The organism is Nocardia sp. NPDC088792 (assembly GCF_044750615.1).
Lineage (GTDB): Bacteria > Actinomycetota > Actinomycetes > Mycobacteriales > Mycobacteriaceae > Nocardia.
Genome location: NZ_JBIVKC010000002.1, coordinates 112,871 through 170,541 on the forward strand (window position 1 = coordinate 112,871; position 57,671 = coordinate 170,541).

52 protein-coding genes and 1 tRNA gene (1 of these 53 cut by a window edge) are annotated in these 57,671 nt (G+C 66.7%); 22 read left to right on the top strand and 31 right to left on the bottom strand.

The window, feature by feature from the left end; all coding sequences use genetic code 11:
• Positions 1 to 28: 28 nt before the first annotated feature.
• The 7 genes from ACIP5Y_RS09890 to ACIP5Y_RS09920 form a co-directional block, all read right to left on the bottom strand.
• The gene (locus ACIP5Y_RS09890; protein WP_400349367.1) at positions 29 to 1,012 is read right to left on the bottom strand and encodes a GlxA family transcriptional regulator; all 984 of its coding nucleotides are present in this window, start codon (positions 1,010 to 1,012) and stop codon (positions 29 to 31) included.
• A 7-nt stretch (positions 1,013 to 1,019) separates the two neighbouring features.
• Positions 1,020 to 1,877 (bottom strand): alpha/beta fold hydrolase, encoded by an 858-nt coding sequence (locus ACIP5Y_RS09895; protein ID WP_400349369.1) that lies wholly within the window; start codon positions 1,875 to 1,877, stop codon positions 1,020 to 1,022.
• A gap of 154 nt (positions 1,878 to 2,031) precedes the next feature.
• Positions 2,032 to 2,760: a hypothetical protein gene (locus ACIP5Y_RS09900; protein ID WP_400349370.1), complete on the bottom strand. Its 729-nt coding sequence runs from the start codon at positions 2,758 to 2,760 to the stop codon at positions 2,032 to 2,034.
• Positions 2,761 to 2,930: 170 nt separating this feature from the next.
• Complete coding sequence (locus ACIP5Y_RS09905; RefSeq protein WP_400349371.1) at positions 2,931 to 4,784, bottom strand: hypothetical protein; 1,854 nt, start codon at positions 4,782 to 4,784, stop codon at positions 2,931 to 2,933.
• A 5-nt stretch (positions 4,785 to 4,789) separates the two neighbouring features.
• On the bottom strand, positions 4,790 to 5,107 hold the full coding sequence (locus tag ACIP5Y_RS09910) for a type VII secretion target (RefSeq protein ID WP_400349373.1): 318 nt from the start codon (positions 5,105 to 5,107) through the stop codon (positions 4,790 to 4,792).
• A 191-nt stretch (positions 5,108 to 5,298) separates the two neighbouring features.
• Positions 5,299 to 6,501 carry a lipid-transfer protein gene (locus ACIP5Y_RS09915; protein ID WP_400349374.1) on the bottom strand — a complete coding sequence of 401 codons (1,203 nt, stop codon included), beginning with the start codon at positions 6,499 to 6,501 and terminating at the stop codon, positions 5,299 to 5,301.
• Entirely contained in the window at positions 6,494 to 6,916 is a 423-nt protein-coding gene (locus ACIP5Y_RS09920) for a Zn-ribbon domain-containing OB-fold protein (RefSeq protein ID WP_400351219.1), read from the bottom strand. The genes ACIP5Y_RS09915 and ACIP5Y_RS09920 overlap by 8 nt, the downstream gene beginning before the upstream one ends.
• 154 nt (positions 6,917 to 7,070) lie before the next feature.
• Between ACIP5Y_RS09920 and ACIP5Y_RS09925 the strand changes: the two genes are divergently transcribed.
• Complete coding sequence (locus tag ACIP5Y_RS09925) at positions 7,071 to 7,817, top strand: hypothetical protein (RefSeq protein WP_400349376.1); 747 nt, start codon at positions 7,071 to 7,073, stop codon at positions 7,815 to 7,817.
• Here ACIP5Y_RS09925 and ACIP5Y_RS09930 read toward each other — a convergent pair.
• The gene (locus tag ACIP5Y_RS09930) at positions 7,811 to 8,728 is read right to left on the bottom strand and encodes an MBL fold metallo-hydrolase (protein WP_400349377.1); all 918 of its coding nucleotides are present in this window, start codon (positions 8,726 to 8,728) and stop codon (positions 7,811 to 7,813) included. The genes ACIP5Y_RS09925 and ACIP5Y_RS09930 overlap by 7 nt on opposite strands.
• 202 nt (positions 8,729 to 8,930) lie before the next feature.
• Here ACIP5Y_RS09930 and ACIP5Y_RS09935 point away from each other — a divergent pair, with 202 nt between their 5' ends.
• From ACIP5Y_RS09935 to ACIP5Y_RS09945, 3 genes are read left to right on the top strand one after another with little or no spacing between them, the layout of a single operon-like run.
• Entirely contained in the window at positions 8,931 to 9,140 is a 210-nt protein-coding gene (locus ACIP5Y_RS09935; protein WP_400349378.1) for a hypothetical protein, read from the top strand.
• Positions 9,127 to 10,515: an amidase gene (locus tag ACIP5Y_RS09940; RefSeq protein ID WP_400349379.1), complete on the top strand. Its 1,389-nt coding sequence runs from the start codon at positions 9,127 to 9,129 to the stop codon at positions 10,513 to 10,515. The genes ACIP5Y_RS09935 and ACIP5Y_RS09940 overlap by 14 nt, the downstream gene beginning before the upstream one ends.
• A gap of 59 nt (positions 10,516 to 10,574) precedes the next feature.
• Entirely contained in the window at positions 10,575 to 11,138 is a 564-nt protein-coding gene (locus ACIP5Y_RS09945) for a TetR/AcrR family transcriptional regulator (protein WP_400349380.1), read from the top strand.
• Positions 11,139 to 11,227: 89 nt separating this feature from the next.
• Here ACIP5Y_RS09945 and ACIP5Y_RS09950 read toward each other — a convergent pair whose 3' ends face one another.
• The 7 genes from ACIP5Y_RS09950 to ACIP5Y_RS09980 all read right to left on the bottom strand — a co-directional run bounded on the left by ACIP5Y_RS09950 (position 11,228) and on the right by ACIP5Y_RS09980 (position 14,416).
• Entirely contained in the window at positions 11,228 to 12,001 is a 774-nt protein-coding gene (locus ACIP5Y_RS09950) for a class I SAM-dependent methyltransferase (RefSeq protein ID WP_400349381.1), read from the bottom strand.
• 165 nt (positions 12,002 to 12,166) lie between these two features.
• The gene (locus ACIP5Y_RS09955; RefSeq protein ID WP_400349382.1) at positions 12,167 to 12,310 is read right to left on the bottom strand and encodes an SDR family oxidoreductase; all 144 of its coding nucleotides are present in this window, start codon (positions 12,308 to 12,310) and stop codon (positions 12,167 to 12,169) included.
• Positions 12,255 to 12,563 carry an SDR family NAD(P)-dependent oxidoreductase gene (locus ACIP5Y_RS09960; protein WP_400349384.1) on the bottom strand — a complete coding sequence of 103 codons (309 nt, stop codon included), beginning with the start codon at positions 12,561 to 12,563 and terminating at the stop codon, positions 12,255 to 12,257. Before ACIP5Y_RS09960 ends, ACIP5Y_RS09955 begins: the two co-directional genes overlap by 56 nt.
• A gap of 68 nt (positions 12,564 to 12,631) precedes the next feature.
• Positions 12,632 to 12,703 (bottom strand) — tRNA-Val (locus ACIP5Y_RS09965).
• 28 nt (positions 12,704 to 12,731) lie between these two features.
• Entirely contained in the window at positions 12,732 to 13,196 is a 465-nt protein-coding gene (locus tag ACIP5Y_RS09970) for a peroxiredoxin (protein WP_397015350.1), read from the bottom strand.
• Between the two features lie 124 nt (positions 13,197 to 13,320).
• The gene (locus ACIP5Y_RS09975; protein ID WP_400349385.1) at positions 13,321 to 13,743 is read right to left on the bottom strand and encodes a DUF3052 domain-containing protein; all 423 of its coding nucleotides are present in this window, start codon (positions 13,741 to 13,743) and stop codon (positions 13,321 to 13,323) included.
• A 115-nt stretch (positions 13,744 to 13,858) separates the two neighbouring features.
• Positions 13,859 to 14,416 carry a hypothetical protein gene (locus ACIP5Y_RS09980; protein WP_400349387.1) on the bottom strand — a complete coding sequence of 186 codons (558 nt, stop codon included), beginning with the start codon at positions 14,414 to 14,416 and terminating at the stop codon, positions 13,859 to 13,861.
• A gap of 213 nt (positions 14,417 to 14,629) precedes the next feature.
• On the opposite strand from ACIP5Y_RS09980, the gene aceE reads away from it, so the two are divergent.
• From aceE to dctA, 8 genes are all read left to right on the top strand, one after another.
• Positions 14,630 to 17,500, top strand: coding sequence for a pyruvate dehydrogenase (acetyl-transferring), homodimeric type (gene aceE / locus ACIP5Y_RS09985; protein ID WP_400351220.1), 2,871 nt, complete (start codon positions 14,630 to 14,632; stop codon positions 17,498 to 17,500).
• Between the two features lie 45 nt (positions 17,501 to 17,545).
• Entirely contained in the window at positions 17,546 to 18,844 is a 1,299-nt protein-coding gene (locus ACIP5Y_RS09990) for a PucR family transcriptional regulator (RefSeq protein ID WP_397015587.1), read from the top strand.
• Between the two features lie 128 nt (positions 18,845 to 18,972).
• Entirely contained in the window at positions 18,973 to 19,887 is a 915-nt protein-coding gene (locus ACIP5Y_RS09995; protein WP_400351221.1) for an ACP S-malonyltransferase, read from the top strand.
• A gap of 113 nt (positions 19,888 to 20,000) precedes the next feature.
• Positions 20,001 to 20,306: a meromycolate extension acyl carrier protein AcpM gene (acpM, locus tag ACIP5Y_RS10000; protein ID WP_400349388.1), complete on the top strand. Its 306-nt coding sequence runs from the start codon at positions 20,001 to 20,003 to the stop codon at positions 20,304 to 20,306.
• Positions 20,307 to 20,317: 11 nt separating this feature from the next.
• On the top strand, positions 20,318 to 21,568 hold the full coding sequence (locus ACIP5Y_RS10005) for a KasA/KasB family beta-ketoacyl-ACP synthase (RefSeq protein WP_400349390.1): 1,251 nt from the start codon (positions 20,318 to 20,320) through the stop codon (positions 21,566 to 21,568).
• A gap of 166 nt (positions 21,569 to 21,734) precedes the next feature.
• A complete protein-coding gene (locus ACIP5Y_RS10010; RefSeq protein ID WP_400349391.1) occupies positions 21,735 to 23,165 on the top strand; it encodes an acyl-CoA carboxylase subunit beta in 1,431 nt (476 codons plus the stop codon).
• A gap of 148 nt (positions 23,166 to 23,313) precedes the next feature.
• Positions 23,314 to 25,101: a penicillin-binding transpeptidase domain-containing protein gene (locus ACIP5Y_RS10015; protein WP_400349392.1), complete on the top strand. Its 1,788-nt coding sequence runs from the start codon at positions 23,314 to 23,316 to the stop codon at positions 25,099 to 25,101.
• 116 nt (positions 25,102 to 25,217) lie between these two features.
• A complete protein-coding gene (gene dctA / locus ACIP5Y_RS10020; protein ID WP_400349394.1) occupies positions 25,218 to 26,573 on the top strand; it encodes a C4-dicarboxylate transporter DctA in 1,356 nt (451 codons plus the stop codon).
• Positions 26,574 to 26,594: 21 nt separating this feature from the next.
• On the opposite strand, the gene ACIP5Y_RS10025 is transcribed toward dctA, so the two are convergent.
• From ACIP5Y_RS10025 to ACIP5Y_RS10045, 5 genes are all read right to left on the bottom strand, one after another.
• Positions 26,595 to 27,437: an SMP-30/gluconolactonase/LRE family protein gene (locus ACIP5Y_RS10025; protein WP_400349395.1), complete on the bottom strand. Its 843-nt coding sequence runs from the start codon at positions 27,435 to 27,437 to the stop codon at positions 26,595 to 26,597.
• 200 nt (positions 27,438 to 27,637) lie between these two features.
• On the bottom strand, positions 27,638 to 28,060 hold the full coding sequence (locus ACIP5Y_RS10030) for a hypothetical protein (RefSeq protein ID WP_400349397.1): 423 nt from the start codon (positions 28,058 to 28,060) through the stop codon (positions 27,638 to 27,640).
• A gap of 118 nt (positions 28,061 to 28,178) precedes the next feature.
• Positions 28,179 to 28,700, bottom strand: coding sequence for a DUF3145 domain-containing protein (locus ACIP5Y_RS10035; RefSeq protein WP_400349399.1), 522 nt, complete (start codon positions 28,698 to 28,700; stop codon positions 28,179 to 28,181).
• A 118-nt stretch (positions 28,701 to 28,818) separates the two neighbouring features.
• Positions 28,819 to 29,631: a serine hydrolase domain-containing protein gene (locus ACIP5Y_RS10040; protein WP_400349401.1), complete on the bottom strand. Its 813-nt coding sequence runs from the start codon at positions 29,629 to 29,631 to the stop codon at positions 28,819 to 28,821.
• 9 nt (positions 29,632 to 29,640) lie between these two features.
• On the bottom strand, positions 29,641 to 31,071 hold the full coding sequence (locus tag ACIP5Y_RS10045; protein WP_400349402.1) for an amino acid permease: 1,431 nt from the start codon (positions 31,069 to 31,071) through the stop codon (positions 29,641 to 29,643).
• Between the two features lie 310 nt (positions 31,072 to 31,381).
• Here ACIP5Y_RS10045 and ACIP5Y_RS10050 point away from each other — a divergent pair, with 310 nt between their 5' ends.
• The gene (locus tag ACIP5Y_RS10050; RefSeq protein ID WP_400349404.1) at positions 31,382 to 32,572 is read left to right on the top strand and encodes a serine hydrolase domain-containing protein; all 1,191 of its coding nucleotides are present in this window, start codon (positions 31,382 to 31,384) and stop codon (positions 32,570 to 32,572) included.
• On the opposite strand, the gene ACIP5Y_RS10055 is transcribed toward ACIP5Y_RS10050, so the two are convergent.
• On the bottom strand, positions 32,569 to 33,147 hold the full coding sequence (locus ACIP5Y_RS10055; RefSeq protein WP_400349405.1) for a DinB family protein: 579 nt from the start codon (positions 33,145 to 33,147) through the stop codon (positions 32,569 to 32,571). The genes ACIP5Y_RS10050 and ACIP5Y_RS10055 overlap by 4 nt on opposite strands.
• A 74-nt stretch (positions 33,148 to 33,221) precedes the next feature.
• Entirely contained in the window at positions 33,222 to 34,286 is a 1,065-nt protein-coding gene (locus tag ACIP5Y_RS10060) for a phosphotransferase family protein (RefSeq protein ID WP_400351222.1), read from the bottom strand.
• A 116-nt stretch (positions 34,287 to 34,402) separates the two neighbouring features.
• Here ACIP5Y_RS10060 and pabB point away from each other — a divergent pair, with 116 nt between their 5' ends.
• Positions 34,403 to 36,559 carry an aminodeoxychorismate synthase gene (gene pabB / locus ACIP5Y_RS10065; RefSeq protein ID WP_400349406.1) on the top strand — a complete coding sequence of 719 codons (2,157 nt, stop codon included), beginning with the start codon at positions 34,403 to 34,405 and terminating at the stop codon, positions 36,557 to 36,559.
• A 253-nt stretch (positions 36,560 to 36,812) separates the two neighbouring features.
• Here pabB and ACIP5Y_RS10070 read toward each other — a convergent pair whose 3' ends face one another.
• Positions 36,813 to 37,310 carry a hypothetical protein gene (locus tag ACIP5Y_RS10070; RefSeq protein ID WP_400349407.1) on the bottom strand — a complete coding sequence of 166 codons (498 nt, stop codon included), beginning with the start codon at positions 37,308 to 37,310 and terminating at the stop codon, positions 36,813 to 36,815.
• A 143-nt stretch (positions 37,311 to 37,453) separates the two neighbouring features.
• On the opposite strand from ACIP5Y_RS10070, the gene ACIP5Y_RS10075 reads away from it, so the two are divergent.
• Positions 37,454 to 39,118 carry an HNH endonuclease gene (locus ACIP5Y_RS10075; protein WP_400349408.1) on the top strand — a complete coding sequence of 555 codons (1,665 nt, stop codon included), beginning with the start codon at positions 37,454 to 37,456 and terminating at the stop codon, positions 39,116 to 39,118.
• Between the two features lie 158 nt (positions 39,119 to 39,276).
• On the opposite strand, the gene ACIP5Y_RS10080 is transcribed toward ACIP5Y_RS10075, so the two are convergent.
• Positions 39,277 to 40,020, bottom strand: coding sequence for a hypothetical protein (locus tag ACIP5Y_RS10080; RefSeq protein WP_400349409.1), 744 nt, complete (start codon positions 40,018 to 40,020; stop codon positions 39,277 to 39,279).
• A 119-nt stretch (positions 40,021 to 40,139) separates the two neighbouring features.
• On the opposite strand from ACIP5Y_RS10080, the gene ACIP5Y_RS10085 reads away from it, so the two are divergent.
• From ACIP5Y_RS10085 to ACIP5Y_RS10095, 3 genes are all read left to right on the top strand, one after another.
• The gene (locus ACIP5Y_RS10085; RefSeq protein WP_400349410.1) at positions 40,140 to 41,369 is read left to right on the top strand and encodes an MFS transporter; all 1,230 of its coding nucleotides are present in this window, start codon (positions 40,140 to 40,142) and stop codon (positions 41,367 to 41,369) included.
• Between the two features lie 119 nt (positions 41,370 to 41,488).
• Positions 41,489 to 41,845 (top strand): ArsR/SmtB family transcription factor, encoded by a 357-nt coding sequence (locus ACIP5Y_RS10090; RefSeq protein ID WP_400351223.1) that lies wholly within the window; start codon positions 41,489 to 41,491, stop codon positions 41,843 to 41,845.
• Between the two features lie 121 nt (positions 41,846 to 41,966).
• Positions 41,967 to 43,571, top strand: coding sequence for a flavin-containing monooxygenase (locus ACIP5Y_RS10095; RefSeq protein WP_400349411.1), 1,605 nt, complete (start codon positions 41,967 to 41,969; stop codon positions 43,569 to 43,571).
• On the opposite strand, the gene ACIP5Y_RS10100 is transcribed toward ACIP5Y_RS10095, so the two are convergent.
• Positions 43,568 to 44,599 carry an alpha/beta hydrolase gene (locus ACIP5Y_RS10100; RefSeq protein ID WP_400349412.1) on the bottom strand — a complete coding sequence of 344 codons (1,032 nt, stop codon included), beginning with the start codon at positions 44,597 to 44,599 and terminating at the stop codon, positions 43,568 to 43,570. The genes ACIP5Y_RS10095 and ACIP5Y_RS10100 overlap by 4 nt on opposite strands.
• Before the next feature lie 295 nt (positions 44,600 to 44,894).
• Here ACIP5Y_RS10100 and ACIP5Y_RS10105 point away from each other — a divergent pair, with 295 nt between their 5' ends.
• A complete protein-coding gene (locus ACIP5Y_RS10105; RefSeq protein ID WP_400349413.1) occupies positions 44,895 to 46,265 on the top strand; it encodes a serine hydrolase domain-containing protein in 1,371 nt (456 codons plus the stop codon).
• 68 nt (positions 46,266 to 46,333) lie between these two features.
• Here the strand turns inward: ACIP5Y_RS10105 and ACIP5Y_RS10110 are convergent, their stop codons facing one another.
• Positions 46,334 to 47,725, bottom strand: a complete 1,392-nt coding sequence (locus ACIP5Y_RS10110; RefSeq protein WP_400349414.1) for a pyridoxal phosphate-dependent decarboxylase family protein — start codon at positions 47,723 to 47,725, stop codon at positions 46,334 to 46,336.
• Positions 47,726 to 47,780: 55 nt separating this feature from the next.
• On the opposite strand from ACIP5Y_RS10110, the gene ACIP5Y_RS10115 reads away from it, so the two are divergent.
• Complete coding sequence (locus tag ACIP5Y_RS10115) at positions 47,781 to 48,350, top strand: hypothetical protein (RefSeq protein ID WP_400349415.1); 570 nt, start codon at positions 47,781 to 47,783, stop codon at positions 48,348 to 48,350.
• Between the two features lie 286 nt (positions 48,351 to 48,636).
• Here ACIP5Y_RS10115 and ACIP5Y_RS10120 read toward each other — a convergent pair whose 3' ends face one another.
• The 4 genes from ACIP5Y_RS10120 to ACIP5Y_RS10135 all read right to left on the bottom strand — a co-directional run bounded on the left by ACIP5Y_RS10120 (position 48,637) and on the right by ACIP5Y_RS10135 (position 52,488).
• On the bottom strand, positions 48,637 to 49,095 hold the full coding sequence (locus ACIP5Y_RS10120) for a hemophore-related protein (protein WP_400349416.1): 459 nt from the start codon (positions 49,093 to 49,095) through the stop codon (positions 48,637 to 48,639).
• Between the two features lie 111 nt (positions 49,096 to 49,206).
• Entirely contained in the window at positions 49,207 to 50,136 is a 930-nt protein-coding gene (locus ACIP5Y_RS10125) for an alpha/beta hydrolase (protein WP_400349417.1), read from the bottom strand.
• Positions 50,137 to 50,431: 295 nt separating this feature from the next.
• Complete coding sequence (locus ACIP5Y_RS10130) at positions 50,432 to 51,640, bottom strand: ABC transporter permease (RefSeq protein ID WP_400349418.1); 1,209 nt, start codon at positions 51,638 to 51,640, stop codon at positions 50,432 to 50,434.
• Entirely contained in the window at positions 51,637 to 52,488 is an 852-nt protein-coding gene (locus ACIP5Y_RS10135) for an ABC transporter ATP-binding protein (RefSeq protein ID WP_400351224.1), read from the bottom strand. Before ACIP5Y_RS10135 ends, ACIP5Y_RS10130 begins: the two co-directional genes overlap by 4 nt.
• Before the next feature lie 248 nt (positions 52,489 to 52,736).
• Here ACIP5Y_RS10135 and ACIP5Y_RS10140 point away from each other — a divergent pair, with 248 nt between their 5' ends.
• A complete protein-coding gene (locus ACIP5Y_RS10140) occupies positions 52,737 to 54,140 on the top strand; it encodes a S1 family peptidase (RefSeq protein ID WP_400349419.1) in 1,404 nt (467 codons plus the stop codon).
• A gap of 37 nt (positions 54,141 to 54,177) precedes the next feature.
• Here ACIP5Y_RS10140 and ACIP5Y_RS10145 read toward each other — a convergent pair whose 3' ends face one another.
• Positions 54,178 to 57,318, bottom strand: coding sequence for a BTAD domain-containing putative transcriptional regulator (locus tag ACIP5Y_RS10145; protein ID WP_400349420.1), 3,141 nt, complete (start codon positions 57,316 to 57,318; stop codon positions 54,178 to 54,180).
• A 99-nt stretch (positions 57,319 to 57,417) separates the two neighbouring features.
• On the opposite strand from ACIP5Y_RS10145, the gene ACIP5Y_RS10150 reads away from it, so the two are divergent.
• Positions 57,418 to 57,671, top strand: the 5' portion of a protein-coding gene (locus ACIP5Y_RS10150) for a PaaI family thioesterase (RefSeq protein WP_400349421.1). Its footprint extends 163 nt past the window's final position; the window shows 254 of its 417 coding nt (coding positions 1–254); the start codon lies at positions 57,418 to 57,420; its stop codon lies off the right edge, out of view.

The window sequence follows — 57,671 nt, forward strand, 5'->3', positions numbered from 1 at the left end:
GCCGGACAGCGGTCGATGCCCGGACCCGTCACAAGGCCAGGCTTGCGCCGGGCGCGAAGTTCTGGCGGTAGCGCTCCGGCGTGGTGGAGAGGCGGCGGGTGAAGACTCGATGGAGGGTCTCGCCATGGCGGTAGCCGACCGCACGGGCAATGGCGGTGATGGTGAGCTCGGTGGATTCCAGCAGGCGGCGGGCGGCCTCGACGCGGAGATCCTCGACGAAAGCGGCAGGAGTGGAGCCGGTTTCGAGACGGAAGGCGCGGGCGAAATGGCGTTCGCTCATGCCCGCGCGCGCCGCCAGGGCCGAGACCGCCAGATCATCGTTGAGATGGTCGGGCAGCCACTGCTGGACCGCGCGGATCGCGGGGGTGCGGGCCGGTTGAGCGCGCATCTGGGCGCTGAACTGGGCTTGACCGCCCGCGCGGCGCGTGAATACGACGAAGGCTCGCGCGATCTCCTGCGCCAGCTCCCGGCCGTGATCATCCTCGACCAGGGCCAGTCCGAGATCGATACCGGCGGACACGCCCGCGGAGGTCCAGCGATTGCGGTCGTGGACGTAGATGCGGTCGGGCTCCACGGTCACGCGAGGATAGCTGCGGGCCAGCAGATCCGTTGTACCCCAATGGGTGGTGGCCCGATACCCGTCGAGCAGACCCGCCGCCGCCAGCAACAGCGCACCCGAACACACCGAGGTCACCCGGCGGGATTTGCGGGCCAGCGCGGGCAATTCGCGCACCACTTCCGCGGACACCGGCCCGGTGATCCAGCCGCCCACCACCAGCAGCGTATCGATCTCGTCGGGCGAGGCGGCCAACTCCTGCAACGAATGCTCGACCGAGAGGGTCAAACCACCGTCCGCCTTGATCGCCCGGCCCTGCGGTGATGCCGTCACCAACCGATACAGCGGCTTCGCGGTCATCGCGTTGACGAATCCGAAAACATCCATGGGCCCGGCCAATTCGACCAGCTGCATGCCCTCGTAGAGAACGAAGACGATGGTGCGCGGCGCGGGCATGCCACCATCATCGCACCGCATACTCATCCAGAAACGGAACAACCACTGCCGCAATACGATCCGCGAACTGCGCATGCGGATAATGCCCACCGTTCTCGACCATCACCACCCGCCCCGAACCCGCCGGCATAGCGGCCACGATCGCCTTCGCCTCAGCCTCCGGATCCGCCCAGTCCGGATCCGCCGACCCCATGATCACCAGCGCAGGACAACGAACATCCGCCAACCGAGCCTCCGCATCCGCCGGCGTCGTCACCCCCGTCTTCATGAACTCCGCCCATCGCTCCGGCTGCCGCAGCACGCGCTCGAGATCCGCGATGTACTGGTCATAATCCGCAGGCTTGGTCGGATACGCGACGTCCAGATACCGCCGCCACCAGGTCAACGACTTCAACCCCGAAGTGAGAGCGAGCCGAATGCCGCCCCGCCGGTACCGCCGATTGGTGAACAGCGCCCCCATATGCACGGTCTGAGTAAGGGTGAACGGCCCGATCTCCACAATCGCCGACACCAACTCCGGCGCCTGCGCCGCCGCAATGGTCGCCGCCCCACCCGACAACGAATGCCCCACGATCACCGCCGGCCCACCGAAATGCCGCACCACCCCCAAAAGATCCTCCGCCACATCACTCCGGCTGATAGCCGCCTTCCCCGTAACCGAAGGCCAATCCACACTCGACTCCCCATGCCCCCGCATATCCACATTCACCACCCGATACCCCGCCCCCACCAGCGGCCCCACCAAATGCCGAAAGTCCTGCCGCACAGTCCCCATCCCATGCGACAAAACCACCAACGGCCCCTCCCCCACCACATCACAAGCCAGCCGCCCATACTCCAGCGTCACAAACTCGGTCATCATCATTCCTTCCGGCGAATCCCTCCAGCCGCCCCTGCGACCTGCTGAAATTGAACGCCGGAAACTCGAAACGACCGATACCGAAGGCCGAAAGGATCAGCCACACGACCGTTTTCGTCAGTCCCTGACCCAACCGGCAGTCACGCTCCGCCGCAGCCCCTCACCCGATCAGATCCCCGCGACGAACCCGATCAGCGACCGCATCCGACACCAGTTCGTACCGAACCTCAGAATGCCGACGGTAGAAGTCGATCAGATACAGCAACAACGCAGGATCGATACCGAAGACCGCCGCGGGCAGATCCAGCTGCGACCGCACCTGCCGTCGCTGCCACCGCCCCGTCCTCCCGTCACCCGCATCGACCCGCACCGCCGCTTCGGATACCGGCACGATCCGGACCGTCGCCACCTCATTGACCACAAGGGGTGAGACCTCGGATATGTCCTCCCAGGCAACCGATTTCGTGATCCGCCCCGCTCCTCTCACAACCCCGTGCGGGCCGAGTTCTACATAGTTGGCCCGCCGCCCGCCGAAGATGAGCACGACCAGCAAGACGAACAACCCGATCGCGACCAGAGCCACTACGAGCTGTGCGACGTCGAACGCAATCCGTGCCACCTGACCGTCGTAATCGAAGGTGAACAGACGCCCAGCAACCACGACCACCCAGACGACCAAGAACACAATCCCCGCCACGAACCAAACCGCCGAAATCAGCCATCGGTACCGCCCGAGCGACAGACGCAGCCCAGAACCACCCCCGCCGAAGCCCGCAGGCAACCGCGAACGACGAACTCGCAACTGCGGCAACGCCACCGCGACAAAGGTGGCCGCCGCCAATGCCGCGACCACCCCGAAGAGAACCCGCGCCGCATTGCCCGACCGCACAGCCTCGATCGTGAAAGGAACAAAAACGAGAAACACCACACCGAAGAACACAACCGCAGCAACCATCACGGGCCGCGGCCTCGCACTCCCCCACGCATCGGGCCAGGACAACAACGGAGCCACGACAATCCCTCCGGCGTCGGACAATCCAGATCCCTTCTCTCCCAAAGTCATTTGAAAGGCTGCTCGCCTGCATAGCCCCCAGCCGAACCACCGAGAAACCCACCGACAGCAGCACCACCGACAGCACACAAGACCGGCACGATCGGCACCTCCGCAAACGGCGAACACGCCACCGCTCCGACCTTCGCGCCCATCCACGCGCCCGCCATCCCACCTACCGAGCTACCTACCGCGTTGCCGATCGCTTCCCCCATCGGCTTGTCGTGATGCGCCCAATCATCCCAGTTGACGTAGGAATTGATGCCGATTGTCGCCGGCCAGCCCAGCCATTTGCCGCCGGCTTTCAAAGCATCAGCGGCGGCGTACCCATTCGCTGCATCAGCGGAGGCATCGAGCGCTTGAACGGCAGCACGTCCCGCGCCGGGGGCGCCGTTGTCGAGCATCGTGTTCGCGAGAATCTGTTTTGCCGCCGATTCACCAGCTGCTGCCGCGGCTCGACCCGCCATCGTCTGACCAGCTCGGTTGGCAGCCTCACTACCCGCACTCGCGGCCCCGCCCAGCCCGGTCTCGACCGGATGCTGATCGACCGTGCCCTGAGTCGAGGAAACGAGACCGTCCCAATGACCACCGGTGAATGCTTTGACGTTGTCCCACATGGACTGATGCGGCACGCCCGGAGCCGCACGACCCGGATCGTACGAGAGCATCGAACCGTCCTCGAACTTGGTGACCACCCGACCGTCCGGCAGTTGAGCCGTCTGCGCAGTACGACCGTCCGGGTATGTGGTCTTGATCGTCCCGTCGGCCTGCAATACCGAATGCATGCGAGCCGAATTCGAGGTACCCACCAACTGCCGTTGACCATCCGGCCCGACAAGGTAGCGCTCGTTGGCGACAAAACCATCCGGACGCTGCCAGGACCGGTCGAGGACACCGTTCTTCCCGACCACATCGGTGATCACCCCACCGTCGGCCGCACGATAGGACTCCGACATCTTGGCCCCGAGCGTCCCGTCACCGTTCACCGCGAAGGTGGCGTTATGCCCATCTGCCTGCGGCACGGTTCGCAAGCGTTGTGTCTTACCGTCCGGTCCCGTTACCGCGACGTCGACTATCCCTGAACCGTCTCCGCGAGGAGTCATCACCGTGGTGGTCGCCGGTCCGCTATTCGTGCTGGATGTAGTCGTCGTCGATCCGTCCGGTCCGTGCGTCGCCTGCGCGACGGTGACCGTACCGTCCGGATTCGGGGTGATCGTCTTCTTCGAACCATCCGGATCGTCGACCGTGACCGGGATCCCGTTGTTCAGCTTCAACATCATGGACAGCGGGTCCAACGAGTCGGGTACCGGGTTGGCCCTGCCCATACCACCCATCAACAACCCGATCAGCGGATTGTTCAGCTTCGTGACCGGAGCCAGCTTCTCGATCTCACCGACGGCCGTGGCGATCTTCGCTGACCAGGCGTCATCACTCTGGCCCAGCGACTGGGCGATGCTCTGCAGCCTGGCGGTGTCGTTCTTCGCATCCTCTTGGCGTTCTTTGTCGCCCAGGTTGTCATGAACGGTGAAATCCTGATCGACGGTGAATCGATCGTTTTCCAGCGCACGGATACTCGACTGCAGATCGCTGATTCCCGGCTGCATGGCGGCATATGCGCCGGAACAAGCATCAGCCAGATTGGAATAGGCGGTGGCCACGGTCCGGATCTGTTGCTTCTCGTTGTCAGCACGCCCGAGAGCCGCCTTGGCAGCCGCACCGGACCAGTCCAGATCATGGATGGTGCGGTTCATCGTGTCCGCCAACGTGTCGAACGAGGTCATGATGCTGTCGGCGGCAGTGGCGACATCGGCCAGCGACTGCGGATTCCAGGCCACTACCTGGTCGCGGGTCGGCGTTCCCACGGTGTCTAGATCTGTCCCGAGTTCAGATCACCGATCGCCCATAGTCGGTCGGCAGCCTGGACGTCGGAATCGTGGAAGGTCTTCGCCGCAGTGGACAGGGCCTTCGAAAACTGTTGAAACCGGCCGCCCAATACCTGTTTGGCCATGCTGCTCGCCGGATCGGCGCCACCGAGGGCAGCCGCGATGGCCGACCCTTTCATGCCGTCCACACCCCTGCTCGCATTCAGATGCGGCGTCGATTTCACATCGTTGACGGTGTCGCCCAGCTTCCCGATGGAATTCGCAGCATCGGTCAACGACGCCGGAGTGACCTTGAATCCCATAGCTTCCTCCCAGCAATCGACCTGACCATATCAGGACCGCCGGGGCACCCACACACCCTCGCCGTTTACCCAAGATCTACACCTTGAGCTGCACAATCAGAAATACCGCAAATTTGCGGTTATCACTGATTGAACAACGAAACCCGGGCACTGCCCGGGTTTCGGAAACGGAGCTGGATAGCGCCAGGGGATCAGCGGGTGGCGATGATTGCCGAGCCGTGGCCGAAGAGGCCTTGGTTCACCGCGATGCCTGCGCGGGCGTTGTCGACTTGGCGGCCGTCGGCTCGGCCGCGGAGTTGCCAGGTGAGTTCGCAGATCTGGGCGATGGCTTGGGCGGGGATGGCTTCGCCGAAGCAGGCCAGGCCGCCGCTGGGGTTCACCGGGACGCGGCCACCCAATGTTGTTGCGCCGCTGCGCAACAGTTCCTCGGCGGTGCCTGGTTCGCAGAGGCCGATGTCCTCGTACCAGTCCAGTTCCAGGGCGGTGGAGAGGTCATAGACTTCGGCGAAGGAGAGGTCTTCGGGGCCGAGGCCGGCCTCCTCGTAAGCCGCGTAGGCGATGGCGGAACGGAAGGCTCGGGACGGGGGTTCGACGGCTACGGCGGAATCCGTTGCGAAATCCGGGAGGTCGAGGACCGTTTTCGGGAAGGTCGGGGTGACCGTGGACAGGCCACGGATGCGGACCGGGTCGGTGACGCCGTGGCGGCGAGCGTAGTCCATGGACGTCAGGACCAAGGCGGCGCCGCCGTCGCTGGTGGCACAGATGTCGAGCAGGCGCAGCGGGTCCGCGACGATCGCGGACGCGGCGATCTCCTCGACGGAGACTTCCTTGCGGTAGCGGGCGTACGGGTTGTTCAGGCCGTGGCGGGCGTTCTTCACTTTGACCGCGGCGAAATCGTCGAGAGTGGCGCCGTGCAATGCCATTCGGCGGCGGGCGTAGAGCGCGAAGTAGATGGGGTTGGTGGCGCCGAGGAGGTGGAAGCGCAACCAGTCCGGATCGTCACGGCGTTCACCGCCGACGGGCTGAAAGAAGCCCTTCGGCGCGGCATCCGCGCCGACCACCAGCGCGACATCGGTCAGCCCGGCCAGGATCTGAGCGCGCGCGTTGGCAATGGCCTGGGCACCGGACGCGCAGGCGGCGTAGCTGCTCGAGATCCGCGCACCCGACCAGCCCAGCGCCTGAGCGAAAGTCGCACCCGAGACGAACCCGGGGTATCCGTTGCGGATGGTGTCCGCGCCGGCGATATAGCCGACATCGAGATGGTTCACCCCGGCATCGGCGAGCGCCGCACGCGCCGCCACCAGCCCGTATTCGACGAAATTCCGCCCCCACTTACCCCATTGGTGCATACCCGCACCGAGGACGGCGATGTCGCGATCATTCGTGTCAGTCATTGACCGGCCTCCACATCCACACCGTGTGCTCCGCCTCGTCGTCCTCGTACAGCGTGCCCACGGTCAACTCGACCGGCATGCCGACGGCCAGGTCATCCACCGTGAGCCCACGCACGACCTGCCCGAGAATCACCATCTGCTCGACCTCGAGCTCCACCGCCGCAACGACATACGGCTCGAACGGATCGGCCGACACATACGGCGCCGGCGGCTTGTACCGGGCATCCGCATACGACCAGATCCGGCCACGCGTAGAGAACAGGTACTCGGCAAGCTCGGAGCCGTCATGCGGACCCGCACACTGCGGATTACGACAGGCCAGCGAGTTCCGCGGGAAATACGGTGTGCCGCACGCACTGCAGCGGCTTCCCACGAGACGCACCACACCGTCGTCCGCAGTGAACCAGCCTGCCACGGCGGGGCGTTGTTCTTTCTGCACAACCCGACCATATAGGAACACGTTCTACTTTTGGGCCGGAATCCCATCCAGCGCCCATCACCCGGCGGTACGGTGAACCGAATCGAGGATGCGCCGCCACCCTCCAGCCGACCTGGAGTACCACACCACGATGGGCACCAAAGCCATTGACCCCCAGTCGATCCGCAACGTCACCCTCATCGGAAGCCCCGGCGAGACAACCCGCCTGACACACGCCATCCAGCGGGCAACCGGCCGCATCGACCACACGATCCGCATCGCCGAACTGTCCAGCGCCGCACCCACCGCGACACTGGAACGCTCCATCCGCGTAGCCGACGGCGTGATCATCCTCGGAAACACCACCAGCCAACACGCCGCCCGCCTCGAAACAATCCTCCGCACCGCCGACGACCACCAGGTCGCCCGCCTCTGCCTCATCACCGAAACAGCGGACCTCACCACCGATTTCACCCGCTGCCTGCACGCCATCGCCGAAACCCGCGGCGCCGTCGCCCTGCCGCTGCAGATTCCGATCGGCACCGGCACCGAATTCGAAGGGGTTATCGACCTGCTCTCGATGTGGGCGCTGGAACCGACGGTCATCGAGTTCTACGGGCGCCATTGGAAAGTCGCCGAACACCACTACCGCGAGCTCATCCGGACAGTGATGGAACAAGACCCCTCGGCATCAGCGGCGTTCCGCAACCTGCGCGAGATTCCCCTCGAACGACTTCACCGCCGCATCCGCCGGCTCACCCGCATGGGTGACGTCGTTCCGGTCCTGTGCAGTCCCGCACTCGACAGCGATGATGTCGAGCCTCTCCTGAACGCCATCCTGCGATACCTCCCCTCTCCTCTCGATGTCTGCCAACCGGAACACGCTCTCGACTACTGACGATCGCCGGCGTGAACCACGCCGAACCGGTAGGCGTCGCCCTCGGTGACCACGTATCCGGCGGTGGGTACAGGAAAGTGGGTGCCCAACACCAGCGTCCCGGTGTCAGCGAGGGAAGCGAGCAGCGCGCGACGAGAGGTCTCGGACTGCTGCGGATCGATGTCGACGCAGGAACCGATCGATGGGTGGGCCAACTGAACGGGATGGTGAATGCAGTCGCCGGTGATCAACGCCGACTTCCCCTGGCTGGTCATCTGGACCGCGATGTGGCCGGGGGTGTGACCGGGCACGGGGATCAGACGCAGGCCGGGGACGATCTCGACACCGTCGGCGGGTACGTCGACAGGGTCGAGTAGACCCGCCTGCTCGACCGGGGTCACGGAGTCGCGGAACATCTGCTGACGTGCCTCGTCCATGTCATACGCGCTCCAGAACTCCCACTCGGTCCGGGAGGTGAGGTAGCGGGCATTGGGGAAGGTGGGGGTCCACGCGCCGTTCACTTCCCGCGTGTTCCAGCCGACGTGGTCGGTGTGCAGGTGGGTGAGGATGACCAGATCGACGGTGTCCGGGGAAAACCCGGCGGCAGTGAGACGTTCGAGGTAGTCGGTTTCCAGGTTGTGCCAGGCCGGATTGGCGCGTTCCTTGCCATTGCCGATGCCGGTATCGACGAGGACACGCAGCCCGCCCAGGACGAAGGCGAAGCTGTGGCTGTCGAGCTGCAGAACGCCCTCGCGGTCGGCGAAATCGGGGAACAGCCAGTCCTGCTGCTTGACCACATCCGCGGTGGCGTCCGGCAGCAGCCACGCGCCCGTCGCGGGCGGCAGGGGAACCTCGTCGATGCGATGGACGGTCACATCGCCCACGGTCCAGGCGGGGATCGAAGTGGTCTTGCCGGATAGCGAGGTGTTCATTGTCTTTGCCTCCCTTGGTTTCTCAGTAATTATCGGCGAAGGATTGCCGCACGCCGCGACGCGGCGAGTACTGCCACGAGCCTCTTATCACTAAAAGCAATCTGTTTGCTTTAAGTGACCGTAGGCCCTAATCTTGCTTAAAGCAAACAGTTAGCTTTTGCTGCGGCAAGGTCACATCCGCCCGATCGGGAGAGAACATTTCATGCCCACCGTCGAACTCACGCCCTCACAGGCGGCCCGCTGGGCCGACCGTGCAGGCCTTCCACTGCCTGCCGACCGGCACGCCGCAGTGGCCGCCACCGCCAACCACATCCATTCCGTCGTGTCAGTCCTGCGCGAGCTGGACTTCGCCGACATCACGCCCGCTGCCGCCTACCGCACCGAACAGGAGCAGCACCGTGCGACCGCATGAACTGACACTCACCGCCGCAGCCGACGCGATCCGCGAACGCGAGTTGTCCCCCGTCGAATTGGTGGATTCGGTCCTCGACCGCGTCGAGGAGGTCGATCCACACCTGGGCGCCTACGTCACCGTCACCGCCGAGCAGGCCCGCCGGACAGCGCGCGAAGCCGAGCAAGAAATCACCGCAGGCCGCCTACGAGGCCCGTTGCACGGCATCCCCATGGGCCTGAAGGATCTGATCGACGTCGCCGGCGAAGCCACCACGGCCAGCTCACGAGTGCGCGCCGACCACCGCGCCGAGGCGGACAGCACGGTCGCTGCCGCTCTCACCGCGGCAGGCGCAATCCTGGTCGGCAAGACACACACTCATGAGTTCGCCTACGGCCTGACCACCCCGCAGACCAGCAATGCCTGGGACCCGAACCGCGTCGCCGGCGGCTCGAGCGGCGGATCCGCCGTCGCAGTCGCCGCAGGCGCCGCAACCTTCGCCCTCGGCACCGACACCGGCGGATCGATCCGCGTACCCGCCGCGCTCAACGGAGTCGTCGGACTGAAGCCGACCTACGGCCTCATCCCCCGCCATGGCGTCACATCCCTGTCCTGGTCACTGGACCACGTCGGCCCGATCACCCGCACCGTCGAGGACGCGGCCGTAGTCCTGACCGCCCTGGCCGGCCACGACCCCCGCGACCCCGCCTCCCGAGCCGTCCCCGCCACGAACTACCGGCCGGATGCGGGCCCGGACCTGAAGGGACTACGCATCGGCGTCCCGCGCAACTACTACTTCGATCACGTCACCCCGGAGATCGAGACCACCGTCCGGCGTGCGATATCCGAGCTGGAGAGCCTGGGTGCACACCTCGTCGAGGTCGAGATTCCGATGACGCGATACATCCAGGCGACCCAGTGGGGCCTGATGGTGCCCGAGGCCACCGCTTTCCACGAAAAGACCCTCCGCACAATCCCCGAGCTGTACCAGCCTGACGTGCGCATCCTCCTAGAAGCCGGTGAGCTCATGCCGGCCGGCGACTATCTCCGCGCCCAGCGCGCACGCACCCTCATGCAGCAGGCCTGGGCGCGCATCTTCGAGGAGGTCGACGTAATCGCCGCCCCGACAGTCCCTCTCACCGCCGTGCAGGCCGGTGACGACGCGATCACTTGGCCGGACGGCACGATCGAAGGCGTCTCCGACGCCTACGTACGCCTATCGGCCCCGGCCAACATCACCGGAATCCCCGCCCTGTCCATCCCGGTAGGCCACGACACCGAGGGCATGCCCATCGGAATGCAGCTGCTGAGCCGCCCATTCGAAGAACCGACCGTACTGCGAGTCGGCCACGCCTACGAGCAAACCCAACTCGTACGCCCCCTGGCAATGGCATGACAATCAATGGCATGACAACCCGAACGCTTGAAGCAACATCTTTGCTTTAACCTGGTCAGGTGAGTCGAAAGGCAATGGTCCGCCCCGGCGGCCGCAGCGCCCGGGTACAGGCGTCGGTCCACGCCGCCATCCACGAACTCGAGTCGGAGGTGGGCCGCGAAGCCCTCACCGTCCCCCTCGTAGCCGCCCGCGCCGGCGTAACCCCCTCCACGATCTACCGCCGCTGGGGCGACCTGCAGGAGCTGTTGTCGGACGTAGCCGTCGAACGCCTCCGCCCCGACACCGCCCCCCAGGACAAGGGAACCCTGAGGTCCGACCTCGACTCCTGGGCCGAGCAATTCCTCGAGGAAATGGCCGCCCCCATAGGCCGCGCCTACATCCGCGACGCCCTCCTCGGCTCCCCCGACAGCACCAACGCCGGCCAATGCTCGGCCTACGCAGCCGAACAAATCACCCTCATCCTCAACCGAGCAACCACCCGCGGCGAGCCCACCCCCAACGTCGAAACAGTCCTCGACCACGTAGTAGCCCCAATCATGTACCGCATCCTCTTCCGCCCCGACGCCCTCACCCCCACCTACGCCCACCACCTGGTAACCAGCTTGCTCGCCGCGTCGACATAACCCGAACCCCGAGCACGCCAACACAATCCCCCCATGAGATCGGTCCCCGCCCCCGACCGTGAAGGGCTTGAATCAACGGGAGTCGGAACCTACCGCACAGCCAGCAGTACACGGTTGGAAAGAACCTGCCAGATCGTTCCGATCTCGCTGAAGCCTGCGACGCTCAGCGCTTCCATATGGGCGTCGACGTCCGTTCGACCTGGCCGCTGCTTACCCGCAAAACGCTGAGCTCGCTCGGCTATCAGTGACCTGAATCCGGGCTCCTCGGCCAGTGCCTCCCACCATTGCTCCGCAGTCTCGATACCGCGTTCGGCGAAAGCGCTATCGGACCACTGCCCTTCCAGGACACGATGACTCAGCCGGTCGAACGTCGGCAAAACCGCAGGGTATGCCAGGTTGTCTCCATTGAGAAAGATGCCGCCGGATCGCAGAAGTCGGCCGAGGTCCCGGTACAGACGGGCCAGCGCCTCCGGTTGCAGCCAATGCAGCGCTGTGGTGCTGAGGACGACGTCCACCTGCGTTTCGCCAATTGCTTCCAGTAGGTCCGGCGATGCCAGATCCGCCTCTACCCAACGCAACCGACCGTCTACCGTTCCGAGGGCACCCCGTCCGAGAGCCACCATTACCGGATCGATATCCACCGCAACCGAGCGCGCCCCCGAAAATCGCGTGAGCAGCCGCTGACTTATCGCCCCCGGCCCACAACCGAGATCCACTGCCACGAAAGAGGTAGGCAGTAACTCCGCGACCACATCGAACATCGCCGTGAACCGGGCCTCACGCTCCGGCACATATCCCTCCTGCTGGGCGTCCCAGCGCCGCAGCCAGCCCTCCCAGTCGATCGTCCCCACGTCCGTACTCATGATCGGCCATCCTCCAGGAATTCAGCCACAGCTTCATTCTCCGACAACTGGAATCCACGGCGATGCCCATTCACACGACTCCCCCGACATCGTGTTGTCCCACAGCTGATTCCACCGATGACATGCAACGCAGCTACGAATCGGTCACCAGGTCAGAGGTTTGCTCTACACCTGACCGCCGTTGACGCGAATGGTCTGCCCGGTGATCCATGCCGCACCGGGTTGACAGAGCAGACCTACAGCACCTGCGACATCAGCGGGTGTACCGAGGCGGTGCAGTGGGGACATCATCGAGCCGGCCGAATCCATTCCAAGCGGTCTCGAACAGCCGGTGCGCGTCCACGGAATCGCCGATATCGGCTGCGATTACCGCCACCTTCGCCCCTGCCATGCGCACCGATTCGGCAGTAAGTTCGGCCGCCGCACGGTCGGTGCCGTCACGATGGTTCACCACGACAGCAGCGCCCATCGTGGCGAGAACAGCGGCGATGGCGGCACCGATCTCGCCACCCGCGCCGGTCACCAACGCCACCCGATCCTGCAGCGGTCCCGCAGATTTCATGCTTAGTCGAACATATTGGCGAACAGGCAGATTCGACACGCCGCAAGTGCCCGAACGAGCATCGAGAGTGGGCGCAGTAGGGATCGAACCTACGACCGCTGGTGTGTAAAACCAGTGCTCTACCGCTGAGCTATACGCCCCTGTCGACCCGGTGGGACCGGGTGCGGGTTATGAATCTAGTGTGGCTAGCGCTTTTTCCCAAGCTGCCTGGTCACGGGGCTCGCCGGGGCCGTTCATCTCGGAGAAGCGGATGATGCCGTCCTTGTCTACTACGAAGGTTCCGCGGTTGGGGTAGCCGGATTTTTCGTTGAAGACGCCGTAGGTTTGGGCTACCGATCCGTGTGGCCAGAAGTCGGAGAGCAGGGGGAAGGTGTAGCCCTGCTCGGCCGCCCAGATCTTGTGGGTGGGCGGGGGGCCTACGGAAATGGCGAGGATCTCTGCGTTGTCGTTCTGGAACTTGGGGAGTTCGTCACGGACGCGGCAGAGTTCGCCTTGGCAGATGCCGGTGAAAGCCAGCGGGTAGAAGACGATCAGGACGTTCTTCTCGCCGCGGTACGCCGAGAGGGTGACTTCCTGGTTGTTCTGGTCCTTCAGAGTGAAGTCCGGTGCGACCGTGCCCACCTCTAACGGCATGCGGGAACCTCCATCGTGTCGGCAGCAGCAGGCGACACGACCCAGTGCTCACACATGAACGGACCGCGCTCACGCATGAGTCACTCGCGCATCACCCACTCGAAAACCTTAGCGAAGACGCGGTTCAGCGCTGCTTCGAGGGCGTCTTGGGCTGGGTCAGCTTGGTTCCGGTCCAGGTACCGAGACTTACCGGGGTAGTCGAATTGAGGCCGGCGGGCACCGCCGACTCCGCGATCTCGCTCGGATCGACATGCCCGGGGTGACCGGTCTTGGGGGTGAGCACCCACACGACACCGTCGTCGGCCAACGGAGAGATCACATCCATCAGCTCATCGACAAGGTCACCGTCCCCGTCGCGCCACCACAGCAGGACGACATCGACAACCTCGTCGGTATCTTCGTCCAGCAGTTCCGAGCCGATCGTCTCCTCGAGGTTGGCCCGCAGTTCGTCGTCGGTATCCTCGTCCCAGCCCAGCTCCTGAACGGCCATGCCATGTGAAATGCCAAGCTTCTGAGCGTAGTTCTGCGCGTCCGCCGCGGCGACCACGGTGGTGTCCTCCTCTTATTCCCGACAGTAGGTAGATGCAAGCGAACATGGTTCAAGCCCCAAGCGCAAGCCGATCGGCCGAATTCGCACCCAGAATGTCGTAGTTGAGACCCGTTTACTTGGATGGGCAGGCCGTCCGGACGGCATCAAGAGCATCGTTGACCTTGTGACTGGCGTCGTTCAAGGGCGCAACAGCGGCCGCGGGCGTCATCTTCCGCACTTCCGCCGCCAGCGTGCGCGCCGCGTTCACGTAGTCGGTGAACTTCTGGCCCAGATCCGCCGGCAGGTCCGAACCGGAAGCGTTGACCTGATTCTCGACCGTCTTGGCCGCGTCCTCCAGCGCGCCGGCCGCCGCATCCCGCTTCGCGGTCTGATCGTCGGTGCCCTTGTCATGGGCGTCCACGTAGTCGTTGTAGCTGTTCACGGCCGTACCGGTGGTGGTGCGGAACGGGTCGCAGTTGTCGGCGATCGCCTTGTTCTGCGCCGCCGCCGCTTTCGATGAGGAAGCCGCCGCCGAGGAGGAGGATACGTCCGCGCGATATGAGGTCACCTGAGCCGAATTCGCGGTCGGGGTACCCTCGACCGTGTTCGAGCAGCCTGCGACGATGACCAGTCCGATGCCGAGCGCAACGGTCGTGCACATCACCCCGAACCCCCGCGGGTTCAGTTTCACTGTTCCTCCCCGTTCCATCCCTCGGCCGGTTCCCTGGAGAACGGTACTGGATTTACGGCTGACATGATGACCTGGGCCGCATCCTCGGCAAGGATGTGAGATGCGACCCGAACCGATCGTTACGGGTATGCCGCCCACCAGCGGTGACCCGGGGTAATGACGCCATCAGATGTCCCCACCCCTGTACGAGGAGCAAACGTCTTGACCGACCTGATGCACCCGATTTCTTCGTCGAACCCCAACAATGGCTCGGCGGCCAAGCGCCCGGCAGGGGGCCGGGTCCGAGTGATCCGCGAGGGGGTGGCGTCATACCTGCCGGACATCGATCCGGAAGAAACCAGCGAATGGCTCGACTCCTTCGACGAGATGCTCGACCGTGAGGGCCCGGGCCGCGCCCGCTACCTCATGCTGCGCATGCTCGAGCGCGCCGGCGAACGCCACGTCGCCATCCCGGCACTGACCTCCACCGACTACGTCAACACCATCCCCACCGAGAACGAGCCCTGGTTCCCCGGCGACGAGGAGACCGAGCGCCGCTTCCGGGCCTACATCCGCTGGAATGCCGCGATCATGGTGCATCGCGCGCAGCGGCCGGGAGTCGGTGTGGGCGGCCACATCTCGACCTACGCGTCCTCGGCGGCGCTGTACGAGGTCGGCTTCAACCACTTCTTCCGCGGCAAGGACCACGCGAGCGGCGGTGACCAGGTCTACATCCAGGGTCACGCCTCCCCCGGCGTCTACGCGCGCGCCTTCCTGGAAGGCCGCTTGACGGAAGACCAGCTGGATGGTTTCCGGCAGGAGTACAGCGCCGGCGGCCCCGGCCACGGCCTGTCCTCCTACCCGCATCCGCGGCTCATGCCCGACTTCTGGGAATTCCCCACGGTGTCAATGGGTCTGGGCCCGATGAACGCCATCTACCAGGCCCGGTTCAACCACTACCTGCACGATCGCGGCATCAAGGACACGTCCGACCAGCATGTGTGGGCGTTCCTCGGCGACGGCGAGATGGACGAGCCGGAGTCGCGCGGCCTCATCCAGGTCGCCGCGAACGAGGCTCTGGACAACCTGACCTTCGTCATCAACTGCAACCTGCAGCGCCTCGACGGCCCGGTTCGCGGTAACGGCAAGATCATTCAGGAGCTGGAGTCCTTCTTCCGCGGCGCCGGCTGGAACGTCATCAAGGTCGTCTGGGGCCGCGAGTGGGACGCGCTGCTGCAGGCCGACCGCGACGGCGCCCTGGTCAACCTGATGAACACCACCCCCGACGGCGACTACCAGACGTACAAGGCCAATGACGGCGCCTACGTCCGCGAGCACTTCTTCGGCCGCGATCCGCGCACCAAGGAACTCGTCAAGGGCCTCTCCGACGGCGACATCTGGAACCTCAAGCGCGGCGGCCACGACTACCGCAAGATCTACGCGGCCTACGCGGCGGCCATGGCGCACAAGGGACAACCGACGGTCATCCTCGCCAAGACCATCAAGGGCTACGGTCTCGGCAAGCACTTCGAGGCGCGCAATGCGACGCACCAGATGAAGAAGATGACCCTCGACGATCTGAAGGCGTTCCGCGACGTGCAGCGCATTCCGATCACCGACGCCGAACTCGAGCGCGACCCGTACCGCCCGCCGTACTACACCCCCGGCGCCGACGCCCCGGAGATCCAGTACATGCTGGACCGCCGCAAGCAGCTGGGCGGTTACGTCCCCGAACGCCGCACGGCCGCACAGCCTCTGGTGCTGCCCGGTGACGAGCCCTACCGCTCGGTCCGCAAGGGTTCCGGCAAGCAGAGCGTCGCCACCACCATGGCATTCGTGCGCCTGATGAAGGAACTGCTGCGCGACAAGGAGATCGGCAAGCGCATCGTCCCGATCATCCCCGACGAGGCCCGCACCTTCGGTATGGACTCGTGGTTCCCGTCGCTGAAGATCTACAACCGCAACGGCCAGCTCTACACCTCGGTCGACGCGGAACTCATGCTGGCGTACAAGGAATCGTCGATCGGCCAGATCCTGCACGAGGGCATCAACGAGGCCGGTTCCACCGCGAGCTTCACCGCGGTCGGCACCTCGTACTCGACGCACGGCGAGCCGATGATCCCGCTGTACATCTTCTATTCGATGTTCGGCTTCCAGCGCACCGGCGACGGCCTGTGGGCGGCGGCGGACCAGCTGGCCCGCGGCTTCGTGCTCGGCGCCACCGCCGGCCGCACCACCCTCACCGGTGAGGGCCTGCAGCACAACGACGGTCACTCGCTACTGCTGGCCTCCACGAATCCGGCTGTGGTGTCCTACGATCCGGCGTTCGGCTTCGAGATCGCCCATATCGTGCGGGACGGCCTGCGGCGCATGTACGGCGGCGGACTCGCGCACGGCTTCCAGGAGGCCCTGCCCGGCACCGATCCCGAGGCGCACTCGCAGCACCACGAGTTCGGCGGCGAGGACATCTTCTACTACATCACCCTCTACAACGAGCCCCAGCAGCAGCCGACCGAGCCGGAGCAGCTGGATGTGGCCGGTCTGCTCAAGGGCATCTACCTCTACAAGCGCGGCGGCGCGGGCGATGTGCGCGCCCAGATCCTGGTCTCCGGCGTCACCATGCCGGACGGCCTGCGCGCGCAGGAACTGCTCGCCGAGGAGTGGGGCGTGCAGGCCGATGTGTGGTCGGTGCCGGGCTGGGGTGAACTCCGCAAGGAGGCCCTCGCGCTGGAGATCGCGAAACTGCGCCACCCCGAACGGGATCCGGGTCTGCCCTACGTGACCCAGGTCCTCTCACAGACCGAGGGCCCGTTCGTGGCCGCCTCGGACTGGGTGCGGGCGGTGCCGGATCAGATCCGCCAGTGGGTGCCGGGCAAGTACATCACCTTGGGCACGGACGGTTTCGGCTTCTCCGACACCCGTCCGGCCGCGCGCCGCGTATTCAACGTGGATGCGCAGTCCATCGTGGTGGCGACCCTGTCGGGTCTGGCCGAAACCGGGAAGATCGAGCCCGCCAAGGTCGTCGAGGCCGCCGCGCGCTACCGCATCGACGACGTGAACGCCGCGCCGAAGGCGGCACCAGGTTCCGAAGGCGGCGACGCATAACGCACGATTAACACCGTGGACCGTAAACCGCCGAAGCCGCGCCGGATCAACGAGGGCACTTCCGAAAACGAGGTGTACCTCCCGACCGGCGCGCTCTCCCCGAATCGGCAGACGCGCGATCCGCTTCCGGACACGCTCCTCAAGCGGGTGAAGCAGTTCTCCGGTCGCTTGTCGACCGAGGCTGTCGCGTCGATGCAGGATCGGTTGCCGTTCTTCGCCAATCTGGATGCCGCGCAACGCGCGGGCGTGCAGATGCTGGTGCAGACGGCGGTGGTGAACTTCCTGGAATGGCTGCAGGATCCGGAATCGGATATCCGGTTCTCCCTGGACGCCTTCCAGGTGATTCCGGACGATCTGGCGCGGCGGCTGACGCTGCGCCAGACCGTCGACATGGTCCGGGTGGCCATGGAGTTCTTCGAGCAGTGGCTGCCGGCGCTGGCGCGCAACGACCGGCAGCTGGTGGCGCTCACCGAGGCGGTGCTGCGATACGGGCGGGAGCTCGGTTTCGCGGCCGCCTCGGTGTACGCCTCGGCCGCGGAGTCGCGCGGCGCCTGGGATACCCGTTTGGAGGCGCTGGTCGTCGACGCCGTGGTGCGCGGCGATACCGGTCCCGAAATGCTTTCCCGCGCGGCCACTTTGAACTGGGACGCGACAGCGCCGGCCACGGTCTTGGTGGGAACTCCCCCCAAAGACCAGGTGGCCGTTGTCAGTTCCGTACATAGCGCCGCCACCCGGCACGGCCGCAATGCCCTCGCGGTGGTGCAGGGTTCGCGGCTGGTGATGGTGGTGAGCGGTCATCTGGGCGACACCATGTATCCGTCGCCGTTCCTCGGCGAGTTGCTGAGCGAGGCCTTCTCCGACGGCCCGGTGGTCATCGGGCCGACCATGCGCACGCTGTCCGCGGCACATGTCAGCTCGGTGGAGGCGATGGCCGGTATGGAGGCCGTGGTGGGCTGGCGCGGGGCGCCGCGGCCGGTGCACGCCTCGGAGTTATTGCCCGAACGCGCGCTGCTCGGCGACCGGGCCGCGATAGACGCCCTCAACGAACATCTCGTGCTACCGTTGGCCGCCGCAAGCGCCGACCTCTCGGACACCTTGGATGCCTATCTGGACTGCGGCGGAGCCGTCGAGACCTGCGCCCGCCAGCTGTACGTTCATCCAAATACGGTCCGCTACCGGTTGAAGCGCATCGCCGACATCACCGGACGTGATCCGATGAACCCGCGCGATGCGTATGTGTTACGTATCGCAGCCACAGTAGGTCGGCTGACACGAACCCGTAACGAAACACCTACTCCGGCCACAGACGCCACTCCCGTCACAGATCCGAAAGACGGGATGTAACGCGCCCCCGGAACCGGGCGATCGGGGCAAGCCACTTGGCCGTTTGTGGACTCCCCACAAAACTGCCGAGCAAGCTTCATTCGCGCCGACATCTCGTGAAAGCGCCGACACAGTGTTTTCTTATGAGCGTGATCGCGTTGTTCGCCCCTGGACAGGGCTCTCAGACACCCGGCATGCTCACCCCTTGGCTGGAACTCCCCGGCGCTGCAGACCGCATCGCGCTGTGGGGTAAGGCCGCGGGGCTGGACCTGCTGCGGTTGGGCACCACAGCGACAGCGGATGAAATCGTCGACACGGCTGTGACGCAGCCGCTCGTCGTCGCGGCTGCCCTTCTGGCTTTCGCGGAAGTCCCGCAGGATTCACTGCCCGCGGATACCATCGTCGCCGGACATTCGGTCGGCGAATTCGCCGCCGCTGCCGTCGCCGGAGTCATCTCCGCCGACGATGCGGTGACCCTGGCCGCCATCCGCGGAGCGGAGATGGCCAAGGCGTGCGCACTCGAGCCGACCGGCATGTCCGCGGTGCTCGGCGGTGACGAAGCCGTCGTGCTCGCGCGGCTCGAGGAACTCGGCCTGGTTCCGGCCAACCGCAATGCGGTGGGTCAGATCGTGGCCGCGGGTAAGCTCGAGGCGCTCGCGGAACTCGCGGCGAACCCGCCGGAAAAGGCACGTGTTCGTGCTCTTCCGGTCGCCGGCGCCTTCCACACCGCGTTCATGGCACCTGCCCGGGACGCCGTGGCGGAGGCGATCGCACAGATCGCCCCGAGCGACCCGACCCGGGTCCTGCTGTCGAATTTCGACGGCAAGGCCGTAACGTCGGGCAGGGATGCCATCGATAAGCTGGCGAACCAGGTCACCAGCCCAGTGCGCTGGGACCTGTGCACCGAAACCGTCCGTGCTGCGGGTGTTTCCGCGGTGGCAGAGTTGCCGCCGGCCGGAACCCTGGTCGGGATCGCCAAGCGGGAGCTCAAGGGCACCCCGAATCTGGCGCTGAAGACTCCTTCGGACCTCCCCGCGCTCGCCGAACTCACGTCGGCAAGCTAGCTTGACTCGCGGTCCCGCACCGTCAACGGCGACGGCGCACCAGGACAACCGAGGGACCGCAAGTTCCACCCCCACCCATTCCCACTAGAGGAAACAAGAAGGGAGCCACCAAAGTGGCCGCTCTGACCCAGGAACAGATCGTCGAAGAGCTCGGCAAGATCATCGAAGAGGTGACCGGTATCGAGCCCTCCGAGGTGACCATCGAGAAGTCCTTCGTCGACGACCTGGACATCGACTCGCTGTCGATGGTCGAGATCGCCGTCCAGACCGAGGACAAGTACGGCGTCAAGATCCCCGATGAGGACCTGGCGAGCCTGAAGACCGTCGGCGACGCGGTGGGTTACATCCAGAAGCTCGAGGCCGAGAACTCCGAGGCCGCCGAGGCGATGAAGGCCAAGTTCGCTAACGACGGCGAATAAGGACCGACACCGTGACCACTCCTTCCACCTTGAACGGGAACTTCCCCAACGTCGTCGTCACGAGCATGGCGGCGACCACGTCGATCGCCGGTGACGTCGATGCGACGTGGAAGGGCCTCCTCAATGGCGAGAGCGGAATCGACACTCTCGAGGACGATTTCATCGAGGAGTACGGCCTTCCGGTTCGCATCGGCGGGCACCTGAAGGTGTCGCCGGATACCCTCCTCGACCGCGTCGAGATCCGCCGGATGGCGTATGTCGAGCGGCTGGCCATGGTTTTGGGCCGCGAGGTGTGGAAGAACGCCGGTTCCCCCGAGGTCGACCCGCTGCGGCTGGGTGTGGCCATCGGCACCGGCCTCGGCGGCGGCGATGCGCTCATCGACTCGGTCGACAAGCTGAAGAACGGCGGCTACCGCAAGATCTCGCCGCTGGCGGTTCAGATGGTCATGCCGAACGGTCCTTCTGCCGTCGTCGGTCTCGAACTCAAGGCGCGGGCGGGAGTGGTCACTCCGGTCTCGGCGTGCTCATCGGGTTCGGAAGCCATCGCCAACGCGTGGCGCATGATCGTCATGGGTGACGCCGACATGGTGGTCACCGGCGGTGTCGAGGGCTACATCGACTCGATTCCGATCGCGGCGTTCTCGATGATGCGGGCCATGTCGACCCGCAACGACGCGCCGAAGGCGGCCTCCCGGCCGTTCGACAAGGACCGCGACGGCTTCGTGTTCGGCGAAGCGGGCGCGCTCATGGTCATCGAGACCGAGGAGCACGCCAAGGCGCGCGGCGCCACGATCCACGCCCGCCTGATGGGCGCCGGTATCACCTCCGACGGTTTCCACCTGGTGGCGCCGGATCCGGAGGGCAGCGGTGCGGCTCGCGCCATGCAGCGCGCGATGCAGACCGCGGGTCTGTCCCCCAAGGACGTGACCCATGTGAACGCCCACGCGACCGCCACTCCCATTGGCGACAGCGCGGAAGCGAACGCGATCCACAAGGCGGGTGTCAACCACGCCTCGGTGTACGCGCCGAAGTCCGCCCTGGGCCACTCGATCGGCGCCGTCGGCGCGCTCGAGTCGGTGCTCACGGTTCTCAGCATCCGGGACGGGATCGTTCCGCCCACGCTGAACCTGGACAACCAGGATCCGGAGATCGATCTCGATGTGGTGCACGGCGATGCTCGCCGGCAGGACATCGAGTACGCGATCAACAACTCTTTCGGTTTCGGTGGGCACAATGTCGCGCTCGCCTTCGGCCGGTACTGACACGCACGCCAGCTAGCTGGCAGTAGTTACAGCAAGCACCGGTCAGTAGACAAGCGGTTCCAGGCGGGGTCTCGGATGAGGTAGATCCCGCACCCGAAACCCCGCCTGGGATAACGACATTCGCAGCCGCTCTCAGCGACCGCCCTTCCTATCAGGAGAGTTTGCGATGACCATCATGGCCCCCGCACACGCGGACACCACGACCGATCCCCGTGACCCGCTGGGTCGGTTGCAGCGTTTCTTCGATCCCGGAACCGTTCTCCCCCTGCACCCCCGCGACAAGTCGGGTGTCCTTGCCGCTATCGGCGAGGTCGACGGTGTCCGCACCGTCGCCTACTGCTCCGACGCCACCGTGATGGGCGGCGCCATGGGCGTGGAGGGCTGCAAGCACATCGTCGACGCGATCGACACCGCCATCGATTCCAAGGTTCCCGTGGTGGGCCTGTGGCATTCCGGTGGCGCCCGCCTGGCCGAGGGCGTGGAAGCCCTGCACGCGGTCGGCCTGGTCTTCGAGGCCATGGTCCGCGCGTCCGGTCAGGTCCCCCAGATTTCCGTGGTCCTCGGCTTCGCCGCCGGTGGCGCCGCCTACGGTCCCGCGCTGACCGATATCGTGATCATGGCCCCCGAGGGCCGGGTCTTCGTCACCGGCCCCGACATCGTGAAGACGGTGACCGGCGAGAGCGTCGACATGGCGACCCTGGGCGGCCCGATCACCCACGGCAAGAAGTCCGGCGTCTGCCACATCGTCGCCGACGACGAATCCGACGCCATGCACCGCGCGCGCCGCCTCGTCTCGATGTTCGCCGAGCAGGGCGAATTCGACCTGGCCGCAGCCGAACACGGCGACGTGGATCTGAAGGCCATGATGCCGGCCTCGGCCAAGCGCGCCTACGACGTCAAGCCGATCATCAACGAACTGCTCGACAACGTCGACGGCGAAAGCTCTTTCGAGGAACTCCAAGGGGGCTACGCCCGCTCCATGGTGGTCGGCATCGGCCGCCTGGGTGGGCGCACCGTCGGTGTACTGGCCAACAACCCGATCCGCCTGGGTGGCTGCCTCAACTCCGAAAGTGCCGAGAAGGCTTCGCGTTTCGTGCGACTGTGCAACGCGTTCGGTATCCCGCTGATCGTGGTCACCGACGTCCCCGGCTACCTGCCGGGCGTCTCGCAGGAACTCGAAGGCGTGGTGCGCCGCGGCGCGAAGCTGCTGCACGCCTTCGCCGAGGCCCGCGTCCCGCGGGTCACCCTGGTGACGCGCAAGATCTACGGTGGCGCCTACATCGCCATGAACGCCCGCTCGCTGGGCGCCACGGCCGTGTACGCGTGGCCGGGTTCCGAGGTCGCCGTGATGGGCGCCAAGGCCGCGGTCGGCATTCTGCACAAGAAGGCCATCGCCGCCGCTCCCGAGGAGGAGCGCGAAGCCATGATCGAGCGCCTCACCGAGGAGCACGAGCGCATCGCCGGCGGCGTCCAGCGCGCCATCGCGATCGGTGTGGTCGACGAGGTCATCGAGCCGTCCAAGACGCGTTCGACCATCGCCGCCGCCCTGGCCGCGGCACCGGCCCGCCCACAGCACAACAAGAACATTCCGCTGTAAATCGCTACGCGGCAGCAAAAGCGGGCAGCCTCCTCGGAGACTGCCCGCTTTTACGTTGTGTTCCGGCTCGATTCGTACCGAATTTCCTCGATCGATACCGAATCGGCTCGTTCCATTCCGAATTGCGATTGCTCCGGGCGTGCCCGAAATGAGTAGGGTCGGTCGGGTGCGTACAACCACCAGGATTCTCGCTCTGCTCGCGGCGCCTGTGGTGGCGCTGGCCGCCTGCTCCTCCTCCGGGCCGGATCAGCCCAAATCCGTGGCGCAGCAGTTCGCGGACGCCTTGACCAAGGACGATGTCCAGGGTGCCGCGGCGCTGACCGATGACCCGAAGTCGGCGTCCGCGGCGCTCGGCCCGCTGTACGACGGGCTGGGCAAGAACGTGAAATTCCAGGTGCAGGACACCGGGAAGAACGGCGGCAGCGACAGTTTCGAACTATCGGCCACCTGGAAACTCGGCGCCGACGGCAAGCACGAATGGACGTATACGACCCAGGGCACCGCCGCGGATCACGACGGCTGGAAAGTGCATTGGAATCCGCTGACCGTCGCGCCCGGGCTGGATCAGGGGCCTTTGAGTTACGGTCCCGCCTATCCGCAACAGCCCGCGCGCATTCTCGACTCGAATGGCGGCGAGTTGATGACGCAGCAAGTGGTGACGCTGGTGAATGTGGCGTCCGGCGCGGATCTGGGCGCGGTGGCGGCGCTGCTGGCGCCCATCTCGCCCGGCATCACCGCGACCTCGCTGCAATCGGATCTGTCCGGGGCGCAGGGTAAGCCGATCACGGCGATCACGCTGCGGGATTCGGATCTCGCACCCATTCAGCAGCAGCTGTCCGCGCTCTCGGGTGTCACGCTGGCCCAGCAGACCCGCTTGTTGACTACAGACAAGGCGCTGACCTCACCGACTCTCTCGGGTCTCGCCGATCTGTGGCAGCAGGAGGCCGATGCGGCGAGCGGCTGGGCGGTGCGGGCGACGACCTCCGACGGCAGCACGGTCCGCATCGCGGGTCAGGAAGCCAAGCCCACCACCGATATTCGCACCACGCTCGATGTGGGCATGCAGCGTGCCGCGCTGGGCGCGCTGTCCTCGATCACCCAGCCCGCGGCCATCGTGGCCTTGCAGCCGTCGACCGGGAATGTGCTTGCCATGGCGCAGAATTCGCCCGCCGACGCGCAGGGACCGATCGCGTTGACCGGTCTCTATCCGCCGGGTTCGACGTTCAAGACGGTGACGGTCTCCGCGGCCCTGCAAGCCGGCATCGTCACCCCCGATACCGTGCTCCCGTGCCCCGGCAGCGCCAACATCGAAGGCCGGACCATCCCGAACGACAATAACTTCGACCTCGGCAATGTCCCCTTGCACACCGCGTTCGCCCAGTCCTGCAACACCACCATGGGCAAGCTGGCGGTACAGCTGCCACCGGACGGACTCACCAAGGCGGCCGCCCAGCTGGGGCTCGGAATCGACTTCGTGACACCGGGACTCACCACCGTCACCGGTAAGGTCCCGGCCGCGAACACGCCCGCCGAACGGGTGGAGTCGGGTATCGGTCAGGGGCAGGTCACCGCCACGCCGTTCGGTATGGCCTTGGTGGCCGCCACGATCGCACACGGGTCGGTCCCGAACCCGACCCTCGTCGCCGGTCAGCCGGGAAAGCCGAATCCGGTTCCCGCCCCGCTGCCCGCGAATATCCCGAACGAGATCAAACCGATGATGCGGGAGACCGTCACCTCCGGCACCGCGACCAACCTGCGCGATATCCCGGACATGCTGGGCAAGACCGGCACCGCGGAGTTCATCGACGACAAGCACGCCCACGGCTGGTTCGTCGGCATCTCCGGCGATCTGGCCATCGCGGTCTTCATCTACGACGCGAACAGCTCCACTCCGGCGGTGGATGCGGCGGGACGCATGCTGCGCGCACTCCACTAGCGCCGCGTACCGCGTCGTGGTGCGGCCGCGCAGCAGTCCTTCGGCGGGTGTGCCCGTCACCGTGCGGCAACAGCCGGGACATGGGCGGGATACACAGCAAACCTACGGTTTCCGGCATGGCTCAGGAACTCGTGATACCGGTCGAACCCGCGGCGCCGTACCGAACACCTTGGTACCGGGCGCTGTTCACGCAACTGCTGGTGGCGGTGGTGGCCGGGATCGTGGTGGGGGCGCTGTGGCCGCACGTCGGCGCGGAGCTGAAACCGCTCGGCGACGGGTTCATCAAGCTGATCAAGATGGTGATCGCGCCCATCGTGTTCTGCACGGTGGTGCTCGGCATCGCGCACGTCGGGAATCTGAAGTCGGTGGGGCGGATCGGCGTGAAGGCGCTGATCTACTTCGAGGCGGTCACCACCTTCGCGCTGCTGTTCGGTCTGGTGGTCGGGAATGTGCTGAAGCCGGGCACCGGTTTCAGCATCGACCCGAAAACCCTCGCCACGGGCGCCGATCAGATCGCGAAGACGACGCAGAACGGGTCACTGCCGCATACGGTCGACTTCCTCCTGAACATCATCCCGACGTCGATGCTGTCCGCGTTCGCGGAGAACAAGATGCTGCAGGTGTTGTTCGTCGCCGTGTTCTTCGGGGTGGCGCTGGCCAAGTTCGGCGAGAACGGGCCGCCCGTGATCCTGGAGGGCATCGACCATGTGAGCCGCATCTTCTTCATCATGATCGGCTGGATCATGAAGCTGTCACCCCTGGGCGCCTTCGGCGCGATGGCCTACATCGTGGGCCAGTACGGCCTGAAATCGCTGGGCAGCTACGGCAAGCTGATCGGCTGCTGCTACCTGGCGGCCGTGCTGTTCCTCTTCGTATTGGCCGCCATCGCAAGGATTTTCGCGGGCGTGAGCCTGTGGAAGTTCCTGAAGTACATTCGCGAGGAGATGTTCCTGGCCTTGAGCACGGCCTCCACCGAAGTGGTACTCCCCCGCATCATGACGAAGCTGATCGATGCCGGCTGCTCGCGCGCCACCACGGGTCTCGTTGTGCCGACCGGCTATTCGTTCAACCTGGACGGCGCCACCCTGTACCTGTCCATCTGCGTGCTGTTCCTCGCGCAGGCCCTGGACGTGAATCTCTCTATAGGCGAGCAGCTCACCGCGTTGCTGGTCTTGATGCTCACCTCGAAGGGTATGGCCGCCGTCCCCGGATCGTCCTTCTTGGCCTTGTCCGCGACCATCACGGCCATCGGCCACGGCTCGATTCCCGTTGCCGCGGTGGCGATCCTGCTCGGCGCCGACCGAATCATGGATTCCATGCGGGTTTCGGTCAATCTCCTCGGCAACTGCGTCGCCACTCTCGTGGTGGCGAACTGGGAGGGCCAACTCGACCGTGAACGCCTGACTCGCGTACTGAACGGTGAATCGGTAGAGCCGCTGCGGGATCCGGATCCCATGGCGGTGAATGTTTGAGGCCGTGACGACCGCTCGCAGCTACGGCCAGCCGGCGCCGGGCACGTCGACGGTGGTTGCCAGGACCTGGCCGCTGCCCGGGCCGACGGGGTTGTCGGAGGTCATGCCGCGCCATTCGGCGGCGACCACGAACAGGGTGGTGGCGTCGGGTCCGCCCAGGGTGCAGGCGAATCCGCCGCGGTCCAGGTGCAGAGTGCTCAGCACCTTGCCGCCCTCCGCGACGCGGACGCACCACTGGTTGGGGACGTCGGCGTACCAGACGGCGCTCTCCTGGTCGACGCAGATGCCGTCGGGCACGCCGGCGCCGAGGTCGGCCCAGATGCGGCGGTTGGAGAGCCCGCCGTCGGCGTCGATGTCGAAGCCCACCAGGCACTTTCGGTAGGAGTCCGCGACGATCAAGGTCGAGTTGTCGGCGGTCACCGCCATGCCGTTGGGGAAGGCGATGTCCTCGGCGACACGGCGGACAGTTCCGTCGGGGGCGACCAGGGTGATGCCACCGGGGGCGAAGTCCTCGCCGCTCATCGGATTGAATCCCGCGCCGTTGACGTAGGTGTTGCCGCGGCCGTCGATGATGATGTCGTTCCAGCCCGGCTTGCCGAGGTCCGCATGGCGTGCGAGGTCCCCGGCGGAGGTGCGCCGGAGTAGTTGCCCCTCGGTCGAATCCACGATGATCAGGTCGCCGTCGGGGTGCCAGGCGAGGCACAGCGGCAGTGCGTCGACCCGTGCCACCGTCTCGGTGTGTCCGGTGAGATCGACCGCGAGCACTTCACCCGAGGACCAGTCCGCGAAGTACAGCCGGCCATCGTGCCAGCGCGGGGATTCGACCAGGCCGCGTCCACTGACCAGCGTCTCGAAGTCACTCATCCGAATTCCTGCCCTCCGCCGTGCCGGGGAATGCCGCGCCCCGAGCCTAGCCGCGTGGACGTGCGCGCGGAGGTCCCGCCGGGAATTCGAATTTCCTGCCGAAGGAACAACTTCCGCCGGGTGCCTTTCGAACCACGGTTCGTACGCGGCAGGAGGCAGTCGCCGCGAGATCGGGACCTCGCGGGGAGATCGGCTGTCGCTCAGGAGACGAGGCGAACTTTCTCGGCGGATTCGTTCTGGCTGGCGCATTGCTGGACCGGGTTGGGGTCGCCGGTTCGTTCGCCGCATACCCAGCGGATATCGGCGACGGTCACCGCGATATCCCCGTCGGGTTGTTTGGCCCGCTGTTCGGCGTAGGCGTTGACGACGGCCATGGCGGTCGGGCAGTAGTCGTTGCCCTTGACCGTGGAGGCGACCACGGCCAGTCCCCATGGGCCGGTGCCACATTGCACGAGTTCGTGCCCGGAGGCCGGAAAGGCCCCGGCGGCAGCGCTGCTCGGCTGGGGTTGGGTGCTGGACCCGCCGGTGGCGCCGCTGGTCGACTTGTCGTTGCAGCCGGCGATTCCGAATGCCGTGACCGCGGCCAGCACCGCGATGCCGAGTGTGCCTGTGATCCGCCGCATGAGCCCTCCACGATCGTTGGCGCGATTCTCCGATGCCTCCTTGCGCATTCTGCCCGGCGCTCGGGTCTCGAGGCACCTGCCACGCCCACTAAATACGGACAAGCCGGACAGTTCGAGGTCAGCCGACGTCGCGGCGGAGCCAGGTGACCTCGGCGCCTTCCCCACCGAAGCGGTAGGGCTCGAGCGTGTCGTCCCAGGCGGTGCCGAGGGCGCGATCGATCTCGGCGGCGATATCGGCACGGCGGCCGCGGGCGTCGTCGATGATGGCGCGCAATCGCATCTCGCCGACCATGACATCGCCATTGGCGCTGACCGTGCCGCGCCAGAGGCCGAGTCCGGGGACGAAGCTGTAGCGTTCGCCGTCCACGCCTTCGCTGGGTTCCTCGGTGACTTCGAAACACAGGACCGGCCAATCCCGCAATGCGCTGGCTAATTTGCCGCCGGTACCGACCGGACCGAACCAATCGGTAGTGGCGCGCAAATGCCCCGGGTCGACGGGTTGTCCGGTCCAGCGGAGTTTGGCGGGAGCCTTGAGGGTCGAGGTGAGCGCCCATTCGACGTGCGGGCACAGCGCCGCCGGCGACGAATGGATATAGACGACTCCAGACGTCGCCTCGGCGAACTGACCAGACGCACGCACCACTGACACCTCCGGCTCGACGAGGAACGTCTTCCCCAACGATCTCCGCGGCCGGCGTTGCCCGAGTTTACTGGAGTGCCCGGTGTTACGTGTGTTGCTTTCCCCGACGTGTCGCAGACTACGCAAACTCCGCGATCACGGCGTCACTGAGCGGCGGCCAGGCCGCCCGCGCCCAATCACCGAAATTTTCGTCCGCCAGCGCGGGACACGCCATGCCGACTTCCGGGTCGATCCAGAGAAAGGTGCCGGATTGCCCGAAATGGCCGTAGGTGCGCGGCGAGTTGGCGCCGCCGGTCCAGTGCGGCGTTTTGTGGTCGCGGATTTCGAAGCCCAGTCCCCAGTCATTGGGCCGCTGTGACCCGTAGCCGGGGAGTACGCCATTGCGTCCCGGGAATTGCACTGTGACAGCTTCGGATACGAGTTCCGCACTCACAATCGTGGGTTCCAGCAATTCACTGGCGAACCGCAGCAGGTCTGCGACCGACGACCGCGCCCCGTGCCCGGCCGACCCGGCCAGCACCGAGGACGCCATGCCCAGCGGTTCGAACACCGCCTCGTGCAGGTAGCTGTCGAACGGAATCCCGGTCTGCGCGGCCACGAAATCCGCCAGCACCTCGAAACCCGCACTCGAGTAGATGCGCCGCAACCCGGGCTCGGACAGCACCTCATCAGTAGCGAAGGCGAGCCCGGAGGTGTGCGCCAGCAGATGCCGGACGGTGGACCCGGGTGGCCCGGCCGGCTGCTCCAGCTCGATGGCGCCCTCTTCGATCGCCACCAGAACCGCATATGCCACAAGCGGTTTCGTCACCGACGCGAGCGGGAACACCTTGGCGATGTCCCCCTCGGTGTCGACGACACCCTTCCCGCGGACGACGACACCCGCGGCCGCGTTCCGGACCGGCCACTGACGAATCTGCTCCAGCGCTCGCACGCTACGAGCCTACGAGTCGACCTCCGCCCGCGCCTCGGCGGCTCGGCTCAGCGCGGACCGGCGGCGGCCGTAGCCGAAGTACACCACCAGCCCGACGGCCGACCACAGCGTGAAGGCCAGCCAGGTCACGCCCGGCAGGTGGACGAGCAGCCACACGCACATGACCACGCCCAGCACCGGCACCAGCGGCACCAGCGTGCGGAAGCTGCGCGGCAGGTCCGGCTTGGTGCGCCGCAGCACCAGCACCCCGATGTTCACCAGGCCGAAGGACACCAGCGTGCCGATATTGGTGGCATTCACCAACTCTCCGAGCGGGATCAGCGCCGACAGCACCGCGACCGCGCCGCCGACGATCAGGATGTTCGTGGTCGGCACCCGTTTAACCCCGACGTTCGACAAGACCTTGGGCATGAGCCCGTCCCGGGACATGGCCACCAGGATGCGGGTCTGCCCGTACAGCACGGTGAGCACCACCGAGGCGATGGCGACGACCGCGCCGGCCGCGAGAATCGTTGCGGGCCAGCCCCGTCCGGTCACCTGCTCCAGCACGGTGGACAGCGAGGCGCCCGAACTGCTCACCTTGTCCACGCCCACCGCGCCGACCGCGGTCAGCGCTACCAGCACGTAGGCGAGGGTGACGATGCCGAGCGAGATGATGATGGCGCGCGGCAGATCCCGTTGCGGATTCTTGGCCTCCTCGCCGGCGGTCGAGGCGGCGTCGAACCCGATGAACGAGAAGAACACCATGGACGCGGCCGCGCTGATGCCCGAAATCCCAGCGGGCGCGAAGGGATGCAGATTGCCGGAGTCGAACGCCGTTACCGCGACGACGACGAAGAACACCAGCACCGCAATCTTGATCATGGTCGTCACAGTGGTGACCCGCGCGCTCTCCCGAACCCCTTGCAGCAGCACCCCGGTGGCGATGAGCACCACCACCGCCGCGGGCAGGTTCACGATCCCGCCGTCGCTCGGCGCGGAAGCGAGCGCATCCGGAATCCGCCAGCCGATCGTGGATCCCAGGAACTCGTTGAGGTACGCGCCCCACCCCACCGCGACCGCCGCCACCGAGACGCCGTACTCCAGCAGCAGGCACCACCCGCACACCCAGGCCACGATCTCGCCGAGCGTCGCATAGGTATAGGAGTAGGCCGACCCGGACACCGGCACCGCACTGGCCAGTTCCGCATACGACAGCGCCGAGAACAGCGCGGCCAGCGCGGCGACGACGAACGACACCACCACCGCGGGCCCCGCCAGCGGCGCCGCCTCGCCGAGCACGACGAAAATGCCGGTGCCCAGCGTCGCGCCGACCGACAACGCGATCAGCGGAATGAGCCCCATACTGCGGCGCAACGCGGTGTGCTCGCCCTCGGAAGCGAGCTGTTCGACAGGCTTGGTCCGCAGCAATGATGCGGTAATCGTGGATAGACCGGACACGCCCCGCCACGCTACCCGGTCAACCCCCACATCCCCGCCGGCACCCGACAAGTCGAGAAACCGTACATACCGCACCGCAACGCCCCCGCACCCGCACCCACCCACAGTCACCCGCCCACGCTCCGGTCGCCCCTCCCCCACGCCTGATCAGCGGCCGACTTGCGCGCCGCCCACCGAGTCGAGCCCGCCCCGCCCGGCCTGGTCTGGTCTGGTCTGGTCTGGTCAGGTGATCACCGGGAACTCATGGAAGCGTTTGCCGAGTAGGCGCCACCATGAGATCCCGCTCGCGGGTGGTTACGATCGGCCCATTATGGGTGAGCGGGTCATGGTCCACGGTGAGGTGGACGGCGGGTTCGGGGCGGTGGCGGATGCGTTCCGGCGGAACTTCGCGCGGCATGGGGAGATCGGGGCGGCGGTGGCCGTGTTCGAGGGGGATCGGCCGGTGGTGGATCTGTGGGCGGGGTATCGGGATCGGAAGCGGCGGGTGCCGTGGGAGCGGGACACCATGGCGCCGGTGTGGTCCTCCACCAAGGGCATGACGGCGTTCGTGGTCGCGTCGGCCGTTTCGCGGGGGCTGCTGGATTATGAAGCGCCGGTGGCGGAGTACTGGCCGGAGTTCGGCGCGCACGGTAAGGAGTCGATTACCGTCCGGCAGTTGCTGGATCATCAGGCCGGGCTGGCGGCGCTGGATCGCACGGTGCGGCTGACGGATATGGCCGATCGGGATGCGCTGGCGGTGACCCTGGCCGCGCAGAAACCGTTGTGGCGGCCGGGAACCCGGCACGGGTATCACCCGATCACGGCGGGGTTGTATCAGGGCGAGTTGATCCGCCGGGTGGATCCCGCGCATCGCAGCCTGGGCCGGGTTTTCGCCGAGGATTTCGCGGCGCCGCTGGGCCTGGATTTCTATATCGGCCTGCCGGAAGAGGTTTCGCTGGATCGGGTGGCCACGCTGTCGGCCACCGAGGGCCTGGATGTGCTGCGCTATGAGCGGGATGTGCCCGTGCGTATCGGCGTGCAGTTGTATGCCAAGCGTGGGCTGTCGTTCCGCGCGTTGAACAGTCCGCAGGTGGGTGCCCCCGCGCGGGCGACCCGCCGGGAGTTCCTGTCGGTGGAGAGTCCGGCCGCCGGTGGCGTGGGCACCGCCCGCTCGCTGGCCCGGGTTTACGGTGCGGCGGCGGGCGGCACGGGTGAGCTGCCGGTCGACGCTGCGGTGCTGGCCCGGCTCGCCGCCGCCGAGACCGCGGATGATGTGCCCGCGGCGGATCTGGTGCTGCTCACCGACAGCCGCTATCACCTGGGTTTCCGGAAGTCGTGCGGCAGTTTCCGTTTCGGCTCCGACAAGCGTGCGTACGGCACCACGGGGTATGGCGGTTCGTTCGGATTCGCCGATCCGGCAACGGGTCTCGGCTTCGGCTACGTCATGAACCGCCTGGGTATGGCGGTACTGGACGATGTGCGCTCCCGCAATCTCCGTGCGGCGCTGCTGCGCTGCGGTTAGCCGCGGACGTCGTGCACGTGGTGCACGACATCGTGCGCGAAGTAGCGGGCCAAGGAGTCGACCGTGAACTGTGAACCGTTGCTGCGCCGCGAGAAGCGCGCGCGGTCGGCGTCGGGCACGGATTCGAAGGCGCGCGCGGTCTGCTCGGCTGCCACGGACAGTTCGGACCGCACTGCGCCCGGCCGTTGACCGCCGTAGTTGCCGGCGACCGCGGTGACGTCCTGGTCCCAGTTGGCGAACATCGGGATGCCGGCTTCGCCGATGATGACGGACGGGTCGTACCCGCCGATCACCGGTCCGGGCCGCGCCGTCCCGGTGCGGGTGATGTCCAGCCGGTGCTCGAAGATCCGGCACACATCGCGCACGTGTGCCGCGTATTCGAGTGTGGACCAGGTCGAATCATTCGGCCGCACAGTGGCATCCGGGCGTTCCAGTGCGGCGGAGATCCGCGCGGCGCTGTCGCGGATCAGCCCCGGCACCGCCTCGAAGGAGATGGTGTCCGGGTCGAATCCGCAGTCGGTGCAGGTGCGTTCCAGCACCCAGGTCCAGTCTTTGATGTCGGGAACGATCGGCATGCTCCAGAACATAATGTGGCAGAAGATCTTCGGCCACCAATATTCAGCCACTTCGCGCTGAGATAGCGCCAGATCTACTCGATCAGCCGATGCGCCTTCGCGAACAACTCCAGCGTGATGGCGTGCAGGAAGTCCCCGACCTGCTTGGGCGCCTTGCCCGCCGCGGCCCGCGCATACGTGCCCTCCAGCACGATCCCGAGCTTGAAGCAGGCCAGCACCGTGTACCAGGTGGCATTGCTCAGATCGCGGTCGGAGAACTTGCCGTAGTGCGCGATCATCTCCTCGGGCGTGGGCAATCCGCCGACCGCGCCGAGGGTGCCGATGAGCGCCGCACCGGTGGTGCCGGGTTCGGGGCGGGTGGCGATCTGCCAGCCGAGGTCCAGCAGCGGATCACCGATGGTCGACATCTCCCAGTCGACCATGGCCGCGACTTCGGGGCCGTCGTAGGAGAACATCATGTTGGCGAGGTGGCAATCGCCGTGCAGGATGCCGGGTTTCCACTGTGCGGGCCGGTTGCGATCGAGCCAGTCACCGACGCGTTCGACGCCCGGGATCTCCGGCCCCGAGTAGCCCTCGTTGACGCTGTAGGACTCGAGTTCCTTCAGCCAGCGCGGCACCTGGCGTTCCAGGAAGCCGTCGGGCTTCCCGTAGTCGGCGAGGCCGAGCGCTTCGTGGTCGAGGGCCCCGAGGCGGGCGATGGCCTCGACGGCGGAGAGGCCCATCTGCCGCCGGATCTCCGGGTCGCCGGCGTGCAGGGCGGGCAGTTCGGTCTGCGGGTTGAAGCCGACGATGGGTTCCATGAGATAGAAGGAGGCGCCGATGACGTCATCGTCGGCGCCGGCGGCGATGACCTTGGGCGCGCGGATTCCGGTCCCGTCGAGCGCGCCCAGGATGCGGGATTCCCGGCGGATCACAGTGTTGCTGGCGGCCCGCAGGTGCTTGGGCCCGCGCCGCAGCACGTAGTCGCGGCCGCCGCGGGTGAAGCGCAGCATGATGTTCTGCGTGCCGCCGCCGAGCGGCGCCACCCCGGTGAATTCCCCGGCGGGCAGGCCCTGCTCATCCATCCATTTCCCGACGGCCGCGAAATCCACGACGTCTCGATCCACTTCGACCGGCTGCGCTACAGACATGCCTGCCATTGTGCCGTAGGTCGCAACCAGAACTGAAGGCATACGCCCGCAGTAGTGATCGTCGTCCGATTCACCCTGGTCGGGACGTGGTGCGCGACCTTTGTTGGCGTAGTGTTTGCTGCGAAATGCGCACCCTGCTGATCGACAACTACGACTCGTTCACCTACAACCTGTATCAGCTGATCAGTGAGGTGAACGGGGTCGAACCCGTGGTCGTGCGCAATGACGCGGTCGCGGATATCGCGGAGTTGGATCTCGCGCAATACGACAACATCGTCATCTCCCCGGGCCCGGGACGGCCGGATGTGCCGCGCGATTTCGGCATCTCCGCGGCCCTGATCGCCGAGGCCGAGTTGCCGCTACTGGGTGTGTGTCTCGGGCATCAGGGCATCGTGCTGGCCGCCGGGGGTGTGGTGACGTCCGCGCCGCGGGCGCAGCACGGGTTTCCGGATCGCATCACGCACGATGGGCGTGACCTGTTCTCGGATGTGCCGCAGGACTTCACGGCGGTGCGCTACCACTCGTTGTGTGCCGCACTGCCGTTGCCGGATGCGCTGGAGGTGACCGCGACCGCGCCGGATGGCGTGATCATGGGTGTCCGGCATCGGACGCGGCCGCAGTGGGGTGTGCAGTTCCACCCGGAATCCATTGCGAGCGAGCACGGCCGGACGCTGCTACGCAATTTCGCGGAGCTGACGCGGGCGCATCACGGCGGGATAGTGCACGAACCCGAGATCATCGACCGTTCCCCACGTCCCCTGACTTCGGAAGAGTCGCAGCGGCTTTCGCGAGAGCTGTTCCTGCGTCCGATGCCCCGGCCGCCGGGCGTGGCCGGATTCCGGGTCGAGCACACGGTGATCGAGCGGGCCGTGGATGCGGAAGCGGTTTTCCTACGCCTGTACCGCGATTCGCCGACCGCCTTCTGGCTCGACAGCGAGCATGTGGAGCCGGGCTTGGACCGGTTCTCTTTCCTGGGTGACGCGTCGGGTCCGCTCGCCGAGGTGGTCCGGTATCGAGTCGGCTCGGGGCACGTCGAGGTCGAGTCGGCGGCCGGGCGGCGCGAGGTGCCGGGCAGCGTGCTGGACTACCTATCCGGCCAGCTGACGCTGCGCTGGATCGACTTCCCGGATGTGCCTTTCGATTTCGCCGGCGGCTATGTCGGCTACCTGGGCTACGAGATGAAGGCCGAGTGCGGCGCGGCGGCCACGCATCGGGCGGCGACGCCGGATGCGCAGTGGCTGTTCGCCGATCGGCTGATCGTGGTGGATCACGAGGCGGGCCGGACGCATCTGCTGGCATTGGCCGACGCGTATTCGAAGGAGTCCGCGGCCGTCGCCCGCGAGTGGGTGGATCGCACGCTCTCCGTGGTGGAAGCCCTTCCCACGTGGGCGAATCCGCCGGATCTGGCATTGACCGCCGATGAGCGCACGGTCGCTCCGCTGCTCACCAGGGGCCGGGAGCAGTATCTCGCCGATGTGGCGGCCTGCCAGGCGCAGCTGCACGCGGGTGAGTCGTACGAAATCTGCATCACCGACAGCGCGTATCTCCCGGTCGACAGCGATGGCCTGTCCGTCTACCGCACCCTGCGCCGCTGTAATCCCGCGCCCTACGCGGCCTTCCTGCGTTTCGCGGATCTGGAGGTGGCGTGCTCCTCCCCCGAGCGGTTCCTCAAGATAGATCGTTCCGGCACGGTGGAGAGCAAGCCGATCAAGGGCACCGCGCCGCGCGGTCATACTCCGGGCGAGGATGAGCGCCTGGCCGCGGAGCTGGCCAGCAGCCCGAAGACGCGGGCCGAGAACCTGATGATCGTGGATCTGCTGCGCAATGATCTGGGCCGGGTCTGCGAGGTGGGTTCGGTGCACGTCCCGAAACTGATGGCGGTCGAAACGTATTCGACACTGCATCAACTGGTCTCCACGGTGCGCGGCAAGCTCCGCTCCCGCCTGAACGTGATCGACTGCCTGCGCGCCTGTTTCCCGGGCGGCTCCATGACCGGCGCCCCCAAACTCCGCACCCTGGAGATCATCGACACCCTCGAAACCGAAGCGCGCGGTGTCTATTCCGGCACCATCGGCTTCCTCGGTCTGGGCGGCACCGCCGATCTGAATATCGTCATCCGCTCCGCCGTGCGCCACGAGGGCCGCTGGCGTGTCGGCGCGGGTGGCGCGATCGTCCTCGATTCGGATCCGGAGGACGAGTACGCCGAAATGGTCTGGAAAGCCGCCACCGCCCTGCGCGCCCTCCCCGGTGTCGGCAGCCGCGTCGTCCTGCCGCAGACCTGATCCACGGTCACGGCCACGGCCTGGCTCGCACTGCGGCGCAAGACTCCTCGGTCCCACGGGCTTGCTGCCCGGTGGCGGCGGCCCCGGGTCGTGCTTCCGTGGTTACTGCCGCCGGTGCGATTCGGGCTGCCGGGCAATGTTCCTCGGCCACGCGGGCTTTGGCTGCCCGGCGAAGGCTTGCCGCCGCACCTGGCTTGTCGGCCCATACGCTTGCCGCCTCCCGCAAAGCGGCCGGCCGCGCGAGGCCCGCGCCTTACTTCTTGCGGTCGCGGCGGGATTTCGGTTCGGGGGCGGAAGGTTCGGGGTGGTCGCGGCCGGTGAGGCGGCCGAGGAGGGAGACGCCGGGGAGTTTGTCGAGGCGGGAGAAGAGGTCTTCGGCGAGGGTGGTCGCGGATTCGAGGCGGGTGAGGAGGCGGTCGTAGGCGACGAAGGCGGGTTCGGCGAGGGCGAGGGTGCGGTCGAGGCGGTCGATGGTGGTGTTGAGGCGTTCGATGGCGGTGGTGAGGTTTTCGATGAGGTCGGGGAGCTGGGCAGCCAGTTGGATGGAGGCCGGGGGTAGGCGGACGGCGGTGTCGAAGGCGGTGCGGCCGGTGAGCTGGGCCGAGTCGATGGCCTGGCCGGCGGCGGTCTGGGCGGCTTCGACGGCGGATTGGGCGGCGGCGAGGATGTCGGCGGCGGTGGGGACGCGCGGGGTGGCGGGTTTCGCGCGTGGGGGCTGGGACTTGCGTTCGGGTCCCTTGGGATTGGTCATGAGTCCACTGTGCCGCAGGTGCGGTCCGGTGCGCCCCAACATCCAACCGAACAGTCTTCGAGTCGCCCGGCACCTGCGCCCACCGAACCTGTCGGAGCGCTGTGACAGAGTCTGTCGGGGCCCCGTGGCATAGTTCGACCACGATGAAACTCACGAAGGGTGACCAGGCGCCGGTTCCGACATCGCTTCTGACGGTGGTGCTTTCGTGGCGCTCCGGACCCGGGGTCGATGCGCATGCCTTACTGCTCGATGCCTCCGGCCGGGTACGCTCCGACAGAGATTTCGTCCATTCCCTCGCCCCCAGACACGTTTCCCAAGCGGTGACCCTGGATCGCGAGCCTGCCCCCGGCACCGCCCGCCTCTCCATCTCCCTGCCCCGTACCGAACCCGCTGTCGCCCGCATCCTGGTGGCGGGCTCGGCGCCCGGCGCCGCCCCCGGCCTCCCCGCCCTCGTCCTCACCGTCTTCGACCACGACCGCCCGGTGGCCCACTACGAAATCCCCGCCCCGAACCCCCTGCCCGCCACGACATTCGGCTACTTCCACCGCGACGACGACCGGTGGTGGTTCCACGCCGCCGGCGAGAGCTATCCGGCCCTGGCCGACCTCGTCACGGATTTCGGTGTGCGAGTGCGGGACTCCGGCGAGCGATCACGCCCTGGCCCGCAGTCCCCGGCCGGCACGACGGCGCGCGCCCGGCAAGGTGTATCCCTGGACGGCGAAGCACACGCCGTCCTGCCGCCGCCCGCGAATCCCGAACGTGCGGACTGGCATCCGGATCATGCGGTTCCGGGCCGGCTGCGGTGGTGGGACGGTGCGGAGTGGACCGAGGTCACCCGGCCGCGGCTGCCCGCGGATGCCCGGCATTGCCCGCGGTGTGGGCGGCCGCGGCGGCGGTTGTTCGGGCGGCCCGCGCCGTGCCGGGAGTGCGCGGCCGAGATCGACACGTATCTGCGGCCGTGGCGGGGCCGGGCGCAGCGGGTGTTGCGGGCGGGCGGGTTGCACGGTGAGGACTGGGATGCACTGTGGGCGGCATTGCGTTTTCATCGCATCGACCGGGCCGCCGGGCTGGAGTTGTTGCGGCCGGTGGCATTCGACCATGTGGAGCGGCTGGTGGCGTTCGCCTTCGCGGACGGCATCGTCGAGCAGGAGGAGTTCGACGACTTCGAGGGGGCGGTGCGCGAGTTCGGCCTGAGCGGTCCGCTCATCGAGGATCTGCGGCGGCGAATGCTGCGCGGGCGCATGCTGACTCGGCTGCGTTCGGGTGAGCTGCCGCTCGTGCAGGCGCCGGGACTGCATCTGGATCCGGAGGAGCGGGTGCACCTGGATGTGCCCGCGATCCACATTCGGCAGCTGGCGCGCGGCCCGAAGCTGACCCCGGGCCGGTTGATCGTGAGCACCCGGAAGCTGCGTTTCACCGGCGCCGATACCGGCATCGAAATGCCTTGGGCCCGAGTTGTTTCGGTGTCTTCGGAGGGCGGCCGGGTGGTCTTGGCCGCGACGGCGGCGCGCGGTGGCGCGGTCTTCGAGGTGGCGGATCCCGATCTGGTGGCGGCGGCCGTCGAGGGTGCGTTGCGGGTGGCCAAGCGGCTGGCCCTGTCGCCGGGCCGGCGCGATACCCGCACCATCGGCCAGGATGTGAAGGCGCAGGTCTGGCAGCGGGACGGCGGTAAGTGCGTGGAGTGCGGCGATTCCCATTATCTGGAGTTCGATCACATCATTCCGTTGAGCCGCGGCGGCGCGACGAGCGCGGCGAATCTCCAGATCCTGTGCCGCGCCTGCAATCGCGCGAAGGGCGCGCGAATCTAACCGCAAGGTCCTCCCTGTTGCACGCCACCCAGTTTCACTATTCGATCGACCGGATTCTTGCCGCGGCAGCGAAATTGCGGGTGGCACCATCCTCCGGACTACGTACGTCCGGTCGTACCGGCAGCTCACGGACGAAGCCGGCGTACGACCCCGGGCGGTCAGCGCATGACCCGGAGCACGGCCGGTTCGGCGCAGAATTGGGTGCCGGCCTGGTCCGGATCCAGCCCGGTACGCCCCAGTCCGCCTTCGTCGGTGACGGTGCACTTGCTGCCGGAGACCTTGCCGGTGCCGTCGTCGAGTAGTTCGACGTGGGCGGTGACGATGGGCTTCAGCAGGTCGGCGTCGAAGATCCAGAAGCCGATGTTCCAGAACGCGTAGCCGTCGTGCGCGGTGACCGCGACGTATCCCGTTGTGGAGGTGTCGATTCCGATGCCGGAGAGTTCCCCGGCCCGCTGGAATCGGGTCGCGTCGCCGGTGGCGTGGTAGATGACGTAGCGGATATTGGAGGTGGCCCCGTAGACGGGGATGATCAGTTCGTCGCGGCCGTTGGAGTCCAGGTCGCGCAGGTGTGGTTCGGCCGGGGTCCAGGTGTCGGGTTCGGTGAGGGTCTGGATCTGGTTGCCGGTCCGGTCGAGCACGGTGATGGTGAGGCCGCCGTGCAGGTGGCGCACTTCGAAGGCGAGTCCGGCGCTGTCCCGGGATTGCAGGACGCAGTCGGGCGGTGTCGAGGCCGAGGCGAGGTCGCCGCAGGGTGGCAGGTTGGAGACGGGTCGCGCCGGAGTGGGCATATCGGGCGATGTGCCGGTGGGTGGCACGGTCGGGGCGGTTTCGTGCCGGGCGCAGGCCGTCACGGTCAGCGCCGCGGCGAGTGCCAGGACGCCGATGGTGGGGTTCCTCCGCATAGAGCGAGGATAGCGACGTTTCACCGGGCAAATCGCCCGTAATCGGCCGGGGGTGGCGCTTATCCGCCATCGTGTGCACAACTGCGCACATGTTGCCCTATGGTGGTCGGGTGCGCCGAGTGCTTCTCCATCCCCAGTTCCGCAAGCTCTACACCGCCCAGGTGGTGGCGCTGGTGGGCACCGGCCTGCTGACCGTGGCCCTGGGCCTGCTCGCCTACAACCTGGCAGGCGCCGACGCGGGCGCGGTGCTCGGCACGGCACTGGCCATCAAGATGATCGCGTATGTGGCTGTGGCGCCGATCATTTCGGCGCTCGCACATCGGCTCCCGCGGCGGGTCGTGCTGGTGTCGGCGGACGTCGTGCGCGCCTCGATCGCACTGCTGCTCCCCTTCGTCACACAGACGTGGGAGATCTATGTGCTGATCGCACTGCTGCAATCGGCCTCGGCCACCTTCACGCCGGCCTTCCAGTCATTGATCCCGGCCATTCTCGACGACGAGGAGGACTACACCCGCGGCCTGTCACTGTCCCGGATGGCCTACGACGGGGAGGCGCTGGTCAGCCCGATCCTGGCGGCCGCGCTGCTCACGGTCATCAGCTTCAATCTGCTGTTCGTGGGCACGGCGGCGGGATTCGTGGCGTCGGCGCTGCTGGTGGTCACGACTCGCCTGCCGCAGCTGCCGATACCGGAACGGGCCGCGCCGCTGTGGCACCGCATCACCGAGGGCGCCCGGTTCATGGCGGAACGCCCGGTGCTGCGCAGCCTGCTGGCCATGAACATGGTGGTAGCGGCCCCGACGGCGCTGGTGATCGTGAATACCGTGGTGTACGTGCGGGATCGGCTGGGCGGCTCGAACACCGAGGTGGCATTGGCTTTGGCCTGCTTCGGATTCGGGTCCATGATCGTGGCGCTGGTGGCGCCGCGGCTGTTGCGGATATTGCCCGATCGGCGGGTCATGCTGACGGGCTGCGTGGTGTTGCCGATCGGACTGCTGGTGGCGGCGGTCGTCCCGGAGCTGGGCTCGGCGCCCGGCGGGGCGCTGCTCGCGGTCAGCTGGGCGGGGCTGGGTGCGGGGACCTCGCTGATCAATACGCCGTCGGCCCGGTTGCTGCGCGCACAGACCGAACCCGCCGCGCGCCCTGCGGTTTTCACCGCGCAGTTCTCGTTGTCGCATGCGTGCTTCCTGGTCACCTATCCGATAGCGGGCCGGCTCGGCGTGCTGGCCGGGCTGCCGACGACGGCGGTGGCACTGGCCGCGCTCGCTACACTGGCAGGGGCGATGGCCGCTCGGATGTGGCCCGCGTCCGTCCCCTCGGGCATCGAGACGGCGGTATCGGCAGGAAGGTGAGCATGGTGAGCAAGCGCGATGCGGCGCCGCTGCCCGTGTCCGGGCTCATGTCACCGCCCGCGGCCGGGCTCATGTCACCGCCCGTGTCCGGGCTCATGTCACCGCCCGTGTCCGGGCTCATGTCACCGCCCGCGGCCGAGCTCGCCAGTCTCACCCATCCCGTAGCACCGGATCAGGCCCGCCTGGACGCCGCCACCGCGACCTTCCGCATGCTGGCGGATCCGACTCGCCTGCATATTCTCTGGATTCTGGCCGAGGCCGAAGCCGATGTCAGCGCGTTGACCGAGGCCTGCGGGGCCTCGCGCACGGCGGTCAGCCAGCATCTGGCCAAGTTGCGGTTCACCGGTCTGGTCGATACCCGCCGCGACGGCCGCCGCATCATCTATCGGATTCGTGACGGCCATCTGGCGCGCCTGGTGCGCGAGGGCCTCAACCACGCCGACCACGTGGTCACCGGCGAGCCCGGGCACGAATAGCCGCCTCCGGCTTCCTCTACCGCTGCTCCTGATCAGTGGGACCAACCCTCGCACGGGCCCGCATGCGGCTCGACGATATGCCTAGTCGAAATATCACGAGACGAAGGTGAGAGGTCGCCGCATGCATCCCGAGCAGGGCAGTCCCTACGATGTGATCATCATTGGCGCCGGCTTCGCCGGACTCTACGGCGTGCATCGGGCGGCGCGCGCCGGACTGCGCGTGCTCGGGCTGGAGGCCGGTGAGAGCGTGGGCGGCACCTGGTTCTGGAACCGCTACCCGGGCGCGCGCTGCGATGTGGAGAGCGTCGACTACTCGTACTCCTTCGACGAGGACCTGCAGCAGTCCTGGACCTGGACCGAGCGTTTCGCCGCGCAGCCGGAGATCCTGTCCTATATCAATCATGTGGCCGATCGCTTCGATCTGAAGCGGCGCTACCGTTTCGGGCAGCGGGTGACGGCCGCGCATTTCGACGACTCGACCTCGACCTGGACGCTGCGCACCGAGGCGGGGGACGAATATCGTTCCCGCTTCGTTGTTTTCGCGACCGGCTGCCTGTCGGCGCCGATCAAGCCGAACCTTCCGGGCGTGGAAACCTTTGCGGGCGAGGAGCTTTTCACCGCGCAGTGGCCGGAGGAGGGCGTGCCGATGGCGGGGAAGCGGGTCGGTGTCATCGGCACCGGGTCGTCCGGGATCCAGGTGTCGCCGATCATCGCGCGGGAGGCGCGGGAGCTCACGGTTTTCCAGCGCTCCCCCAATTTCAGTGTGCCCGTGCCGAATCGGCCGTGGACCGAGGCGGATCAGCGGGAGATCCGCGCCACCTACCGGCAGCGGCGCGAGAAGTCCTACTACGCTCCCGCCGCCACTCCGCATGCCGGTCTGCAGACCAAGGCGGTCGAGCTCTCCGCCGCCGAGCGTGCGGAGGCCATGGAGGACCGCTGGAACGGCGGCGGCGTGCTGTTCAACAAGGTCTTCCCCGATCAGAACAGCGATCTCACCGCGAACGAGTTCGTGCGGGACTTCGCGGTGGCCAAGATTCGCGCGAAGATCGACGACCAGGCAGTGGCCGATGATCTCATTCCCACCGATCACCCGATCGGCACCAAACGCATCTGCACGGACTCCGGCTATTACGAGATGTTCAATCGGCCGAACGTATCGCTGGTGAACCTGCGCCGCGAGGCCATCGAGGAGGTCACGCCCACCGGTATCCGCACGACGGATCGCCGCATCGAACTCGATACCCTGGTCTACGCAACCGGTTTCGACGCCATGACCGGTGCGCTGCTGCGGATCGACATCCGCGGGGCGCACGCTGCCCGCCTGGGCGATACCTGGGCCGACGGCCCGGTCACCTATCTCGGCTTCGGCATTCCGGGCTTCCCGAACATGTTCAGCATCAACAGCGTCGGCACCCCGTCGGTGATGGCGAACATGGTACTGCACTCCGAGCAGCAACTGGACTGGGTACTGGCGCTCGTGGAGCACTGCCGCGCCAACGGAATCCAGCGTGCCGAGGTGCACGCCGAGGCAGCCGAGAAGTGGACCGATCACCTCATGGAGGTCGCCGAAGGCACCCTCTTCGTGAAGGCGAACTCCTGGTACATGGGCGCCAATGTGGCGGGCAAGAAGCGCGTATTCATGCCCTACATCGGCGGTTTCGGCAACTACCGTCGCTACTGCGACGAGGAGCGCGACGGCGGCTACCCCAACTTCGAGCTCGCTTAAGCGGGCAGACCCAGGCCCTGGGCCAGGACCGGCCACGACTGCTTCAGGTCGTCCTGCCAGTAACCCCAGGAGTGCGTGCCGGTGGGCGTGAAGTCGTAGGTGGCGGGGATACCGAGATCGTTCAGCTTGGCCTGCAGGTTGTGGGTGCAGTAGTTGACGGCTCCTTCGAGCGCGCCGCCCACGACCAGCTGATTGGCCCAGCCGCCGGGTCCGGGCAGGGTGTGCGGGCCGTCGAGGGTGTCCCACTGGCCGGGCAGGCCGGAACCGCTGGAGATGAACAGGTTCAGGCCGCGCAGCTGGTCGGCGTGCACGTACGGGTCGTTGGCGGCCCACATCGGATCACCCTGGGGGCCGTACATGTTCTTGGAGTCGCCGCCGCCGGCCGCGACCACGGTGTTGACGAAGTTGTAGCCGATGGGGTCGCTGATCTGCGCGCAACCGCTGTAGGCGGCGACCGACTTGTACAGGCCGGGTGCGGCGATGGGCAGCTGCAGCACCGAGGTGCCGGCCATGGAGAGTCCGGCAATGGCGTTGAGGCCGTTGGTGTTCAGTGCCTTGTCGATGAGCGGCGGCAGTTCCTGGGTGAGGAAGGTCTTCCACATATTGACGCCGAGCGTGGGATCCGGTGCGCGCCAATCGGTGTAGTAGCTGAATCCGCCGCCGACCGGCGAGACGACATTGACGTTCTTGTCGGCGAGGAAGTTCAGCGCGTCGGTCTGCTTCTGCCAGGTGGCGGAGTCCTCGCCGCCGCCGGCGCCATTGAGCAGGTAGAGCACCGGAGTCGGCCCGGAGGTGTCGGCGGCGCGCTGCACGTCGATTTCGATGGGTTTGTTCATGGCCGCGGAGAAGACCTGCAGCTTCAGTGTGCGATCACCGGTGGATTGGCTCGAGGCGATGTACGAGCCGTCCGCCGAGGTTCCTGCGGAGGCCAGGGCGGGAGCGGCGTGCGCGGTCCCGGCGGCAACCGGTAGCAGGAGAGTAGCGGTCAGCGCTACAACTGCGCCGCCCCAGGTCTTCGATGAACGCACGCCGTTAACTCCTTTTGCAGGTATTCCGCATTCTGAACAATCAGCCCTCCACACTGCCCAGTCCCACTGTGCGTTTGCTGGTCCGAAACTGAGCTGGGCCTGAGAGGGCTCGCTTCCCGCCGGTCAACGCCGTGATTCGGACGACCGTGAGCTGGCTCACCCCGGTTGCCGGTGAGCTGTCGGCGGCCGTCGGTGAGCTGTCGGCGCGCTGTCAGTGCCGCCGCGCATCGTGATGTCACCGGATGCACCGGCCACCGAGAACCGGCCGGGCACGAGATACGGAGAGGCATCAGTCATGCAGGACAACGCACTGTCGAAGATCGTCGAGAGCATCGCCACCGAGTACGGCATCCCCGGCGTCGCCGTCGGAGTGTGGGTCGACGGCAAGGAGATTCACGCCGCTTACGGCGTCACGAACATCGAGGCGCCCGTCGAGGTCGACTCGGATACGGTGTTCGCGATCGGCTCGGTCAGCAAGACCTACACCACGACCGCCCTGCTGCGCCTGGTCGCCGACGGCAAGGTGGACCTGGACGCCCCTGTGCGCCAGTACATTCCCGAGCTGGTCCTCGCCGATGAGCACACGGCCGCCACCATCACCATCCGCCAATTGCTCAACCACACCGCCGGTTTCGACTGGAGCGTCATCAACGATATGGGCGAGGGCGACGACGCCCTGGCCGAGTTCACGGCCTCCCTGTCGGAACTGCCGCTGATCGCGGCCCCCGGCGAGCGCGCCTCGTACAGCCAGGCCGGCTTCAATCTGCTGGGCCGTGTCATCGAGAAGGTCACCGGCCGAACCTTCGAAAACGCCGTCGAGGACCTGGTTCTCGCTCCCGCGGGCCTGTCGGAGACCTTCTACTCCCGGGATGCCGTCATGACCCGCCGCTTCGCCGTCGGCCACGAACGCCAGGAGGACGGCACCCTGTCCGTCTCCCGCCAGTGGAAAGGCAACCGCGCCAACAACCCCGGCGGCGGCGCGGGCGCCTCGGTATCGGAGTTGCTGCGCTGGGCGCGCCTCCACCTGAACAACGGCCACGCCGGGAACGGCACCCCCGTCCTGCCCGCCGACCTGGTCCACCTGATGCAGCAGCCCACCGTCAACCTGCGTGCCAGCTCCCTGGGCGATGCCATCGGCCTGTGCTGGTTCCTCCGCGACGTGGACGGCGTCCGCACGGTCGGCCACGGCGGTTCCGGCTTCGGCCAGTTCGCCGAACTCCTGCTGGTCCCCGAACGCAATTTCGCCCTGGTGATCCTCTCCAACGCCAGCCCCGAAGGCATCCCCACCAACCTGGCCATCCTCCGCTGGGCCCTCGAGCGCTATCTCGGCGTGATCGACAAGGACCCCGAGCCGATCGCCTTCGACCCCGAAATCGCCCGAGCCGTCACCGGCGCCTACGAAATCGACGCCATGACGATCACGGTCACCGCCGAGGCCGAAACCCTCACCCTGGAATGCAAGGTGAAGCCCGAAATCCGCGCCGCCGCACCGGCATCCGCCATCCCCCAGGACCACCCCCCGTTCGAATTCGCCCTCCTCCCCGACAACGAATACATCATCACCAAGGGCTCGTTCGAAGGACAGCGGGGCTTCTTCAGCTACGACGCCGAGGGCAGGGTAACCGGCCTGGACCTGGCCGGCCGCCTCTTCACCCGCCTCCCCTGACACCTCCCGCACCCATCACCCGAGAAGGCCGGCCACCACCTAGGTGTCCGGCCTTCTCGGGTGATGTATTACCGGAGTCCCTCGGCTGCTCTGCTGATCGCCGCGGCGGCCCGAGACGCATCCGCGGCAGTGGTGCGCCAGTTGCTGAAGGCGGCGCGGATGGCGGGGATGCCGTTGTAAACCGTTGGTGTGACGAAGGTTTCGCCGGAATCGGCGATAGCGGCCACCAGCGCGCGCACCCGTTCGGGAGTGGGCCGGTCGGCGAGGGTGAAGCAGGCGACGTTGAGGCGGACGGGAGACAGCAGCCGGAATCGACCGGTCGCGGTCAGCTCCGCACCGAGTTGCGCGGCGCAGGAGATGTTGCGCTGCACGATATCCCGATGTCCCGCGCGACCGTACGCCGTGAGGGTGAACCAGGCGGTGAGCGCGCGTAGCCGGCGCGAGTTCTCCGGTACCAGGTGTCCGAAGTCCGGTGTGCCGGTCGGGGCGGTGAGGTAGGCGGCGGAATTGCGGAAGGCACGGACCTGCAGGTCCTGGCGGCGGGTGAACTGCACGGCGGCGTCATAGGGGACATTGAGCCACTTGTGCAGGTCGATGCAGACCGAATCGGCCTCCGCCAGCCCGTCCACCAGGTGGGCGTGTTCCGGCGCGAGCGCCGCGAACGCACCGAACGCGCCATCGACGTGCAACCAGAATGGAAAACGTTGCCGCAGTGCGGCGATGGCGCGCAGATCGTCGAAATCGACGGTGTTCACGGTGCCCGCGTTGGCGACCACGATGGCGGGCCGGCCGGACAGCTCGGCGAGCGCGTCGGCGAGCCGGTCGACGTCGACGGCCTCACGGTCGGGCAGGGTCGGCACCGATCGCATACTGCTGCGGCCGATCCCGAGCATCGACAGCGATTTGAAGATGCTCGAATGCGGTGTCCCCGACAGCACGGATACCTGTCCGAGTGCGCCGGCTCCGTCCTCGGCCACCGACAGCCCGAGCTGTTCGCCCAGCCACTCCCGTGCGACAGCCAACCCGACGAAGTTCGACATGGTGGCCCCGGTGACGAAGGCGCCCGTATGCTCCGCCAGCCCGAACAGCTCCCCGATCCAGTCGATCGTCTCCCGCTCCAGCTCGGTCGCCGCGGAGTCCTCGCCGCTCATCGCATTCTGATCGAGCACACTGGTCAACCAGTCACCGGCGATGGCGGCAGGCGTCGCACCCCCGGTGACGAACCCCAGATACCTCGGCCCGGCACTGCCGGAGAACCTCGGCTCCCACCGCCGCCGGAACTCAGAAAGCGCTCGCTGCAGCCCATGTCCGGCCGGCGGCAATGCGGCCGCACGCTGCGGTTGCGGCGCCATCGCCACCGGCCGCTCGCCCAGCCCCCGCAGGACTTCCCCCGCCTCGACGCTGACGAGATTCAGCAGTGCGGCCACGTCCGCGAGGTCCTCGGAAAGTTTCGAATCCACCAGTCCTCCACGATCACTCGTTCCTGATCGCGACCCTACGAACCACGCACCCGCCTTGTCCGCAGCCACTCGCCAACAACTGGACCGCCCGGTGGTCGCTGTCGGCGTTGCCCTCGGGACGAGCATCGCCCCGCTGAACCCGAAAATGCGGGCCGGGCACAATGTGCCCGGCCCGCATCATTTCAAGGACTGGTCAGATCACGGCGACGATCACGCCGAGGATCACGCCGAGAGCGGCGACGGCCAGACCGGCAGCACTTCCAACGACGGGCAGCAACATGGTGTTTCCTCCTGGTTGTGTGTTCAGTGCATTCGCATTACGAATGGTGATTCCAGCTTTGCGCGGAGCATCGAACCGGTCGCTGGCCAGGGGACCGCATTTTCGACAATCGAACATCGGATGCCGGTCTGCACGCCGGACCTACTCGGTGAACGAATGTGCTCGAAAAGCAACATCTTCGTCACGAGATCGACGGAAGGCGCTTCATCAGCAGATCGCGGGACATCCAGAAGCCGCAGCTCCACTCAAATCCAGTCAGCGCGCTATGGCCTGGTGCGTTTATCCGCAGAGAACTCGAGTGGCCGGAAGTTTTATCGGCAACCGACCGGATGGGTCTCGGACTAGATAACCGCGATGATGATGCCGACGATCGCGCAGGCCGCAGCGACGGCAAGACCCAGAGCACTACCAACGACTGGCAGAAGCACAGTTCCTCCTGTGATGTTCACGTTGTGTGTTGATCTAGCGATCGAGATCATGCCAACCATCCGGTTCGTCAACGGTGAAGCTCACCGGCGTGTCGACGAATTTATTGGCTACGTTTTCGACCTTTTGGCGATATTCCATTCCTGGACAATTGACCGCTCGATCCGAGTTGGACAATTGACTAGAGGAATATCGCAAGATCAGCTCAGTATTTGCCGCACGTCTCGGCCACGCGCCGCATGACCTCACCCAGGTCACCCTTGTCGGGACCGGATTGGGGATTGGCGGCCTCCGGTGCAGGGGAACCGGTCGGCGCCTTCGCACCACCGGGCGTGGCCGGACCAGCACCATGCTGCTCGTCCTGGGTCTTTCGCTGCGAGTACAGCTGCCCGAGCAGCTTCACCCGCTCCTCTGCGCCCACACTGAAGGCCCACTTCAGAATCGTCTTCTGCACCGGATTCGCGTCCAGTCGCGCGGCCGCCGCCGGCGCCACCTGATGCATGGCGGCATCGATCTGCGCGAACGAACATTTCGAGGAAAGCAGTGGATTGATGTCGTCGAGCAGATCCGCCGTGGCGACGCCCGACCCGAGTAGTGGGCCGCCCAATACGAATCCACCGACGGCGATGGTGGCGACGACAGTGCGAGATATATGCAGCCTCATGAGTTCACCCTTCGATGTCATGTCGATGCCCGGACAGGTCGCTACGAGAACGCGACATACCCGGGGCGTTGATAGATCAGGTTGGGCGCACGAAAAGCGTGCCGGGATGTGCTACTGCTCCTGCAAACCCATTCCGTGTGCCAACACGGGCCAGGAGCGCTTGAACTCGTCCTGCCAGTAACCCCAGGAGTGAGTACCCGCTTGGAAATCATAGGTGGCGGGGATGGCCAGCTCGTTGAGCCTGGCCTGCAGATTGTGGGCGCAATAATTGGTCGCGGCTTCGATCAGCCCGCCCACCAGGATCTGATTCGCGATCCCCCCGGGGGCGGGCTTTTCCTGCTCACCCTGCGGGGTTTCGTATTTCCCGGGCAGGCCGTTACCGGAGGAGATATAGATGTCGACTCCACGCAATCGATCGGCGTGCAGGTAGGGGTCATTGTCGCGCCATTCGGCCGAATCGGTCGGGCCCCACATGTTGTCCGCATTGCCGCCACCCCAGGCGACGGCAAGTTTCACGAACCGTGACCCGACCGGATCACTGGTCTCGACGCAGCCACTGTAGGCGGCAACCGCTTTGAACAGACCGGGTGCGGCGATCGGGAGGGACAGCACGGTCGTAGCGGAGGTGGAAACCCCCGCGATCGCGTTGACCCCGTTGGTGTTCAAGGCCGCATCGATCAGCGGGGGGAGTTCGGTGGTGAGATAGGTTTTCCATTTGTTGCGGCCCAGGGTCGGATCATCCTTGATCCAGTCGGTGTAATAGCTGAACTTGCCGCCGATCGGCATCACGAGGTTGACGTCCTTGTCGGCCATGAACTCACGAGCATCGCTCTGCGCCTGCCAGGACGCGCCGTCCAGACCGCCGCCCGCCCCGCTGAGCAGATACATGCTCGGTCGCGGCGCCGAAGTATCGGCCGGGCGCTGAACCTCCACCGGAAAGGTCTTGTCCATCGCCGCGGAGTACACCTGCAACCGAATATTGCGGGCATCGATGGTTTCGACATCGGTGATTCGCGAGCCGTCCGGTGCGACGGCTCGCATTCCTGATCCATTCGGTTCCGCGGCCGGCTCAGCGGCGGCGACGGGTACCGCGAACATGATCAACACTGGGACCAGCAGTCCGACGCGACGTGATTTGCCCGCCACGTTTATTCTCCATTTCATAAACCAAGCCTTATATCAACGGAAATACGTCCAGTCACGCATCGACACGGACCAGCTGCCAGGCCGATGGAGCGGCTTTCGCCCGCCCACATCCGAGCGGCCTGGGTATTTGCCCCCTTTGCCCTGTTCTTTATGCCGGGCATTCCACTGCGATATCGCGACCTCATCCCTTTTATCGCGGTAGCGCCAGCGCTGCGCGCAAGGACACGCGACTGCCGGTGAGCAGGACAGCCCTGCCGTAGATGCGCCCGGCGATCCGGGCGATCACCCCGAGGGCGGCTACGGTCAGCACGAGCGCGAGCGCGACCTGCCACCCGGGAACCGAATAGGGCGCACGCATCGGCATGAGTACCGGCGAGAAGAACGGAATCATCGACAGCACCGTGACGGCGGTCCCGTTCGGATTCGCCGGCACCATCGTCTGACCCGCAAGGTAGGCGGCGATGATCACGACGCTGACCGGCGTCGCGACGGCGGCCAGATCCTCCTGCCGGGAGACCAGCGACGCGGCGGCAGCGATGACCAGGGCATACAGGAAGTAGCCGAGCAGATACCAGAGCACCGCCCACGCCGCGACCTCCACCACCACGCCTGCCGGCATCCGCAGCACGCCGGTCGCGAGCGCGGTCACCGCTCCGGCCGTGGTCATCGCGGTGACCTGCGCGATCGTGACGACCCCGACCCCGATCACCTTGCCCGCCAGTAGTTCCCACGGTCGAATGGTCGAAAGCAGCAGCTCCACTATGCGGTTGGCCTTCTCCTCCACCACGCCCTGACCGGTCAACTGGATGCTGATCAGCAGCATGATGTAGGTGAGCACACCGACCACCGACGCGATCGCGATACGCGCGCCCCGATTTTCCTGCGGGGCCTGCAATGGCTGCACCGTCACCGAAGCCGCCGCGATCGCGCGGTCGACGGTCATCGGGTCACCCCCGGAGTCGGTAATGGCCTGACTCACCGCGGTCTGCCCCGACAGTTGCTCGAATATGGTTCGAAGTGTGTGCGGTAGTTCAGATTTCACGATGACGTGAACCTGTCCCGCGGAGACCTCGACGAGCAGGGCGGACAGGTCACCCCCGCGCACCTGCTGCTCGCCGGCCTCCCGATCGATCGTCTCGAGGCGGATCGGCTGGCCCGTCGCACGCCCGGCGCGCTCGAGCAACTGCACGAACGGGGCGGCCTCGGGCGTTACTCCGACCGACGGCGTCGACTCCGCGGCACCACGGCCGATCAGATGAAAAGCCAGCACGGTACCGACGACGGCCGATACCAGAACGGCCGTGATCGCGAGGAATGCCTTCGACCGCAGTCGGCTGCGGATCTCACGCGTGGCGACGAGGCTCACCGCGCGGACCGGCGACATGGGCGCGGTGCTCATGCGGTCCGGGCCAGGTCGTCGGCGAGCGCGTCGCGGAACACGTCGGACAGGGTGGGCAGCTCTCGACTGAATTCCCGCACCGTGCCGGCGGCCACGGCCTGGGCGAGTACTTGCTGATCGTCGGCGTGCTTGTCCAGTCGCAGCACCCAGCGTGTGCCCTTGCGGCTGTCGACGGCGACCCCCGGCAGCCGGCTGGCCCAATCCTCGCTCACGCCTTCGGTGTCGATGGTGATGCGTGTCGGTCCGCCGCGACGCAGTTCCTGCACGGTGCCGACCGCTACCACGGTGCCGTTGCGGATGATGCCGACGCGATCACAGAGCCGCTCGACCAGATCGAGTTGATGGGAGGAGAACAGCACCGGACTACCCATGGCATCGGCGCGTTCGCGCAGGACCGATCCCATAGTTTCGATGGCAATGGGATCGAGGCCGGAAAACGGTTCGTCCAGCACCAGCATTTCCGGATCGTGGACCAGCGCGGTGGCCAATTGCACGCGTTGCTGATTGCCCAGGCTCAGCTTCAGCACCTCGTCCGCGGCGCGGTGGTCGATATCGAGTCGATACATCCACATGCGTGCCGCGTCCGCGGCCGCGGTGGCCGACATGCCGTGCAGCTCGGCAAAATATCGCAGTTGCGCGCCTACCGCCATCCTCGGATATAGTCCGCGCTCCTCGGGCATGTAGCCGATACGGCGGCGCATTTGCAGGTCGAGCGGGCGTCCGTTCCAATGGATTTCACCGGCATCGGCGGCTATCACGCCCATCACGATGCGCATCGTGGTCGTCTTTCCGGCCCCATTGGCACCGACGAAACCGAACAACTCACCACCGCGTACATCGAAGGTCATATCCGATAATGCGGCGACGTCCCCGTATTGCTTACTCAATCCCTTGATCTCCAGCACGAACAGTCTCCTCCTCGTTCTCCTGGTCGACGGGTGATCGTTGCATGTCTCGCGCCCGAGATCCCCTCGAAACGCCGTATCCGCGGCCGAACCGGACACGCGCAAAAACGAAATAGTCCTATTTGCAATAGGCGTGCCATAGCATTCGGCGCGGGTCCATCACACAATCGCGGTTCGTGAGGAGGCGCTCCATGGCGTTAGGTACCGTCACACGCCGGGTGGCGTTGGGCTGTTGTGTCGCAGTGCTTTTCACCGGTCCGACCACACACCCGGCCTTCGCCCGCGAACCCGCCGCCGGTGAGTTACCCGCCGAACTCGCCGACGCCGTGCACCGCGATCTGCATATCGACGCGCACGAGTATTTGACGCGAACCGCCACGGCACAACGTCTGGCCGAATTCGCGTCCACGGCGCGAATGATCTACCCCAGCGTATTCGCCGGGGTCCATATGGACGGCGCTCGCCCGATCGTCTCGCTGGCCACCGGCGTCAGTGCCGATGCCGCGCGGACAGCGGCCGGGAAAGCCGGATTCGACGTGCAAGCCGTCACCCTCAGCGAGGCAGCGCTACGCCGGCGCGGAACGGCTTTCGAACACTGGCTGACCACTCAGCCGCGGTCCACCCTCGAGGCAGTCGTGGGCTGGGGGATGGATGTGGAGCGCAACAACTTCACCGTGCGCCTGACCAAGGACGTGCCGCTACCGAAGGCCGACGGGCCGATCCAACCGGTCTCGATGGTGATGCCCGAAGCCTTGCCCGACAGCAAGGGCCCCAGTGTGCGCGCGATCGGCGTCGCCGGCCCGATCCCCGATTACCTGGGCGGACAGCCATACGCCATCGAGCTCGAGGGCGCGACGCACCACTGCTCGTTCGGGTTCAACGCCACTACCGCCGACGGCCACTCGATGAACATCACGGCCGGTCACTGCGACCCCGACAACCTCACCAGCGCGGACAAGAAATCACCGCAGCCGCCACCGATCTTCGATTCCACCGACACCGGCCACGGCCCGCAGATCGGCCATTTCGAAGCCTCCGATTTCGCCCCGCACGATTACGGACTGCTGCGTATCGAGGACAGGGTCGCGGCGAGTTTCCACAACAATCTCATCTCCGCCAATCGGATCGCCCCGGCCCCGGACAGCCGCAACAGCAGCGATGATCCTTCGACAGGCAGCAGCGGAAGCCCTCGCGATCACGCCGGTAGCCCCGACCCGCAGGTGGTGGCGATCGACGGAACCGCCGACCCCATTGTCGGAGCGGGGATCTGCAAATCGGGCTTCAAATCCGGGTACACCTGTGGCACCGTGCTGGCGGTGAATCAGAAGGCGAATCTGCGTGATGTGCCCGGTCACGGTAAAGAGGTCGTGCAGATCGAAGGCATGTTCTTCGCGGCCGTGTGCGCCCAGCGCGGCGACAGCGGTGGCCCGATCATCGCCGGCACGAAGGCCGTCGGCATCAACAGTGCCATCGTCACCATCAACACGCCGCTCGATAACGGCTGCGGGCATCTGCCCCTGCTGATCGGTCAACCGATAAACCCCGTGCTGCACGATCATCCGGGCCTGACAGTACGCACCACCTCCGGCCGCTGAGAGCCGCCGGAATCGACTCGGGCCGGTACGCCGTCACTCACGCGAGGGTGTCGAGGCGGGTCAGGGCGGCGGGTCTCGGGAGGGTGGCGCCGAGGTTGTAGGCGTTCGTATAGGCGTCGGGGCCCAGGGTGGTGGTCAGGGTGGTTATGAGGGCGGTCAGTCCGGGGTCGCCCTGGTCGGGTGTCCCCCGGATGGCTTCGGCCAGGCCGAGGGCGGTGGCTGCGTCGGTGGGGTTTTGTTCCAGGAGAAGGAGTTCGGCCAATTGTTCGGCGGCTTGTGCGGTGGCTTGGGCTATGGTCGCGGCGTCGCCTGAGGCGGTGGCGGCTGCCAGGACTCGAGGGAAGAGTTCGCGGGCCTCGGTCGCGTCGCCTGCCGTGAGGCGGTTTGCCATGCGGGACACTGCGATTCGGCCGGAGATCATCATCGGAGGGAAGAGGGTGTGGCGGGTTCGGTGGTCGATTCGATCGAGGGTGCGGTCGGCCCCAGCGATATCGCCTGTGCGGCGGTCCAGTTCGGCTCGGGCGAATTGGATGGTGGTGGCCAGGCGGGTGAAACCCAGGTCGGCGGCCAGTCGGTCGGCGGCTTCTATGTCGAGGGCTGCGCCCTGTAGGTCGCCGGCCCGCATGCGTTCCGTGGCGAGTTCGGTTCGGCTGGAGAGAATATCGTCTTCCATGCCCAGTTCGGACGCTACGGTGACGGCTCGGGCGAAGGCGGCGATGGCCCGGTCGTGTTCGCCGCGCAGGGAGTGGTCGCGGCCCACCGAGAGCAGGGCCAGGTCGAGGCCCCAGCGGTCGCCGACGATCTCGAAGCCGCGTAGCGCCTCCCGGCGGGCTTCGGCGCCCTCCGGCTGGCGGCCCAGGCCGGTGAGGGCCAGGTCGCGGGCCAGGTGGGCGCTGGCCCGGACCCAGGGGTCGGGCCAGGTGAGGGCCTGGGCGAGGCGTTGTTCGGCCAGGTCGGTGTCGCCGGTGCGGGCCGCCAGCAGGGCGGTCCAGAGTGGTAGTGCCGGATGGAATTCCAGGCCGCCGGTGCGGACGCATTCCTCGATGAGGGCGGTCAGGTTGCCGGAGGTGGCGGTGGGGGCTCCGGTCATCAGCTGGATAACGCCGAAGGCGGCGCGGGCGTCGGCGGGGAGGGCGTCGGCGAAGCGGAGTACGTCGGTCAGGGCCGTCTCGAATTGGGCGGTCATGCCGCGAATCCCCCAGTACCAGAACAGGGATCGGACCAGGAGTGCGGCGGTCGCGGTGTCCCCGGCGGCCGCGGCGGCGCGCAGGGCGGCGGCCATATTCGGGTGCTCGGCGTCGAAGAGGGCCACGACGTCCAGTTGCTCGCCGGTGCGCAGGTACCGTTCGTGCTCTTCGGCGAGGGACAGGTAGTACGGCGTGAACTGTTCCCGCACCGAGTCATCGGCGGCGGTGAGCCGGTCGGCGGCATAGGCGCGGATGGTTTCCAGCATTCGATAGCGCGGCTGATCGTCGGCGGACACCACCACGATCGACTTCTCCACCAGTGTGCCGAGGACATACGGCACATCGGCGGCGGGCAGTGAGTCGTCGGCGCAGATCGCCTCGACGGCTTCCTCCGTCGCACCGGCGGGGAAGATGGAAAGCCTGCGCGCCAGGATCTTTTCGGGTTCATCGAGCAGATCCCAGCTCCACTCGACCAGGGCGAGCAGCGTGCGCTGCCGCGGTAGGGCGGTGCGGCTACCCGAGGTGAGCAGCCGGAATCGGTCGTCCAGACGGCGGGCGATCTGATCCACGTTCATGGATCGCAGTTTCGCGGCGGCGAGTTCCAAAGCCAGTGGGATGCCGTCGAGTTGGCGGCAGATCTCCACCACCGGGCCCGCGGTGCGGTCGTCGAGAACGAATCCGGGACGGACGGCGGCCGCCCGGTCCGCGAAGAGCCGCACCGCCGAAGAGGCTTGCGCCACTGCGGGATCCGCGGTTTCGGCGGGCACGTCGAGCGGTCCGAGATGCCACAGCGATTCACCGGTGATGGCCAGTGGCTCGCGGCTGGTGGCGAGGATGCGCAGCCGCGGCAGTCTGGCGAGCAGTTGTTCGGCCAGTTCGGCGGCGGCCGCGATGAGGTGCTCGCAGTTGTCCAGAACCAGTACGACCGCACCGGCATCCAGCAGTTCGGCCAGGCGGGCCGTCTTGTCGGGGCGGGGTTCGCCGGGGGTTTGTTCCAGGGCGCCGGCTATGGCGTCGGCCAGCTGGTCGGGCGCGCCCACCTCGGCGAGCGGCACGAAGAATACGGGCCCGCCGGTGTAGCGGTCCATGGCTTCCAGCGACAGTCGCGTCTTGCCCGCTCCGCCCGGCCCGACAATGGTGACCAGTCGCGAATCCTGCAGCAGCCGAGCCAATCCCGCCAGCTCGGCATCGCGCCCGATGAAGCTGGTCAGCCGTGCGGGCAGCCTGTTCGCGAGGGTTTCCCGGCGCGCCACCGGGGTTTCCAGTTCACCGCGCAGCAGGGCCAGGTGGGTGTCGCGGAGTTCGGCGGAGGGGTCGATGCCGAGTTCCTCGTCGAGGCGGGCGCGCATCTCCTCGTAGACGGTGAGCGCCTCCGATTGCCGGCCGGCGGCCGCGAGCGCGCGCATGCGCAGGGCGGCGAGTCGTTCGCTGAGCGGATGGGTGGTTCCGGCGACCTCGAGATCGGCGAGAATATCGGCGTAGCGACCGGATCGGAGTTCGGCCTCGAAACGATCCTCGGTGGCGCCCGCCCGCAGGTCGTCCAGCCGGGTGGCGGCCGCGCCGGCGAAGGGTGCGTCCAGCACATCGCCGAGCGCTTCCCCGCGCCACAGCGCGAGCGCCTCGCCGAGTACCGCGGCGGCGGATTCCGCTCGGCCCGCGGCCAGTTCCCGCCGCCCCTGTTTGGTGAGTTCTTCGAAGCGGTCGGCGTCCACGCCGATATCCGGCAGCCGGTACCCGCCGGCCCCGAACTCGACCGTGCCGACCCCGCTCAATGCCTTGCGCAGCCGCGATACCAGCGCCTGCAGCGCGCCGGCCGCCTCGGCGGGTGGTTCCTCGCCCCACAATCCATCGATGAGCGCCGTCACCGGCACCGCTCCCCCGCTCGCCAGCGCCAATCGCGCCAGCAGCATTCGTACGCGGACGCCGCCGATCTCGACCGCTGTCCCGTCCGCGGCGAGCACCCGGACCGGACCCAACACACCAACCTGCACCCGCCGAGTCTCCCAGAGCGGCGCTACGGGACCGGCTACCGGTGGCGATTACCTGAGAAGTAATGGCCCGGCGGCCGGATTTGCGGCACAGTCGATCTCATGACCGACACCGATATCGCCCCGGATCCGCTGGGCACGCAGCTCTTCAGCACCATGCCGTTCACCGAGCGGCTGGGCGTGGAGGTTCTCGAGTGCGGCCCGGAGCTGGTGCGCAGCCGGCTGGCCTGGGATGAATCCCGGTGCACGCTGGGCACTGCCATGCACGGTGGCGCGCTGATGTCGCTGGCCGATGCGACGGCGGCGGTGTGCGCCTTCCTGAACCTGCCCGAGGGCAAGCAGGGCACCACGACGGT

Coding starts and splice junctions, on each gene's coding strand:
- ACIP5Y_RS09890 (WP_400349367.1), bottom strand. CDS start 1,012: ATGCCCGCGCCGCGCACCATCGTCTTCGTTCTCTACGAGGGCATGCAG.
- ACIP5Y_RS09895 (WP_400349369.1), bottom strand. CDS start 1,877: ATGATGATGACCGAGTTTGTGACGCTGGAGTATGGGCGGCTGGCTTGT.
- ACIP5Y_RS09910 (WP_400349373.1), bottom strand. CDS start 5,107: ATGGGATTCAAGGTCACTCCGGCGTCGTTGACCGATGCTGCGAATTCC.
- ACIP5Y_RS09915 (WP_400349374.1), bottom strand. CDS start 6,501: ATGACTGACACGAATGATCGCGACATCGCCGTCCTCGGTGCGGGTATG.
- ACIP5Y_RS09925 (WP_400349376.1), top strand. CDS start 7,071: ATGGGCACCAAAGCCATTGACCCCCAGTCGATCCGCAACGTCACCCTC.
- ACIP5Y_RS09930 (WP_400349377.1), bottom strand. CDS start 8,728: ATGAACACCTCGCTATCCGGCAAGACCACTTCGATCCCCGCCTGGACC.
- ACIP5Y_RS09935 (WP_400349378.1), top strand. CDS start 8,931: ATGCCCACCGTCGAACTCACGCCCTCACAGGCGGCCCGCTGGGCCGAC.
- ACIP5Y_RS09950 (WP_400349381.1), bottom strand. CDS start 12,001: ATGAGTACGGACGTGGGGACGATCGACTGGGAGGGCTGGCTGCGGCGC.
- ACIP5Y_RS09955 (WP_400349382.1), bottom strand. CDS start 12,310: ATGGATTCGGCCGGCTCGATGATGTCCCCACTGCACCGCCTCGGTACA.
- ACIP5Y_RS09960 (WP_400349384.1), bottom strand. CDS start 12,563: ATGAAATCTGCGGGACCGCTGCAGGATCGGGTGGCGTTGGTGACCGGC.
- ACIP5Y_RS09970 (WP_397015350.1), bottom strand. CDS start 13,196: ATGCCGTTAGAGGTGGGCACGGTCGCACCGGACTTCACTCTGAAGGAC.
- aceE (WP_400351220.1), top strand. CDS start 14,630: ATGCACCCGATTTCTTCGTCGAACCCCAACAATGGCTCGGCGGCCAAG.
- ACIP5Y_RS10010 (WP_400349391.1), top strand. CDS start 21,735: ATGACCATCATGGCCCCCGCACACGCGGACACCACGACCGATCCCCGT.
- ACIP5Y_RS10015 (WP_400349392.1), top strand. CDS start 23,314: ATGAGTAGGGTCGGTCGGGTGCGTACAACCACCAGGATTCTCGCTCTG.
- dctA (WP_400349394.1), top strand. CDS start 25,218: ATGGCTCAGGAACTCGTGATACCGGTCGAACCCGCGGCGCCGTACCGA.
- ACIP5Y_RS10025 (WP_400349395.1), bottom strand. CDS start 27,437: ATGAGTGACTTCGAGACGCTGGTCAGTGGACGCGGCCTGGTCGAATCC.
- ACIP5Y_RS10030 (WP_400349397.1), bottom strand. CDS start 28,060: ATGCGGCGGATCACAGGCACACTCGGCATCGCGGTGCTGGCCGCGGTC.
- ACIP5Y_RS10050 (WP_400349404.1), top strand. CDS start 31,382: ATGGGTGAGCGGGTCATGGTCCACGGTGAGGTGGACGGCGGGTTCGGG.
- ACIP5Y_RS10055 (WP_400349405.1), bottom strand. CDS start 33,147: ATGCCGATCGTTCCCGACATCAAAGACTGGACCTGGGTGCTGGAACGC.
- ACIP5Y_RS10060 (WP_400351222.1), bottom strand. CDS start 34,286: ATGGCAGGCATGTCTGTAGCGCAGCCGGTCGAAGTGGATCGAGACGTC.
- pabB (WP_400349406.1), top strand. CDS start 34,403: ATGCGCACCCTGCTGATCGACAACTACGACTCGTTCACCTACAACCTG.
- ACIP5Y_RS10070 (WP_400349407.1), bottom strand. CDS start 37,310: ATGACCAATCCCAAGGGACCCGAACGCAAGTCCCAGCCCCCACGCGCG.
- ACIP5Y_RS10075 (WP_400349408.1), top strand. CDS start 37,454: ATGAAACTCACGAAGGGTGACCAGGCGCCGGTTCCGACATCGCTTCTG.
- ACIP5Y_RS10080 (WP_400349409.1), bottom strand. CDS start 40,020: ATGCGGAGGAACCCCACCATCGGCGTCCTGGCACTCGCCGCGGCGCTG.
- ACIP5Y_RS10090 (WP_400351223.1), top strand. CDS start 41,489: ATGTCACCGCCCGCGGCCGAGCTCGCCAGTCTCACCCATCCCGTAGCA.
- ACIP5Y_RS10095 (WP_400349411.1), top strand. CDS start 41,967: ATGCATCCCGAGCAGGGCAGTCCCTACGATGTGATCATCATTGGCGCC.
- ACIP5Y_RS10105 (WP_400349413.1), top strand. CDS start 44,895: ATGCAGGACAACGCACTGTCGAAGATCGTCGAGAGCATCGCCACCGAG.
- ACIP5Y_RS10120 (WP_400349416.1), bottom strand. CDS start 49,095: ATGAGGCTGCATATATCTCGCACTGTCGTCGCCACCATCGCCGTCGGT.
- ACIP5Y_RS10125 (WP_400349417.1), bottom strand. CDS start 50,136: ATGCGAGCCGTCGCACCGGACGGCTCGCGAATCACCGATGTCGAAACC.
- ACIP5Y_RS10130 (WP_400349418.1), bottom strand. CDS start 51,640: ATGAGCACCGCGCCCATGTCGCCGGTCCGCGCGGTGAGCCTCGTCGCC.
- ACIP5Y_RS10135 (WP_400351224.1), bottom strand. CDS start 52,488: ATGACCTTCGATGTACGCGGTGGTGAGTTGTTCGGTTTCGTCGGTGCC.
- ACIP5Y_RS10140 (WP_400349419.1), top strand. CDS start 52,737: ATGGCGTTAGGTACCGTCACACGCCGGGTGGCGTTGGGCTGTTGTGTC.